The sequence below is a fragment of the Streptococcus sp. 27098_8_12 genome (genome assembly GCF_041432115.1).
GTDB lineage: Bacteria > Bacillota > Bacilli > Lactobacillales > Streptococcaceae > Streptococcus > Streptococcus parasanguinis_V.
In genome coordinates, this window is record NZ_JAPVZA010000010.1 from 1 (window position 1) to 56784 (window position 56784).

The 56784-nt window shown below is 42.6% G+C and carries 63 protein-coding genes, 1 pseudogene and 1 other annotated feature (1 of these 65 only partly in view); of the genes and pseudogenes, 58 read left to right on the forward strand and 6 right to left on the reverse strand.

Annotated elements, in window-relative coordinates; genetic code table 11:
• Position 1: 1 nt before the first annotated feature.
• A complete protein-coding gene (locus tag O3629_RS05220; protein ID WP_049475047.1) occupies positions 2-880 on the reverse strand; it encodes a polysaccharide deacetylase family protein in 879 nt (292 codons plus the stop codon).
• 175 nt (positions 881-1055) lie between these two features.
• Here O3629_RS05220 and O3629_RS05225 point away from each other — a divergent pair, with 175 nt between their 5' ends.
• The 12 genes and pseudogenes from O3629_RS05225 to O3629_RS05280 all read left to right on the forward strand — a co-directional run bounded on the left by O3629_RS05225 (position 1056) and on the right by O3629_RS05280 (position 11714).
• The gene (locus O3629_RS05225) at positions 1056-2342 is read left to right on the forward strand and encodes a homoserine dehydrogenase (RefSeq protein ID WP_049475044.1); all 1287 of its coding nucleotides are present in this window, start codon (positions 1056-1058) and stop codon (positions 2340-2342) included.
• 2 nt (positions 2343-2344) lie between these two features.
• Complete coding sequence (thrB, locus tag O3629_RS05230; protein WP_049475043.1) at positions 2345-3211, forward strand: homoserine kinase; 867 nt, start codon at positions 2345-2347, stop codon at positions 3209-3211.
• 127 nt (positions 3212-3338) lie between these two features.
• Complete coding sequence (locus tag O3629_RS05235) at positions 3339-4277, forward strand: hypothetical protein (RefSeq protein WP_371608827.1); 939 nt, start codon at positions 3339-3341, stop codon at positions 4275-4277.
• Positions 4278-4396: 119 nt separating this feature from the next.
• Positions 4397-5293, forward strand: a complete 897-nt coding sequence (gene murB / locus O3629_RS05240; protein ID WP_371608828.1) for a UDP-N-acetylmuramate dehydrogenase — start codon at positions 4397-4399, stop codon at positions 5291-5293.
• A gap of 208 nt (positions 5294-5501) precedes the next feature.
• Complete coding sequence (locus O3629_RS05245; RefSeq protein ID WP_371468919.1) at positions 5502-6659, forward strand: ABC transporter ATP-binding protein; 1158 nt, start codon at positions 5502-5504, stop codon at positions 6657-6659.
• Entirely contained in the window at positions 6640-7446 is an 807-nt protein-coding gene (locus O3629_RS05250; RefSeq protein WP_061590835.1) for an ABC transporter permease, read from the forward strand. The genes O3629_RS05245 and O3629_RS05250 overlap by 20 nt, the downstream gene beginning before the upstream one ends.
• Positions 7443-8216, forward strand: a complete 774-nt coding sequence (locus O3629_RS05255) for an ABC transporter permease (protein WP_009731236.1) — start codon at positions 7443-7445, stop codon at positions 8214-8216. Before O3629_RS05250 ends, O3629_RS05255 begins: the two co-directional genes overlap by 4 nt.
• Positions 8213-9283, forward strand: coding sequence for a PotD/PotF family extracellular solute-binding protein (locus O3629_RS05260; RefSeq protein WP_371608829.1), 1071 nt, complete (start codon positions 8213-8215; stop codon positions 9281-9283). The genes O3629_RS05255 and O3629_RS05260 overlap by 4 nt, the downstream gene beginning before the upstream one ends.
• A gap of 419 nt (positions 9284-9702) precedes the next feature.
• Positions 9703-10196 (forward strand): annotated as a pseudogene (locus O3629_RS05265) (hypothetical protein).
• A gap of 31 nt (positions 10197-10227) precedes the next feature.
• Entirely contained in the window at positions 10228-10653 is a 426-nt protein-coding gene (locus tag O3629_RS05270; protein ID WP_371608830.1) for a hypothetical protein, read from the forward strand.
• A gap of 133 nt (positions 10654-10786) precedes the next feature.
• Complete coding sequence (locus O3629_RS05275; protein WP_371608831.1) at positions 10787-11224, forward strand: lipoprotein BUG3; 438 nt, start codon at positions 10787-10789, stop codon at positions 11222-11224.
• Between the two features lie 46 nt (positions 11225-11270).
• Positions 11271-11714, forward strand: coding sequence for a hypothetical protein (locus O3629_RS05280; protein WP_371608832.1), 444 nt, complete (start codon positions 11271-11273; stop codon positions 11712-11714).
• Between the two features lie 221 nt (positions 11715-11935).
• On the opposite strand, the gene O3629_RS05285 is transcribed toward O3629_RS05280, so the two are convergent.
• Positions 11936-12370, reverse strand: a complete 435-nt coding sequence (locus O3629_RS05285; protein WP_371608833.1) for a DUF6556 family protein — start codon at positions 12368-12370, stop codon at positions 11936-11938.
• Positions 12371-12562: 192 nt separating this feature from the next.
• On the opposite strand from O3629_RS05285, the gene O3629_RS05290 reads away from it, so the two are divergent.
• From O3629_RS05290 to proC, 24 genes are all read left to right on the forward strand, one after another.
• On the forward strand, positions 12563-13705 hold the full coding sequence (locus O3629_RS05290; RefSeq protein WP_371608834.1) for a cysteine desulfurase family protein: 1143 nt from the start codon (positions 12563-12565) through the stop codon (positions 13703-13705).
• An 18-nt stretch (positions 13706-13723) separates the two neighbouring features.
• A complete protein-coding gene (thiI, locus tag O3629_RS05295; protein ID WP_049499090.1) occupies positions 13724-14944 on the forward strand; it encodes a tRNA uracil 4-sulfurtransferase ThiI in 1221 nt (406 codons plus the stop codon).
• Positions 14945-14996: 52 nt separating this feature from the next.
• The gene (locus O3629_RS05300) at positions 14997-15539 is read left to right on the forward strand and encodes a hypothetical protein (RefSeq protein ID WP_371608835.1); all 543 of its coding nucleotides are present in this window, start codon (positions 14997-14999) and stop codon (positions 15537-15539) included.
• Positions 15540-15675: 136 nt separating this feature from the next.
• Positions 15676-15763 (forward strand) — a sequence feature (ribosomal protein L21 leader region).
• A 34-nt stretch (positions 15764-15797) separates the two neighbouring features.
• Entirely contained in the window at positions 15798-16112 is a 315-nt protein-coding gene (gene rplU / locus O3629_RS05305) for a 50S ribosomal protein L21 (protein WP_003007734.1), read from the forward strand.
• Between the two features lie 15 nt (positions 16113-16127).
• On the forward strand, positions 16128-16472 hold the full coding sequence (locus tag O3629_RS05310) for a ribosomal-processing cysteine protease Prp (protein ID WP_003002581.1): 345 nt from the start codon (positions 16128-16130) through the stop codon (positions 16470-16472).
• 17 nt (positions 16473-16489) lie between these two features.
• Entirely contained in the window at positions 16490-16783 is a 294-nt protein-coding gene (gene rpmA / locus O3629_RS05315) for a 50S ribosomal protein L27 (RefSeq protein ID WP_003002805.1), read from the forward strand.
• Between the two features lie 212 nt (positions 16784-16995).
• Positions 16996-17742, forward strand: coding sequence for a DeoR/GlpR family DNA-binding transcription regulator (locus O3629_RS05320; RefSeq protein ID WP_371608836.1), 747 nt, complete (start codon positions 16996-16998; stop codon positions 17740-17742).
• Positions 17743-18084: 342 nt separating this feature from the next.
• Positions 18085-18561, forward strand: coding sequence for a PTS sugar transporter subunit IIA (locus O3629_RS05325; RefSeq protein ID WP_003007730.1), 477 nt, complete (start codon positions 18085-18087; stop codon positions 18559-18561).
• A 35-nt stretch (positions 18562-18596) separates the two neighbouring features.
• Positions 18597-18902 (forward strand): PTS sugar transporter subunit IIB, encoded by a 306-nt coding sequence (locus O3629_RS05330; RefSeq protein WP_003002828.1) that lies wholly within the window; start codon positions 18597-18599, stop codon positions 18900-18902.
• 98 nt (positions 18903-19000) lie between these two features.
• A complete protein-coding gene (locus tag O3629_RS05335; RefSeq protein WP_049474601.1) occupies positions 19001-20476 on the forward strand; it encodes a PTS transporter subunit IIC in 1476 nt (491 codons plus the stop codon).
• 201 nt (positions 20477-20677) lie between these two features.
• Positions 20678-21103 carry a galactose-6-phosphate isomerase subunit LacA gene (lacA, locus tag O3629_RS05340; protein ID WP_003007724.1) on the forward strand — a complete coding sequence of 142 codons (426 nt, stop codon included), beginning with the start codon at positions 20678-20680 and terminating at the stop codon, positions 21101-21103.
• A 16-nt stretch (positions 21104-21119) separates the two neighbouring features.
• Positions 21120-21635, forward strand: coding sequence for a galactose-6-phosphate isomerase subunit LacB (gene lacB / locus O3629_RS05345; protein ID WP_371608837.1), 516 nt, complete (start codon positions 21120-21122; stop codon positions 21633-21635).
• Positions 21636-21645: 10 nt separating this feature from the next.
• A complete protein-coding gene (locus O3629_RS05350) occupies positions 21646-22575 on the forward strand; it encodes a tagatose-6-phosphate kinase (RefSeq protein WP_371608838.1) in 930 nt (309 codons plus the stop codon).
• 1 nt (position 22576) lies between these two features.
• Entirely contained in the window at positions 22577-23557 is a 981-nt protein-coding gene (lacD, locus tag O3629_RS05355; protein WP_049484016.1) for a tagatose-bisphosphate aldolase, read from the forward strand.
• A 309-nt stretch (positions 23558-23866) separates the two neighbouring features.
• Positions 23867-24700, forward strand: coding sequence for a PRD domain-containing protein (locus O3629_RS05360; protein ID WP_070466123.1), 834 nt, complete (start codon positions 23867-23869; stop codon positions 24698-24700).
• Between the two features lie 34 nt (positions 24701-24734).
• A complete protein-coding gene (locus O3629_RS05365; RefSeq protein ID WP_003007713.1) occupies positions 24735-25052 on the forward strand; it encodes a PTS lactose/cellobiose transporter subunit IIA in 318 nt (105 codons plus the stop codon).
• Positions 25052-26755 carry a lactose-specific PTS transporter subunit EIIC gene (locus O3629_RS05370; RefSeq protein ID WP_371608839.1) on the forward strand — a complete coding sequence of 568 codons (1704 nt, stop codon included), beginning with the start codon at positions 25052-25054 and terminating at the stop codon, positions 26753-26755. Before O3629_RS05365 ends, O3629_RS05370 begins: the two co-directional genes overlap by 1 nt.
• Positions 26756-26842: 87 nt before the next feature.
• On the forward strand, positions 26843-28249 hold the full coding sequence (gene lacG / locus O3629_RS05375; RefSeq protein WP_049498251.1) for a 6-phospho-beta-galactosidase: 1407 nt from the start codon (positions 26843-26845) through the stop codon (positions 28247-28249).
• A gap of 126 nt (positions 28250-28375) precedes the next feature.
• Positions 28376-29278 carry a LysR family transcriptional regulator gene (locus tag O3629_RS05380; RefSeq protein ID WP_003011186.1) on the forward strand — a complete coding sequence of 301 codons (903 nt, stop codon included), beginning with the start codon at positions 28376-28378 and terminating at the stop codon, positions 29276-29278.
• Between the two features lie 3 nt (positions 29279-29281).
• A complete protein-coding gene (gene lspA / locus O3629_RS05385; RefSeq protein ID WP_003001852.1) occupies positions 29282-29743 on the forward strand; it encodes a signal peptidase II in 462 nt (153 codons plus the stop codon).
• Positions 29733-30623, forward strand: a complete 891-nt coding sequence (locus O3629_RS05390; RefSeq protein ID WP_003001835.1) for an RluA family pseudouridine synthase — start codon at positions 29733-29735, stop codon at positions 30621-30623. The genes lspA and O3629_RS05390 overlap by 11 nt, the downstream gene beginning before the upstream one ends.
• Before the next feature lie 73 nt (positions 30624-30696).
• The gene (proB, locus tag O3629_RS05395; RefSeq protein ID WP_049498252.1) at positions 30697-31806 is read left to right on the forward strand and encodes a glutamate 5-kinase; all 1110 of its coding nucleotides are present in this window, start codon (positions 30697-30699) and stop codon (positions 31804-31806) included.
• A 10-nt stretch (positions 31807-31816) separates the two neighbouring features.
• Positions 31817-33064, forward strand: a complete 1248-nt coding sequence (locus O3629_RS05400; RefSeq protein ID WP_049498253.1) for a glutamate-5-semialdehyde dehydrogenase — start codon at positions 31817-31819, stop codon at positions 33062-33064.
• Between the two features lie 3 nt (positions 33065-33067).
• Positions 33068-33883 (forward strand): pyrroline-5-carboxylate reductase, encoded by an 816-nt coding sequence (gene proC, locus O3629_RS05405; RefSeq protein WP_049498254.1) that lies wholly within the window; start codon positions 33068-33070, stop codon positions 33881-33883.
• A 34-nt stretch (positions 33884-33917) separates the two neighbouring features.
• Here the strand turns inward: proC and O3629_RS05410 are convergent, their stop codons facing one another.
• Positions 33918-35441 (reverse strand): ATP-binding cassette domain-containing protein, encoded by a 1524-nt coding sequence (locus tag O3629_RS05410; protein ID WP_371608840.1) that lies wholly within the window; start codon positions 35439-35441, stop codon positions 33918-33920.
• A gap of 318 nt (positions 35442-35759) precedes the next feature.
• On the opposite strand from O3629_RS05410, the gene hemW reads away from it, so the two are divergent.
• The 20 genes from hemW (at position 35760) to ldcB (ending at position 53514) form a co-directional block, all read left to right on the forward strand.
• On the forward strand, positions 35760-36890 hold the full coding sequence (gene hemW, locus O3629_RS05415; protein ID WP_371608841.1) for a radical SAM family heme chaperone HemW: 1131 nt from the start codon (positions 35760-35762) through the stop codon (positions 36888-36890).
• Positions 36891-36893: 3 nt separating this feature from the next.
• Positions 36894-37649 (forward strand): acyl-ACP thioesterase domain-containing protein, encoded by a 756-nt coding sequence (locus tag O3629_RS05420; protein ID WP_118397603.1) that lies wholly within the window; start codon positions 36894-36896, stop codon positions 37647-37649.
• Entirely contained in the window at positions 37639-38325 is a 687-nt protein-coding gene (locus O3629_RS05425) for a hypothetical protein (RefSeq protein WP_371608842.1), read from the forward strand. The genes O3629_RS05420 and O3629_RS05425 overlap by 11 nt, the downstream gene beginning before the upstream one ends.
• On the forward strand, positions 38326-39096 hold the full coding sequence (locus tag O3629_RS05430) for a TIGR01457 family HAD-type hydrolase (RefSeq protein ID WP_371608843.1): 771 nt from the start codon (positions 38326-38328) through the stop codon (positions 39094-39096).
• A complete protein-coding gene (locus O3629_RS05435; RefSeq protein WP_371495108.1) occupies positions 39089-39709 on the forward strand; it encodes a TIGR01906 family membrane protein in 621 nt (206 codons plus the stop codon). The genes O3629_RS05430 and O3629_RS05435 overlap by 8 nt, the downstream gene beginning before the upstream one ends.
• On the forward strand, positions 39706-40689 hold the full coding sequence (locus O3629_RS05440) for a lysostaphin resistance A-like protein (protein ID WP_371608844.1): 984 nt from the start codon (positions 39706-39708) through the stop codon (positions 40687-40689). Before O3629_RS05435 ends, O3629_RS05440 begins: the two co-directional genes overlap by 4 nt.
• A 133-nt stretch (positions 40690-40822) precedes the next feature.
• Positions 40823-41230, forward strand: a complete 408-nt coding sequence (locus O3629_RS05445) for a hypothetical protein (RefSeq protein ID WP_277838758.1) — start codon at positions 40823-40825, stop codon at positions 41228-41230.
• Positions 41231-41369: 139 nt separating this feature from the next.
• Positions 41370-41867 carry an Imm6 family immunity protein gene (locus O3629_RS05450; protein WP_371608845.1) on the forward strand — a complete coding sequence of 166 codons (498 nt, stop codon included), beginning with the start codon at positions 41370-41372 and terminating at the stop codon, positions 41865-41867.
• Between the two features lie 99 nt (positions 41868-41966).
• The gene (locus O3629_RS05455; protein WP_371608846.1) at positions 41967-42287 is read left to right on the forward strand and encodes an Imm59 family immunity protein; all 321 of its coding nucleotides are present in this window, start codon (positions 41967-41969) and stop codon (positions 42285-42287) included.
• A 76-nt stretch (positions 42288-42363) separates the two neighbouring features.
• On the forward strand, positions 42364-42834 hold the full coding sequence (locus O3629_RS05460) for a hypothetical protein (protein WP_371608847.1): 471 nt from the start codon (positions 42364-42366) through the stop codon (positions 42832-42834).
• A 137-nt stretch (positions 42835-42971) separates the two neighbouring features.
• Positions 42972-44807 (forward strand): excinuclease ABC subunit UvrC, encoded by a 1836-nt coding sequence (gene uvrC, locus O3629_RS05465; RefSeq protein ID WP_049474580.1) that lies wholly within the window; start codon positions 42972-42974, stop codon positions 44805-44807.
• A 10-nt stretch (positions 44808-44817) separates the two neighbouring features.
• Positions 44818-45660, forward strand: a complete 843-nt coding sequence (locus O3629_RS05470) for a metallophosphoesterase family protein (RefSeq protein WP_343093108.1) — start codon at positions 44818-44820, stop codon at positions 45658-45660.
• Positions 45661-45808: 148 nt separating this feature from the next.
• Entirely contained in the window at positions 45809-46414 is a 606-nt protein-coding gene (locus O3629_RS05475; RefSeq protein WP_003001591.1) for a nitroreductase family protein, read from the forward strand.
• A gap of 34 nt (positions 46415-46448) precedes the next feature.
• Positions 46449-47855, forward strand: coding sequence for a dipeptidase PepV (gene pepV, locus O3629_RS05480; RefSeq protein ID WP_277838753.1), 1407 nt, complete (start codon positions 46449-46451; stop codon positions 47853-47855).
• Positions 47856-47907: 52 nt separating this feature from the next.
• Positions 47908-48492, forward strand: a complete 585-nt coding sequence (locus O3629_RS05485; protein WP_070846535.1) for a uracil-DNA glycosylase family protein — start codon at positions 47908-47910, stop codon at positions 48490-48492.
• Between the two features lie 12 nt (positions 48493-48504).
• Positions 48505-48996, forward strand: coding sequence for a prolyl-tRNA synthetase associated domain-containing protein (locus tag O3629_RS05490; protein ID WP_070665314.1), 492 nt, complete (start codon positions 48505-48507; stop codon positions 48994-48996).
• A 20-nt stretch (positions 48997-49016) separates the two neighbouring features.
• A complete protein-coding gene (locus tag O3629_RS05495) occupies positions 49017-49301 on the forward strand; it encodes a rhodanese-like domain-containing protein (RefSeq protein WP_049507134.1) in 285 nt (94 codons plus the stop codon).
• Between the two features lie 322 nt (positions 49302-49623).
• Positions 49624-50871, forward strand: a complete 1248-nt coding sequence (locus O3629_RS05500; protein ID WP_371608848.1) for a DUF6574 domain-containing protein — start codon at positions 49624-49626, stop codon at positions 50869-50871.
• 66 nt (positions 50872-50937) lie between these two features.
• On the forward strand, positions 50938-52725 hold the full coding sequence (locus O3629_RS05505) for a hypothetical protein (protein ID WP_223324641.1): 1788 nt from the start codon (positions 50938-50940) through the stop codon (positions 52723-52725).
• A 9-nt stretch (positions 52726-52734) separates the two neighbouring features.
• Complete coding sequence (ldcB, locus tag O3629_RS05510) at positions 52735-53514, forward strand: LD-carboxypeptidase LdcB/DacB (RefSeq protein WP_070587317.1); 780 nt, start codon at positions 52735-52737, stop codon at positions 53512-53514.
• A gap of 33 nt (positions 53515-53547) precedes the next feature.
• Here the strand turns inward: ldcB and O3629_RS05515 are convergent, their stop codons facing one another.
• The 3 genes from O3629_RS05515 to coaA all read right to left on the reverse strand — a co-directional run bounded on the left by O3629_RS05515 (position 53548) and on the right by coaA (position 55386).
• On the reverse strand, positions 53548-54054 hold the full coding sequence (locus tag O3629_RS05515) for a DNA topology modulation protein (RefSeq protein WP_223324642.1): 507 nt from the start codon (positions 54052-54054) through the stop codon (positions 53548-53550).
• A 66-nt stretch (positions 54055-54120) separates the two neighbouring features.
• The gene (gene rpsT, locus O3629_RS05520; RefSeq protein WP_003007640.1) at positions 54121-54369 is read right to left on the reverse strand and encodes a 30S ribosomal protein S20; all 249 of its coding nucleotides are present in this window, start codon (positions 54367-54369) and stop codon (positions 54121-54123) included.
• Positions 54370-54465: 96 nt separating this feature from the next.
• Positions 54466-55386 carry a type I pantothenate kinase gene (gene coaA / locus O3629_RS05525; RefSeq protein ID WP_070466090.1) on the reverse strand — a complete coding sequence of 307 codons (921 nt, stop codon included), beginning with the start codon at positions 55384-55386 and terminating at the stop codon, positions 54466-54468.
• 90 nt (positions 55387-55476) lie between these two features.
• Here coaA and O3629_RS05530 point away from each other — a divergent pair, with 90 nt between their 5' ends.
• Both O3629_RS05530 and O3629_RS05535 read left to right on the forward strand, forming a co-directional pair.
• Positions 55477-56070, forward strand: a complete 594-nt coding sequence (locus O3629_RS05530) for a class I SAM-dependent methyltransferase (protein ID WP_070594890.1) — start codon at positions 55477-55479, stop codon at positions 56068-56070.
• Positions 56067-56784, forward strand: partial view of a pyrimidine-nucleoside phosphorylase gene (locus O3629_RS05535; protein ID WP_371608849.1) — the 5' portion only. The gene runs 560 nt beyond the window's last position; only the first 718 of its 1278 coding nucleotides appear in the window; the start codon lies at positions 56067-56069; its stop codon lies beyond the right edge, outside the window. The genes O3629_RS05530 and O3629_RS05535 overlap by 4 nt, the downstream gene beginning before the upstream one ends.

A 56784-nucleotide genomic window follows, 5' to 3' on the forward strand; every position in this document is an offset into this window, starting at 1 on the left:
TTTAATCTTGCATCATAGCTAAAAGGTCCTCTCCTGTAGTGGTTGGAAGGATCCGAACTCGTTTGAGGGAATAGAGTCCATCAGCGGAGCTGGCTAGTCCATTTTTAGTGGTGAGGCCTAGTTTGTAGTCAGCTTTCTTGGCTTGGTCGATTGTGACCTGGCTGTAGCGACCAGATGGGTAGACGATAACGCTGGTATTTTGATCCAGCACCTTATCCAGCAGGCGTTTAGAAGCGACCAGCTCATTCTTTTGGGTCTCAAGACTGGAATTGGCTAGGTCTGGATGATTGACCGTATGGCTTTCAAAGGTCAAGCCAGCACTTTTCATCTCTTTGATTTGGTCAAAGGTCAGGACATTTTCTTTTTCCTTTTGGGTAAAGTCCGTGATGATATTGTTAGTGGCGGTCATCTTGTACTTCTTAAGAAGCGGATAGACGATGGTATAGAAATCCTCGACGCCATCATCAAAGGTCAACCAGACATATTTCTTTCCTTTTGGCACTTCATTTTTTGCGAGGATCCGATAGGCTTCCTCAGGTGTCAGGGTGTAATAACCTGCTTTTTTCAGGGCCTTTAGTTGGCTTTCAAAGGTCTCTGGATCGACAATCAGATTGGCATTGGCAGCTTCTGACTCGTCCATATTGTGCACTGAGTGGTACATGAGGATGGGCAGTTTGACCGGCTTTTTCACCCGAGTCCACTCGATAGAGGAACTGTGTTCATCTAGCGAGCGCGTCATGGCAGTGCCGCTGGTATTTCCGTCACTCGGCTGAGTGATCCGCTTGATTAGAAGAAAGCTACAAATAAAGATACAGACCAAGAGGAGGGCATTGATTCCAAGTAGGGCTTTGATTTTTTTAGGTACTCTTCGTTTACTCATAGTGTCACCGTTTTCATTATTTTCTTTATTGTACCACAAATTCTATGTTCTTTTCCAGAACTTGCTACAGGCAGATCCTGTCATGAAAATTCAGAATTTTTAAGGCAATTGGCTGTCAAACGCTCAAGTTTTTGTTATAATGGAGCTACTATAGAAAATTCAAGGAGTCAATAGGATGTCTGTTAAGATTGCCTTACTAGGATTTGGTACTGTTGCTAGTGGCGTACCATTTTTATTAAAAGAAAACCATGAAAAAATCACCCAGGCAGCTCAAGATGAAATCGAGATCGCTAAGGTCTTGGTTCGCGACGATGCGGAAAAGGAAAAATTACAAGCTGCCGGTCATGACTACAACTTTGTGACCAATGTCGATGAGATCATTGAAGACAAGGACATTGCCATCGTGGTCGAATTGATGGGTCGTATCGAGCCAGCGAAGACTTTTATCACCCGTGCGTTGGAAGCAGGCAAGCACGTAGTTTCTGCTAACAAAGACCTTCTTGCCGTTCATGGAAGCGAGTTGCTAGAGATCGCTCAAAAACACCAAGTGGCCCTTTATTATGAAGCTGCCGTAGCTGGTGGGATCCCAATCCTTCGGACCTTGGTAAATTCCCTAGCTTCTGACAAGGTGACCAAGGTGCTCGGTGTGGTCAATGGAACATCTAACTTCATGATGACCAAAATGGTCGAAGAAGGCTGGACCTATGAGGATGCTTTAGCAGAAGCGCAACGTCTTGGTTACGCTGAAAGTGATCCAACCAACGACGTTGAAGGAATAGATGCTGCCTACAAGATGGTGATCTTGAGCCAGTTCGCTTTTGGAATGAATATCCAATTTGACCAAGTAGGTCACAAAGGAATCAGCCAAATCACTCCTCAAGATGTCTCGGTCGCTCAAAGCCTTGGATATGTCATCAAGCTGGTCGGCTCCATCGTTGAAACAGAGTCAGGGATCGCAGCAGAAGTGACACCAACCTTCCTTCCAAAACAGCATCCACTCGCAGGAGTGAACGACGTTATGAATGCAGTCTATGTAGAATCCATCGGTATTGGGGAGTCTATGTACTACGGACCAGGTGCTGGTCAAAAACCAACTGCGACCAGTGTCGTAGCCGACCTCGTTCGCATTGTCCGTCGTCTAAAAGAAGGAACGATCGGTAAAGCCTTCAATGAATACAGCCGCCCTCTTCAATTGGCTAAGCCAGAAGACGTGAAGAACAATTATTACTTCTCAATCAAGGCACCAGATGCGACAGGTCAAATCTTGCGTCTTGCGGAAATCTTTAATGCAGAAGGAGCTTCCTTCAAGCAAATCCTCCAAGAAGACTCAGATGGTCACTATGCAAGTGTCGTCATCATTACTCACCAAGTTAACCAAACACAATTCAAGAACTTGGTTGAAAAATTGGATTCAGAGGCGAATTTCGAACTCTTGAATACCTTTAAGGTCTTGGGAGAATAAGCATGAAAATTATTGTTCCAGCAACCAGTGCCAATGTAGGGCCAGGATTTGATTCTGTTGGGATTGCCGTGACTCGCTATTTGACCATTGAAGTCCTTGAACCAGCAGATGCTTGGTTTATTGAGCATGATCTTGGAGCAGGGATTCCGACAGACGAGAAAAACCTCTTGCTCTCAACAGCCCTTTCTATCTCAACGGATATGCAGCCTCATCGGATCAAGATGACTAGTGAAGTGCCTTTGGCGCGTGGTCTTGGTTCTTCTAGCTCTGTCATTGTCGCAGGGATTGAATTGGCCAACCAATTAGCTAACCTCCAGCTATCAGATGCTGAGAAACTGCGCATCGCGACCGAGATCGAAGGTCATCCGGATAATGTAGCTCCAGCTATCTTTGGGAATATGGTCATCGCGAGCTACATCGGTGAAGATGTCCAATATGTCACAGCTGACTTTCCAACCTGTGACCTTGTGGCCTTTGTACCGAGCTACCAATTGAAGACAAGTGATAGTCGGAATGTCCTACCGAAAGAATGGTCTTATAAGGAAGCTGTTGCAGCTAGTAGCGTAGCCAATGTCGCTATCGCAGCTCTCCTCAAGGGAGATTTACTGACGGCTGGTCGCTCCATCGAGTCTGATCATTTCCACGAACGCTACCGTCAATCTCTTGTCAAAGAGTTTCCTCAGGTCAAAGAAGTCGCGCATGCGCATGGGGCTTACGCCACCTATCTGTCGGGAGCAGGCCCAACGATCATGAACCTCTTAGCGCCAGATCATACAGCAGCCTTTGTCGCAGCTCTCGAAAAACTCGGGCTAGATGGTCAGATTTTCCAACTTAAAATCGACACTTTTGGCGTTCGTGTTGAGAAATAAACCTCAATGTAACACAAATGAAAGAAGGATGTATACGAATGTATATGTCCTTTTTGCTTCTCCTATGGTAGAATGGGAATTGTATGGGAAAAAGCTCAAGCTTTCCCGAAAGTTTAGGGGGGAAAACATGAAACCAGAATATTTATATAGTATTGCTACCGATCTTGGGCTGCAATTTGATGGCGAAGCCCGTGTGATGTATGGAGAGCGTGAAGGCTTCTTGTTAGTCATTGAAGGCGCTCAAACCAAGAATGTATTTACCATTTCACTCAGTGTGAAACAAGGTTCTGAAGGAGACTTAATCGAAGATAGCGAGATTCTTTGGAATGAACTAAAAGAACAATCAAAAGCCATTAATGCCATCTCTTTTGATGGTTACTTGACCTCGATCGTCGTCAAGGGCGGAATGACCAAAGGGAAGGCTGTCGAAACCTTATGGACAGCTATCCAAGATATTGTTGATTTCTTACTTAACCACCAATTTGTGCAAGTGAATGCAGAAACGGGTGAGGAAGGACCAATCGGTCTGTATCAAATTGGAGATGCGATCTTCTTAATCGACGATGCAACCTTTAGAGCTTACCAAGCCGAAGTGCAAGACACGGTGGAGGCTTATGAAGCGCGGGAAGAAAACTTCCTCTTAGGGATTGTAGGGGCTGTGATCGGTGTGATCATCGGTGGAGCCGTTGCCCTCTTGGTAGCACGGCTTGGCTATGTATCTGTTTTGGCAGGTGCTGCCCTCGGTTATTGTACTATCAAAGGTTATGAGATCCTTGGTAAGAAATTGACTAAAAAAGGTGTGGTAGTTTCAGCTATTTTGATGGTCTTGACCGTCTTTTTGGTCAACCAATTAGATTATACTTTGGCGCTTATGAGTGAACTGGATTTGCCATTTGATATGTCCTGGACGCTTCTCAATGAAGCGACATTCTCAGGGGATGTCCCTGATAAATTTTACTTGAATCTAGCACTCTTAGCTGTCTTTACTCTTGGTGGTGCTTGGATTTCGGTCAAATCAGCTCTGGATGGACAAAAGAATCGTGCTATCGCTCGTAAAATTGCATAATAAATGGTAAAAGGAAGGCCTGAATACTATGGGCCTTCTTTTGTTTTTTAGGGTCGAAAAATAGTCGAAAATTTGGTATAATAGTTTGTATTTTATATAGAGAGAGAACAGACAGAAAGATGATTGAAGAAATGAATCAAATTCTTGAAGGGATTGATATCCGTTTTCAAGAACCATTAAAACATTATACCTATACAAAGGTAGGGGGGAATGCTGAGTTTTTAGCCTTTCCTCGCAACCAATACGAATTAAAACGCATCGTCCAATTTGCAAACCAAGAACAAATTCCATGGATGGTCCTGGGGAATTCTTCGAATATTATTGTCCGAGATGGGGGCATACCGGGATTTGTCATTATGTTTGATCGCTTGCGAGATATCAGTGTGGATGGTTATGTGGTCGAAGCAGAAGCAGGGGCAAAACTCATCGAAACGACTCATGTAGCCCTGTATCATAGTTTGAAAGGTCTTGAGTTTGCTAGTGGCATTCCAGGCAGTGTTGGTGGTGCTGTCTTTATGAATGCAGGAGCCTATGGAGGAGAGATTGCTCATGTCCTTGTATCTTGTAAGGTCTTAACCAAGGAAGGGGAAATCGAAACTCTGTCAGCGAGTGAACTAGCTTTCGGTTACCGTCATTCTAAGATTCAAGAGACAGGTGCTGTCGTCATCTCTGCCAAATTTGCTTTGTCTCCAGGCAATCACGAGCAAATCAAACAGGAGATGGAGCGTTTGACCCATCTTCGTCAGTTGAAACAACCCCTTGAATACCCTTCTTGTGGATCTGTCTTTAAGCGTCCAGTGGGCCATTTCGCTGGTCAATTAATTAGCGAGGCAGGCTTAAAAGGCTATCGAATCGGTGGTGTTGAAGTCTCTGAAAAGCATGCTGGCTTTATGGTCAATGTGGACAATGGAACAGCTAAGGACTACGAAGACCTGATCGCCTATGTCATTGAGGCAGTAGAAGCTCACTCAGGCGTCCGTTTAGAACCAGAAGTTCGTATTATCGGTCAAGCCTAAGAACGTTAGTATTGAAGAACAATTGATAGAGCAAACATCGATAGCATCAGTCGGAAAGGGGGTGAGTGCCTATCGATACCGTAAATAGGTGGGGCAGTCTAGTAAGTCCCCGAGAGGTATTGGTGGCCTGACAGGTTTTCCTGTCAGCCGCTGCGTTTTCGTTTGAAAAGCAGTTTGGTAATCGTAGTAAAGAAGGAATTTATGTGAATTGAAAAAACCAATTATTGAGTTTAAAAATGTTACAAAGGTCTTTGAAGATAGCGGAACCGTTGTCCTAAAGGATATCAATTTTGAATTGGAAGAAGGGAAGTTCTATACCCTGCTCGGTGCATCTGGATCAGGAAAATCAACTATCCTTAATATTATTGCCGGTCTTTTAGATGCTAGCTCTGGAGATGTCTACCTTGATGGGGAACGGATCAATGATGTCCCTACTAACAAGCGGGATGTCCACACCGTCTTTCAGTCCTATGCCCTGTTTCCGCATATGACGGTCTTTGAAAATGTGGCTTTTCCCCTTCGTTTGAAAAAGCTGGACAAGGCTGAGATCGAACGTCGGGTTTCAGAAGTCTTGAAAATGGTCCAGTTAGCAGGATATGAAAAACGTTCGATCCAAAAACTATCGGGTGGTCAACGTCAGCGGGTAGCTATTGCACGGGCTATTATCAATGAACCACGAGTGGTCCTTTTAGATGAGCCTTTGTCTGCACTTGACTTGAAACTTCGAACAGACATGCAGTATGAGTTGCGAGAATTGCAACAACGCTTGGGCATTACCTTTGTCTTTGTCACTCACGACCAAGAAGAAGCCCTTGCCATGAGTGACTGGATCTTTGTCATGAATGAAGGAGAGATCGTCCAATCTGGTACACCAGTTGATATCTATGATGAACCGATCAACCACTTTGTAGCGACCTTTATCGGGGAGTCCAACATCCTTTCCGGCCGTATGATCGAGGACTACTTGGTTGAGTTTAATGGCAAACGCTTTGAAGCGGTCGACGGGGGGATGCGTCCAAATGAACCAGTTGAAGTCGTCATTCGTCCAGAAGACTTGCAAATTACTCTTCCTGAAGAAGGCAAGCTCCAAGTAAAGGTGGATACCCAGCTCTTCCGTGGAGTACATTACGAGATCATTGCCTATGATGATTTGGGAAATGAGTGGATGATTCACTCCACTCGTAAGGCCATCGTGGGAGAAGTCATTGGGTTAGACTTTGAACCAGAAGATATCCACGTCATGCGTCTCAATGAAACCGAAGAAGAATTCGATGCACGGATCGAAGAGTACGTTGAAGTGGAAGAGCAAGAAGCTGGTTTGATTAATGCCATTGAGGAGGAAAGAGATGAAGAAAACAACCTCTAATCTATTTATCCTCCCCTATTTCTTGTGGATTTTTCTCTTTGTCTTGGCTCCTGTAGTCATGATTATCTTTCAATCCTTTTTTAACGTTGAAGGGCAGTTTTCACTTGAAAACTACAAAGAGTTCTTTACTTCGCAAAATCTGACTTATTTAAAGATGAGCTTTAATTCGGTCCTTTATGCCGGAATTGTCACCTTGGTGACGCTCTTGATCTCCTACCCGACTGCTTACTTTTTGACGCTTCTCAAACACCGGCAGTTGTGGTTGATGTTGATCGTCTTGCCGACCTGGGTCAATCTCTTGCTCAAGGCCTATGCCTTTATCGGAATCTTTGGTCAAAATGGCTCTATCAATAGCTTTTTAAGCTTTCTCGGAGTCGCTCCCCAGCAGATCCTCTTTACCGATTTCTCCTTTATCTTTGTAGCTAGCTACATCGAGTTGCCTTTCATGATCTTGCCGATTTTTAATGTCTTAGATGACTTAGATCCAAACTTGATCAATGCCAGCTATGATTTGGGTGCCAATCGTTGGGATACCTTCCGTCGTGTGGTCTTCCCCTTGTCCATGAATGGTGTCCGCTCAGGTGTGCAGTCTGTCTTTATTCCTAGTCTGAGTCTCTTCATGTTGACACGGATGATCGGTGGAAACCGGGTCATTACTTTGGGGACTGCGATTGAACAGCACTTCCTGACAACACAAAACTGGGGAATGGGTTCTACCATCGGAGTTGTTCTGATCCTTGCCATGCTCTTAACCATGTGGGCAACGAGAGAAAGGAGAGAACGATGAAAAAAGTATCTCATTTCTATCTAGGTTTCGTCTTTCTGATCCTCTATCTTCCGATCTTTTATTTGATCTTTTATGCTTTCAATGAAGGGGGAGATATGAATGCCTTTACTGGCTTCACACTTGAGCATTTCAATGAGTTGTTCGCAGATAGTCGCCTGATGCTGATCTTATCAGAGACTTTCCTGTTGGCCTTCTTGTCAGCCTTGATTGCGACGGTGATCGGAACCTTTGGAGCCATTTATATTTATCAATCTAAGAAGAAGCTAGAAGGACCATTGCTTTCCATTAACAACATTCTTATGGTAGCGCCAGACGTTATGATCGGGGCCAGCTTCTTGATTCTCTTTACGACGGTGAAGTACCAGCTAGGTTTCCTTTCTGTTCTGGCTAGTCACGTGGCCTTCTCGATTCCCATTGTGGTCTTGATGGTCTTGCCGCGCCTTAAGGAAATGAACCGGGATATGGTCAATGCAGCCTATGACTTGGGAGCTACCCAAGTGCAAATGCTCAAAGAGATCATGTTGCCGTATCTGACACCAGCCATCATTGCGGGCTACTTTATGGCCTTTACCTATTCGCTTGATGACTTCGCCGTGACCTTCTTTGTAACTGGAAATGGCTTTACAACCTTGTCTGTAGAGATCTACTCACGTGCCCGTCAAGGAATTTCCCTCAGTATCAATGCCTTGTCTGCCCTTGTCTTTCTCTTTAGTGTGCTCTTGGTCATCGGTTACTACTTTATTACTCGTGAAAAGGAGGAAGCAGCATGAAAAAACTTTATTCATTCCTAACTGGGATTGTCCTTGTCATTCTGGTCCTCTGGGGAATTAGCCACCAGATCGAAGCGAGCATGAATACCAAAAATAGTGACAAGCTGGTCATCTACAACTGGGGAGATTATATCGATCCAGACTTGCTCAAGGAATTCACCAAAGAAACAGGGATTCAGGTGCAATATGATACCTTTGATTCCAACGAAGCCATGTACACTAAGATCAAGCAAGGTGGAACTACCTACGATATTGCGATACCTAGTGAATACATGATTGCCAAGATGATGGATGAACATCTGGTTGAAAAGTTGGACCAATCCAAGATCAAAGGGATGGAAAATATCGATCCAAAACTCTTGAACCAATCGTTTGATCCGGGTAACCAATATTCAGTACCTTATTTCTGGGGTACCTTGGGGATTATCTACAATACCAAGATGGTCAAAAATGCTCCGGAACATTGGTCAGATCTCTGGCGTGAAGAGTACAGAAATGACATCATGATGTACGATGGTGCGCGTGAGGTCATGGGAATTGGTCTCAATACCTTGGGCTATAGCCTCAATGAAAAGGATCCAAAGAAATTGCAAGAGGCAGTAGATAAACTCTACACCTTGACACCCAACATCAAAGCTTTGGTGGCCGATGAGATGAAAGGCTATATGATCCAAAACAATGCAGCTATTGGGGTTACCTTCTCAGGAGAAGCTAGCCAAATGCTGGATGCCAATAAGGATCTTCGCTATGTCGTCCCAACGGAAGCCAGCAACCTTTGGTTTGATAACATTGTCATTCCAAAAACCGTGAAAAATAAAGAAGCAGCATATGCCTTTATTAACTTCATGCTTCGTCCTAAAAATGCGTTGAAAAATGCTCTTTATGTTGGCTACTCAACGCCAAATAAAAAAGCCAAAGCCATGTTGCCGAAAGAAATCCAAAATGATCAAGCCTTCTATCCAAGCGATGAAACACTGGACCATTTGGAAGTCTATCAACAATTAGGCAAGAAATTGCTTGGAGTCTATAACGATCTTTACCTTCAGGTCAAGATGTATCGAAAATAACACAAAAGGAACCTTCGGGTTCCTTTTTATTTGAAGATGATTTCTTTTTAGAAACTTTCCTTAAGTGAGTACGGACGTTAGGTGAAATTATCCAGTGGATGATTTCAGCAATCCAGGAAGTTCCATGACTTAGTTTTGAACCTAAAGTTTCAAAACTCCCGAGTGCTAGAAACAATGGTGTTTCTAGCACTTTTCTCACAGCGGAAAGTTTCATTATATATTTAGATACTCTACAAAAATGCAACATTTGAATTTTTAGCAACACCTAGGTGTTATTTGTAAAAAAGGATTACCTATATTCCAGAAGAACGCCGAAAGTTCTTTTATGATTGCTGCATATAGTCTCTAACTAGTGAGTTAGATTGAGATTCAAATGAAAGATGCTATAATAGTAAGGAAAGTGACTGGCCCATCCAGTCATGAAAGGAAGGATTGGAGAAGAAGAGATGAAGAGACAACTGGAATTATTTTTGATTATTCTGTTACCGATCCTAGGACTGGTTTTTCTTGGAGGAAAGATCATGCATCTAACCAAAAGACCAGAACAGAAGATAACAACCACTTCTTCAAAGAAAGTCGTACAGAAATCAAAAGAAGAAATAAAAAAAGAACAAATCGCTTTTCTCAAGGAACATGAACAAGAAATCGTCGATTTTGTGAAGGCTCAAAATCCAAAAGTCGAATCCGTTCAGATTGATTGGAACAGTATGGTAATTGAAGAGTCTGGGAATGGAACACCTCAGGGTGGTGGATACAATTTATCTATTTCTGGTAAAATTAATCAATTAAAAAACACAAAATTCTCCGTTGATTTTTACCTAGAAGATCAAAATAGCATACCAACTATCAAAAAATGGGCATGCTTAATGATATCTATATCGAGGAAAATGGTGGCTGGAAAATTTTTTCCTAAGTAAATAGAAGGATTAGTGTTAGGAGGAAGCATGAAAAGTAAAATGAAATGTACACTTAAGTTAATAGCTTTAATGCTAATTTTCACAATTATTGGAGGTTGTAGTGTAAAGCAAAAAGCTCATACGAAACAAGCACAAACTGCAACCTCTTCCTCCACTAAAGAAGATACCGCAACTGTTACTCAAAGGCAAGTCGACTTTTTAAAAAAACACGAGTCCGAAATTACGAACTACATAGAGTCGAATGATCCAGAAGTTGTTCGGGTCAAGTATGACTGGGATAGTGTGAAAGTAGGAGATAGTGGTGCTTTTACGGAATCTGGATTTGACATCCGTTTAAAGGTCTATGGGGCAAATGATAAGGAACTCAATGGTTATTCATTCTTTATTGTCCCAAAACCAAATGTTGAGAATCCAATTTCAATTGATTCAATTTCTGGTTCAAATTTTCCTTAATAAAATCAACAGATCATTCTACCTATTAAGAGGAAAGGATTCCAAAAATACTTGAGCTATGAGTCCATAATAGATCCAGAAATGATAGGTGGACATTTAAAAGAATAATCTGTACAAAATGATAGGAGGACTTATGAAAAGTCAAAGAATCATGATAATAGTTGCTTCAATTGAAGCGCTCCTAAGTATAGGAGGATGTACCGTAAATCATAAATATGATACAAAACAAGGAAAAACGAATGCTGTTTCATCTACGAAAGACCTAAAGGAAGCTATAAAGAAAAAACAACTTGACTACCTAAAAGAACACGAACAGAAGGTCATTGATTTAGTCAAAGCTCAAAGTCCAAAAGTTGAATCTGTCCAAATATATTGGGATGAAACTGAGTGGGGCGTGGCAGGAAATGGAACACCTCAAGGTGGTGACGAAATGATTCTCATTTTTGGAGGGATTAATCAAAATCCAGAATCCAGTTGGCGAGTTGATGTGGTCGTGGAGGATGGCAAAATTAATTTAAAGACGATGTCTTTGGGCCAATACTTAAGGATGGGTGGAAGAATTTTCGAATAAATTAGTTGATAGATCAATTCGAAGTGTGTAGATTGGAGAGAATTGAATGAAGAGACAAATGGAACTATTTTTGATCATTTTGTTACCGATACTAGGACTCGTTTTTCTTGGAGGAAAAATCATGACCATGACCAAAAGACCCGAACCGAAGGTAACGGCCTCATCCTCAAAGAAAGTTGTACAAAAAACAGAAGAAGAGATAAAAAAAGAACAACTGGACTACCTAAAAGAACACGAACAGAAGGTCATTGATTTAGTCAAAGCACAAAATTCAAAAGTTGAATCCGTTCAGATTGATTGGGATCATACACAATGGGGTGATGGTGGACTGACAACTCCTGAATATTATATGAGTGTTTATGGACGTATAAATCATATTGAAGAATCGGGTTGGGGAGTAGATATCCCAATTAATGAGGACAATACATTGAATCTAGATGAGATGTATATAGGATCCGACATTAATGTAGGGGGAAGATTATTTGAGTAATTGGCATTTGAGCAGTTTTGATAATCGATATGCTTCATTAGCAGAATCAGCTTACAGATATAGACCCAAAAAGTTTCCATATGAACAATTGGATCAAATTTAGGAAGAGCGTTCGAAGCTCAAATGGGAGTATGACAATGAGATCGATGCTTTCTATAAACATCAGAAAAAACTGGAATCAGTAGCAAAAAAAAATCAGTAAGGTTGTCCTTACTGATTTTTTAGTTGGTTCCGGATGATGCTGTATCTGCGCCACTGTCTGTTGCGGTGGAACCTTGGTCTTGTGCTGCAGGTGAACTGGTTTCTGTAGCGGATGAGCTATCGGTTTCTTTTTGTGAACTTGTTTCTGTATTGCTTGAATCGGTTTGCGTATTGGTATTTGTATTGGTATCTGTAGCGCTGGAGTCAGATCCCTTATCGTGGACCACGACGACGCTGGTGCTACTAGATGGTTTATCTTCTGTTTTTTGATTGTCTTTATTAAGCAGGCTCATAATGGTAAAGGAAGTGACGATAATCCCTAAAAGACTGGCAATCGTGGCGACAACTGTTTGAAATAGTGATAGGCCTTGTTTGACTTTTTCACCACGTGAGGGTCTAGAGTCTGTAGTATCCTCTGGTTTTTGGTTTTTGTTGCTTCTTGAATATTGTGACATGTTTTTTCTCTTTCTATCAAAAATTGTTTTTTAACACTTTCTTATTATAAGTCATTTTCTGAAAAATGTCTAAAAAGAACTGAATTTTATGGAGTGATTTTACCTCATCTCTCTTTATCAAATCCTTGTCCCAAGCGGTTAGAAATGATAAAATAGAAGTTACGTAAAAAGAAAGTGATGGATGCGTAGGACATGATTTATTTTGACAATTCAGCAACGACCAAACCTTATCCAGAGGCCCTTGCGACCTATACAGAAGTAGCGACACGGATCTGGGGCAACCCTTCTAGTTTGCACAATCTAGGTAGTCAAGCTACTCGTATTTTAGAGGCTTCTAGAAAACAGATTGCAGAGTTAATTGGTAAGAAAGCTGAAGAAATTTACTTCACGTCTGGTGGGACCGAAGGGGACAACTGGATCCTCAAGGGTGTCGCCTTTGAGAAAGCTCCTTATGGCAAGCATATCATTGTCTCTGACATCGAGCATCCTGCCATTAAGGAATCGGCTGATTGGTTAAGGACGCAGGGATTCGAAGTAGATTATGCGCCAGTGGATGCGCGTGGCTTTGTCAAAGTGGATGCCTTGGCTAGTCTTCTCCGTCCGGATACGACCTTGGTCTCTGTCATGGCTGTCAACAATGAGATTGGCTCCATCCAGCCCATCCATGAAATTGCGGCTCTCCTAGAGGATCGTCCAACGATTAGTTTCCATGTCGATGCGGTTCAAGCTTTAGCCAAGGTAGCAACAGAAGTTTATCTACCAGAGCGCGTGGACTTTGCGACCTTCTCTAGTCATAAATTCCATGGTCTTCGTGGAGTTGGCTTTGTCTACATCAAAGAAGGCAAAAAGATCACACCCCTCTTAACGGGTGGAGGTCAAGAAAAAGAAATGCGCTCGACAACTGAGAACGTGGCAGGGATCGCAGCAACAGCAAAAGCCCTACGCTTAGCTATGGAAAACCAAGAAGCTTTTGCCAGCAAGACCCAGCAGATGAAAGAAGTCATCCGCAAAGAATTGGCCAACTATCCAGATGTCACCATCTTTTCTGGCGAGGATCATTTTGCGCCTCACATCTTGACTTTCGGAATCAAAGGAGTTCGTGGAGAAGTAGTGGTCCATGCCTTTGAAGAGTTTGATATTTACATCTCGACCACCAGTGCTTGCTCGTCCAAAGCTGGAAAACCAGCTGGTACCTTGATTGCTATGGGAGTGGACAAGAGTATCGCTCAGACAGCTGTTCGCTTGAGTCTCGACCTTGAAAATGACATGAGCCAAGTCGAGCAATTCTTGACCAAGTTCAAACTGATTTACGAACAAACACGAAAAGTACGTTAATTTTAGAAGGAAATCAATATGACCTTAACCTATTCAGAAATTATGATTCGCTATGGAGAGCTTTCTACTAAAGGGAAGAACCGCATGCGTTTCATCAATAAACTTCGCAATAATATCCAAGATGTTTTATCTATTTATCCGGCTGTCAAAGTGACAGCGGACCGCGATCGGGCCCATGCTTATCTACATGGGACGGATTATGAGCCGGTTGCAGAATCCCTCAAGCAGGTTTTTGGAATCCAAAATTTTTCACCTGTTTACAAGATTGAAAAATCAGTGCCAGCCTTAAAAGCAGCGGTGCAAGAGATTATGAAGGAGATTTACAAGGACGGCTTGACCTTTAAAATCTCAAGTAAGCGTAGCGATCACACTTTTGAACTCGATAGTCGCGAGCTCAACCAAACCTTGGGTGGTGCGGTCTTTGAAGCGATCCCAACCATCCAAGCTCAGATGAAAAAACCAGATATCAACTTGCAAGTTGAAATTCGGGAAGAAGCAGCCTACATCTCTTATGAAACCATTAAGGGAGCAGGTGGCCTTCCTGTTGGTACGTCTGGCAAGGGCATGCTCATGCTTTCTGGTGGGATCGACTCTCCAGTAGCTGGTTACCTAGCCTTGAAGCGTGGAGTGGATATCGAGGCGGTTCACTTTGCTAGCCCACCTTATACCAGTCCAGGTGCTCTTAAAAAGGCCCATGACTTAACACGGAAGTTGACCAAGTTTGGGGGCAATATCCAATTTATCGAGGTACCCTTCACAGAGATCCAAGAGGAAATCAAGGCAAAAGCGCCAGAAGCTTACCTCATGACTTTGACCCGTCGCTTTATGATGCGCATTACAGACCGTATTCGCGAGGTTCGCGGTGGTTTGGTGATTATCAATGGTGAAAGCTTGGGACAAGTGGCTAGCCAAACCTTAGAGAGTATGCAGGCCATCAATGCAGTGACCAATACGCCGGTTATCCGTCCGGTGGTGACCATGGACAAATTGGAAATCATCGATATTGCTCAAGCCATTGATACCTTTGAAATTTCTATCCAGCCATTCGAAGATTGTTGTACCATCTTTGCACCGGATCGTCCAAAGACGAATCCGAAACTCAAAAATGCGGAGCAGTATGAGCAACGGATGGATGTGGAAGCTTTGGTTGAGCGTGCGGTAGCAGGAATCATCGTAACAGAGATCACACCAAAAGCAGAAAAAGATGAGGTCGATGACCTGATCGAGGATTTGCTATAGGAGAGACTGGGAGTATCCAGCCTCTTTTTCTAACCAACTTAAAGGAGACAAAATGAAAAAAGTTATCGTTTTAATGACAAGTTTGCTTCTGTTGACAGGCTGTGTTAAAGTATCATTTACTGGCCCGAAAAAAGAAGAAAAGACCAGCCAGTCAACCAGCAGTAAAAAAGAACCCCTCACATTTGTCAGAGCCGACCAGTACAAAGATCAGGACAACGAAGTCCTGGAAGCATCTGAAAAATTTATCAAGGAACATCCAACGCTTGGAGAACCAGGAAAATTATTTGTCTTTTTCCCAGGCTATACCTTTGGAAATGAGGAAAACCGCTTCGCCTTGTTCTTTATCGTGAATCGTACCACCACAACCATCGATCGTGATGGATCCTTTGTTCTAAATTTGGAATATGATGGAGAGCCACTTTTTAAAGATGTCACAGTGGACTATGAAGTGAGCGAATCAGGGGTGTTGAAACCCAATACGGCTGCAGCCATTCCTATCAAAATCACCAAGGAACAAGAAGAAAAGATGAAGAGCATGAACGATTCGTCTAAAGCAAAAATGAGCTTCAATGACTTTAAATTTAAGGATAAGTAGATGAAAGCCGGTTTTGAATGCGATCTTAAACTACAAGATAAAAAAATAGATTTTTCAAAGAAAATTCGCTTTCAAAGCGCAAAAATACTTGTCTTTGTCTGATAGAAGTGATATACTTAGAGAGTTGACTATGCACATGCCTGTGCAACCGCTCGAACATCGTCGCTCATTTCCATGAGAGTAAGTGGTTCGTCCCACGATGCTAGGCGAGTCTTCACAAAAATACGGGGAAACCCAAAAATACATAGGAGGTGCATAATGAGCACATACGCAATCATTAAAACTGGCGGAAAACAAGTTAAAGTTGAAGTTGGTCAAGCAGTCTACGTTGAAAAATTGAACGTTGAAGCTGGTCAAGAAGTTACATTTAACGAAGTTGTTCTTGTTGGTGGTGAAAACACTGTTGTCGGAACTCCACTTGTTTCAGGAGCTACTGTTGTTGGAACTGTTGAAAAACAAGGAAAACAAAAGAAAGTTGTTACTTACAAGTACAAACCTAAAAAAGGTAGCCACCGTAAACAAGGTCACCGTCAACCTTACACTAAAGTTGTCATCAACGCTATCAACGCTTAATTTTTAGGAGAACACATGATACAAGCAGTCTTTGAACGAGCCGAAGATGGCGAGCTGAGGAGTGCAGAAATCACTGGGCACGCTGGAAGCGGTGAATATGGCTTTGATGTCGTGTGTGCATCGGTTTCGACTCTAGCCATTAACTTTGTCAACTCTGTTGAGAAATTTGCAGGCTACGAACCGGATCTAGAATTAAACGAAGAAGAAGGTGGCTTCCTTCGGGTCACAATCCCGACAGATATTCCACCACATCAAAGAGAAATGACCCAACTATTCTTTGAATCATTTTTCTTAGGGATGGCAAACTTATCGGAGAACTCTTCAGAGTTCGTCCAAACAAGAGTTATCACAGAAAACTAACATGGAGGAAAACAATTATGTTGAAATTGAATCTTGCTAACTTGCAACTTTTCGCCCACAAAAAAGGTGGAGGTTCTACATCAAACGGACGTGATTCACAAGCAAAACGTCTTGGAGCTAAAGCAGCTGATGGACAAACTGTAACAGGTGGATCTATCCTTTACCGTCAACGCGGAACACACATCTACCCAGGTGTGAACGTTGGACGTGGTGGAGACGATACTTTGTTCGCAAAAGTTGAAGGCGTAGTACGCTTCGAACGTAAAGGTCGCGATAAAAAACAAGTTTCTGTTTACCCAATCGCAAAATAAAAAGGTTTTCTAAACCTTTTTGTCCCGAGCCTGATCTAAAGGTGAGGAAGCTAGAAATAGCAAAATGAAAGCTTTCTGATTTATCAGAAGGCTTTTTTCTTTTATTTATTTAAAAATATCATGTTTACTCCTGTTAATATAATGTTTGAATTTGTGTTTTTTGAAAAATGTAGTATAATAGAGACAAATATAGTAGGAATGGAAGTAGTACCATGAAAGATAGCAGACATGTTGAAATTCTTCAGGAACTGGATCGAAAAAGTGTGGTATCAGTCAAAGAACTCAAGGAACTCTTTGGGGTGACAGACATGACCATTCGTCGCGATCTGATCGATCTTGAAAAACAAGGTCTTTTAGTTCGTGTACATGGTGGAGCCCACAAAAAGGTAAAAGATAGTTTGTTAGAGGCTTCTCACAGTGAGAAAAATCTCATCAATATTGATGAGAAACGAACCATTGCAAAAAAATGTGCAGACTTGATCGAAAATGGGGATACCGTTTTTATTGGGTCTGGTACGACAACAGATTTTATCGGCGACTATTTAGACGGAAAGGAAATCAGTATCGTCACCAATTCCCTCCCCATTTTTGAAAAGCTAAAGGATTTTCCAAATTATGACCTGATCTTAGTTGGTGGTCGCTACCGGGTGAAGACACAAACCTTTGTCGGTCAATTTGCCAATAAACTCTTGAAAGAAATCAAGGTTTCTAAGGCCTTCATCGGGGTGAATGGAATCGATGGCCATAGTGTCTCCACAGCTAATGAAGAAGAAGGAAATGGCAATGCCATTATTCTGAACAATGCGATAGAGAAATATGTGGTAGCTGATAACAGCAAGTTTGATAGTTATTCCTTCTACAGTTTCTATCGTGTGGAAGATCTGAATGCCATTATTACCGATGATAGCATTCCAAAGAAGATCAAAGACAAGTACGGCTTTTATACGAAAATCATTTAAGATCAAGAGGCTGGGACAAAAGTCCTAGCCTCTCAATTATTTTTGGTTTGTCGAGCAAGACGCAGTGGTTGAGTGGGCTCTACTACGCTGATTTTATCAGCTTTTACAGCCCTACTCAACTGTGTGGAGGTGGGACGACGAAATCGAATTCTAACGAATTACCGATTTCTGTCCCACTCTCTTTTTACTGATTTAATGATGTTGGAAAATGACGGATAGAAAGCGCTTTAGAGTAATATATAAACAAAAATAAACAAATCTAGACAAAAAAAGATTGACAATCAATCAATATAGTGATATACTGAAGCTATAAATAAATAGTTAGATAAGGAGGTGGCAACAATGGGATTAAATCAACTCTTTAACAAAGATCTTGTGTTTTGCCTACATGCCAAGGATCAAACAGATCTCTTTGAGCAGGTAGCAAGCTTACTTGAAGAGCGACAGATTGTGACACCAACCTATCGTTCCGCTTTGATTGAGCGTGAAAAGTCTTTCCCGACTGGATTAGACATGGAATTTCTTGGTAAGGACTTACCAAATGTGGCGATCCCGCATACTGACATTGTCCATAATCTCACTGAGAATGTGGTCGTGGTTCGTTTGGATCAACCGGTAACCTTCCATAATATGATTGCTCCAGATAAGGAAGTTCAAGTTTCACTTTTATTCTTCATTATCAACAATTCAAGCTCAAGCCAAACCAATATTTTGGCCCAGCTGATGGATTTCTTTACATCCAATGGAAATCTCGAAGCTCTATCAAAATTAGATAGTGAAGATAAGCTTTATCAATACATTACGGAAACTATTTCCTAAAACATTCGTAAATATTTATAATGGAGGACATCCAAATGATTAAAATTTTAGCTGCCTGTGGTGCAGGTGTTAACTCTAGCCACCAAATTAAGAATGCGTTGGAAGAAGAGTTGTCAAACCGTGGTTATGATGTGCGTTGTGACGCTGTCATGGTCAAAGATGTCAATGAAGATTTGATTTCAGGTTATGATATCTTTACTCCAATTGCTGCAACTGATTTGGGATTTGATCCTGGTATTCCAGTGGTAGAAGCAGGACCAATTTTATTCCGTATTCCAGCGATGAGTGCGCCAGTCTTTGATAACATCGAAGCTGCCATTAAAGAACATGGATTAAGTTAATATTTTTTTAAACAAGTTTGTAAGCGTTATCCAATGATAAAATTGGGAACACTTTATGCCGTAAATTACAAAAAAATTATAAATCGGGAGGATTTATTATGAATGGCATTATTGATTTTGCCAATAAATTTTTCAAACCCATCCTAGACATGGGTGCTCCGATCATCATGTTGATCGTCTTGACTTTATTGGCTCTCTTGTTTGGAGTGAAATTCTCTAAAGCTCTTGAAGGTGGTATTAAACTTGCCATCGCCCTTACTGGTATCGGTGCCATCATCGGTATGTTGAATGGAGCTTTCTCAGCGTCTCTTGCAAAATTTGTTGAGAACACAGGTATTCAATTGAATATCACTGACGTTGGTTGGGCACCTCTTGCGACCATCACTTGGGGGTCTGCCTGGACACTTTACTTCTTGTTGATTATGTTGATCGTCAACGTTATCATGCTTGCGATCAAGAAGACTGATACACTTGACGTCGATATCTTCGATATCTGGCACTTGTCTATCACTGGTCTTTTGATCAAATGGTATGCGGACAACAACGGTGTCAGCCAAGGTTTATCACTCTTCTTGGCAACTCTTGCAGTTGTCCTTGTAGGGATTATGAAAATCATCAACTCAGACTTGATGAAACCAACATTTGATGATCTTTTGAATGCACCAAGTTCATCACCTATGACTTCAACTCACATGAACTACATGATGAACCCAATCATCATGGTCTTGGATAAAATCTTTGACAAATTCTTCCCAGGTCTTGATAAATACGACTTCGACGCTGCTAAGTTGAACAAGAAGATCGGTTTCTGGGGATCTAAATTCTTTATCGGTTTCCTTCTTGGTATCGTCATCGGTATCATGGGTACTCCACATCCAGTAGCTGGTGTCCCAGATGCTGCCAAATGGGAATTGGTTATTAAAGGTTGGTTGAGCCTTGGTTTGACTGCCGGTGTCTGCTTGGAATTGTTCTCATTGATCGGTTCTTGGTTCATCGCAGCGGTAGAACCATTGTCACAAGGTATTACAAACGTTGCTACTAAACGTCTTCAAGGACGTAAATTCAACATCGGTTTGGACTGGCCATTTATCGCTGGTCGTGCTGAAATCTGGGCTTGTGCGAACGTACTTGCACCAATCATGTTGATCGAAGCAGTGCTTCTTTCTAAAGTCGGAAATGGTATCTTGCCACTTGCAGGTATCATCGCTATGGGTGTGACTCCAGCCTTGTTGGTTGTAACACGCGGTAAATTGATCCGTATGATCATCTTCGGAAGCCTTCTCTTGCCACTCTTCCTTCTTTCAGGAACATTGATTGCACCATTTGCAACTCAATTGGCTAAGAGTGTTGATGCCTTCCCTAAAGGGGTAGCTTCTACTCAATTGATCACTCACTCAACACTTGAAGGACCAGTTGAAAAATTGCTCGGTTGGACAATCGGTAACGCAACAACTGGTGATATCAAAGCTATCCTTGGTGTAGTTGTCTTCTTGGCATTCTATATCGGAATCTTCGCTTGGTACAGAAAACAAATGATCAAACGTAACGAAGAATATGCTGCAAATGCAAAATAATCGTCATATGTAGTTTGAAAACTGACACCATATCTGTTGTGGATATGGTGTTTTTATTTTAAAAAATGTTCGAAAATAAACAATTTAATGTTGACTTTCGTTCAAAATAGGTGTAATATAATATCAAAAGTAAGAAAATGTTCCTTTGTGAAAAATTAACAACAGGGACATTTGCTGAAACGAACAAAAGGAGGACAGGACATGTCTATTGTAATTGGTGCAGATGCTGCAGGATTAAGATTAAAAGATCTCGTGAAAGAGTTTCTTGTAAAAGAAAACTTCGATGTTGTGGATGTAACTGCTGAAGGTCAAGATTTTGTAGATGTGACACTTGCAGTTGCGAGTGAAGTGAACAAAAACGATCAAAATCTTGGAATCGTGATTGATGCATACGGTGCTGGTCCATTTATGGTTGCAACTAAAATCAAAGGAATGGTAGCAGCAGAAGTTTCAGATGAACGGTCTGCTTATATGACACGTGGACACAACAATTCTCGAATGATTACCATGGGAGCTGAAATTGTTGGAGATGAATTGGCGAAAAACATTGCCAAAGGCTTCGTCAATGGTAAATACGACGGTGGCCGTCACCAAATCCGTGTTGATATGTTGAATAAGATGTGCTAATGAGAGGAGAATTCAAATGAGAATTGCAATTGGTTGTGATCACATTGTGACAAATGAAAAAATGGCTGTTTCTGATTTTTTGAAATCAAAAGGATACGAAGTGCTCGACTTTGGGACTTATGACCATACACGTACCCACTATCCAATCTTTGGTAAGAAAGTCGGTGAAGCCGTAGCAAGTGGCCAAGCAGATCTTGGAGTTTGTATCTGTGGTACTGGTGTTGGGATTAACAATGCGGTTAACAAAGTACCAGGTATCCGTTCTGCCTTGGTACGCGATATGACAACTGCTCTTTATGCAAAAGAAGAATTGAACGCAAATGTCATCGGGTTTGGTGGTAAAATTACTGGTGAATTGCTCATGTGCGATATCATTGAAGCATTCATTCACGCTGAATACAAACCAACTGAAGAAAATAAAAAATTGATCGCTAAGATCCAACATGTGGAAACCCATAATGCTCATCAAGCGGATGCTGATTTCTTTATAGAATTCCTTGAAAAATGGGACCGTGGTGAATACCACGACTAAGAGGTGACGTATGATATTAACGGTCACGCTGAACCCTTCGATTGATATTTCTTATCCTTTGGATGTACTCCAGTTGGATACAGTCAATCGTGTGGCTGAGGTGAGTAAGACAGCTGGTGGGAAAGGTCTCAATGTTACCCGTGTACTTTCTGAGATTAAGGATCCAGTGGCAGCGACTGGCCTACTTGGTGGTCAAACGGGGCAATTCATTCTCGATCATTTAGGAGAAGGAATAGAGGAACGTTTCTTTGAAATTGCTGGAGATACACGAAATTGTATCGCCATCCTTCACGAAGGCAAGCAAACAGAAATCTTAGAAAAAGGTCCAACCATTTCTGAGAAAGAAGGGCAAGACTTTGTCGACCATTATCGTCACTTGGTTGAACAAGTAGAGGTTGTAGCCATCTCTGGAAGTCTTCCTGCTGGTTTACCAGTGGACTACTATGCTAGCCTTGTCAAGGTTGCAAGGGAAGCTGGGAAACCAGTCGTACTCGATTGCTCGGGAGCTTCTTTAGAAGCTGCCATTCAAGCAGCTGTTAAGCCTACGGTCATTAAACCAAACAATGAAGAATTATCACAGTTGTTAGGAAAAGAAGTGAGTAAGAATGTGGAAGACTTAAAAGAAGTTCTTCAGGATTCTCTCTTTGATGGCATCGAATGGGTGATTGTCTCCCTTGGTGCAAATGGCGCTTTCGCTAAGCATGGGGATGTCTTCTATAAGGTAGATATTCCTAAGATCGATGTCGTCAATCCAGTCGGATCTGGTGATTCGACTGTTGCAGGGATTGCATCTGGTCTCTATCATCATGAGAGTGACGCAGACTTGCTCAAGAAAGCAAATGTTCTTGGAATGTTAAATGCGCAAGAAGCACAAACAGGACATGTCAACATGGGGCACTATGATGCCTTGTATCAACAATTAATCGTAAAAGAGGTATAAAATGGTATTAACAGAACAAAAACGCAACTATTTGGAACGTCTTAGTACAAAAGACGGTGTTATTTCAGCTTTGGCCTTCGACCAACGTGGAGCTTTGAAACGCTTGATGGCCAAATACCAAGACACTGAGCCAACTGTAGCACAAATGGAAGAATTGAAAGTTCTTGTAGCAGATGAATTGACAAAATATGCTTCCTCTATGCTGTTGGACCCAGAATATGGGTTGCCTGCTACGAAAGCCTTGGACAAAGATGCTGGGCTCTTGCTTGCATACGAAAAGACTGGTTACGATACATCTAGCACCAAACGTTTGCCTGACTGCTTGAACCTTTGGTCAGCAAAACGCATTAAAGAACAAGGTGCTGATGCTGTGAAATTCTTGCTCTACTATGATGTAGATAGTGCAGAAGAACTCAACCAAGAAAAACAAGCTTATATCGAACGCATTGGTTCAGAATGTGTGGCAGAAGACATTCCATTCTTCCTTGAAATCTTGGCTTATGACGAAGGAATTGCAGATGCAACCTCTGCTGAATATGCAAAAGTAAAACCTCGTAAAGTCATTGAAGCTATGAAAGTCTTCTCAGATCCTCGTTTCAATATCGATGTATTGAAAGTAGAAGTTCCCGTCAATGTCAACTACGTGGAAGGATTTGGAGAAGGTGAAGTTGTCTATAGTCGTGAAGAAGCTGCTGCCTTCTTTAAAGAACAAGAAGAAGCAACCAACCTTCCATACATCTACCTCAGTGCTGGTGTATCCGCAAAACTCTTCCAAGAAACTTTGGAATTTGCTCATGCATCAGGTGCCAACTTCAACGGTGTTCTTTGTGGACGTGCAACATGGGCAGGTTCAGTAGAAGCTTACATCAAAGATGGAGAAGCAGCTGCTCGTGAATGGCTTCGTACAGAAGGTCGTCAAAATATTGAAGAATTGAACGCAGTCTTGGCTAAAGTAGCAACACCTTGGACAGAACGCGTATAAGATCCAAATGAAGATTGCCTCCTAAAGCAACAGTTAGAACATTGGAAGGAAGAAATTCCTTCCAATGTTCTGCATTATTTTTAGGCTTTGTTTATTTTTTATAAAAAATGTTTAAAAATTTTCGCTGTAAGGGTTTACAAAATAAAAAACATATGATAGAATAAGTTCATAAGTTAAATAGCAGTGAGCGTTACTAAGTTAGATTAGGCGTGACCACAAGTAGATTGAATGATTAGCATAAGCTAGTTTTTTCAGTTGCTTCGTGGTCATTTTTATTTGCTTTTAACAAATTTTACAAAGGAGAGCCTCATGTATCGTATTATCCATCCAATGAACAATAATGTTGCTTTGGTTCAAAATGAGCTTCAACAAGAGTTAATTGTTGTTGGGAGTGGGATTGCTTTTGGGAAAAAGAAACATGATCTAGTAGCTGATGATAAGGTCGAAAAAGTATTTCGTTTAAACACGGATGAATCAAGAGAAAACTTTATGGCCCTTCTAAAGGATGTTCCTCTTGATTTCATCACAACCACTTATGAAGTGATTGATACCTTGTCTAAGAAATATGCCTATCCTGTTCAAGAATATATCTATGTGACACTAACAGATCACATCTTTTGTTCTTACCAGGCGGTTCAACAGGGAAGATACAAACACAGTGATCTACCTGATGCGTCTGCTATGCATCCGATTCCCTATAAAATCGCAAAGGAAGCGATTGAAATCTTTCGAGAGCGGCTCTTGGATCAATTTCCTGATGACGAAGTGAATCGTATCGCCTATCACTTCATCAATGCACAAGGGGAAGTCATTCATGAGCAGGATCCTGATGTCCAAGATCGCCAAGCGATTTTGAAAGCTGTAGAAGAAAAACTAGCTCAAAATGGATTGAAACGAAAAGAAGAGAACAGTCATTTCTATGATCGCTTTATGATCCATCTTAATTATTTCCTTGACTCCCTAGATAAGGGAAGAGAGGATCCTGAAGGATTGAGCGAGATGGAACAACTGATCCAGCTAAGTTATCCAAAGGCTTATGAGATTAGTCATCAGATCTACCAAACCATCGCTGAACAGACTGGAGCTAAGATATCTCCTAATGAAAAAGTCTATTTAGCCTTGCATATTCAACGTCTATTATAAAAATTTTCAAAAGGTATCATAAGGAGGAACCAACATGAATAAAGAGGAAGTCCAATTACTTGGGTTTGAAATTGTCGCTTATGCCGGTGACGCTCGATCAAAATTAGTGGAAGCCTTAAAAGCTGCTGAAAATGGTGATTTTGCTAAAGCAGAATCGTTAGTAGAAGAAGCAGGGTCTTGTATCGCTGAGGCTCACAAATCTCAAACGACCATGCTAGCGCATGAAGCAGCAGGAGAAGAAATCCCCTATAGCATTACCATGATGCATGGTCAAGACCATCTCATGACAACGATCCTATTAAAAGACGTGATTCACCATCTGATTGAACTATATAAAAGAGGAGCGAAATAATGAATAAACTGATTGAACTGATTGAAAAAGGGAAACCTTTCTTTGAAAAGATTTCTCGAAACAAATATTTGCGAGCGATTCGGGATGGCTTTATTGCAGGGATGCCTGTTATCCTTTTCTCATCTATCTTCATCCTAATTGCGTATGTACCAAACGCTTGGGGATTCCATTGGTCTAAAGATATTGAAACTTTCTTGATGACTCCATATAGCTATTCTATGGGCATCTTGGCCTTCTTCGTTGGTGGTACAACGGCTAAGGCTTTGACTGATTCAATGAACCGCGACCTTCCAGCAACTAACCAAATCAACTTCATTTCTACAATGTTGGCTTCTATGGTTGGCTTCTTGCTCATGGCTGCCGAACCTGCTAAAGAAGGTGGATTCTTAACAGCATTCATGGGGACTAAAGGGTTGTTAACAGCCTTTATTGCTGCATTCATTACTGTTAATGTTTACAAAGTCTGTGTGAAAAACAATGTGACCATCCGCATGCCGGACGAGGTTCCACCAAATATTTCACAAGTATTTAAAGACTTGATTCCATTTACATTATCAGTTGTACTCTTGTATGCACTTGAATTAGTTGTTAAAGCAAGCCTTCATGTAACGGTTGCTGAATCAATCGGTACTCTTCTTGCTCCTCTATTCTCTGCTGCTGATGGTTACCTTGGAATTACAATCATCTTTGGTGCCTTCGCCTTCTTCTGGTTCGTAGGGATTCATGGTCCTTCAATCGTTGAACCAGCTATCGCAGCGATTACTTATGCAAATGCCGAAGTAAACTTGAACTTGATTCAACAAGGAATGCACGCTGATAAGATCCTTACTTCAGGTACTCAAATGTTTATCGTTACTATGGGTGGTACTGGTGCGACTCTTGTCGTTCCATTCATGTTCATGTGGTTAACGAAATCAAAACGGAACCGTGCAATTGGACGTGCATCTGTAGTTCCAACATTCTTTGGTGTTAACGAACCAATCTTGTTCGGTGCTCCATTGGTATTGAACCCAATCTTCTTTGTTCCATTTATCTTTGCTCCAATTGCAAACGTATGGATCTTCAAATTCTTTGTTGATACCTTGGGAATGAACTCATTTACTTCTAACCTACCATGGACAACTCCTGGACCTCTGGGTATTGTTCTTGGTACGAACTTCCAAGTACTTTCATTCATCCTTGCTGCACTTCTTGTTGTAGTAGACGTGATCATTTACTACCCATTCGTTAAAGTTTACGATGAACAAATTCTTGAAGAAGAACGTTCAGGTAAATCAAACGATAGCTTGAAAGAAAAAGTTGCTGCAAACTTTAACACTGCTAAAGCAGATGCTATTCTTGAAAAAGCTGGTGTTGAAGATGAACCAGCTCAAAACAATATCACAAAAGAAACAAACGTATTGGTTCTTTGTGCCGGTGGTGGTACAAGTGGTCTTCTTGCAAATGCTTTGAACAAAGCTGCTGCAGAATACAATGTTCCTGTGAAGGCTGCTGCTGGTGGTTACGGTGCTCACCGTGAAATGTTACCAGAATTTGACCTGGTTATCCTAGCCCCTCAAGTAGCTTCTAACTATGAAGACATGAAGGCAGAAACAGATAAACTAGGTATCAAACTGGCTAAGACAGAAGGTGCTCAATACATTAAATTGACCCGCGATGGACAAGGTGCCCTTGCATTTGTTCAAGCGCAGTTTGAAGAATAAGAACGAATAAGTGAGATGGAGATGGATGGCTCACTAACTCCTCTCCACTCACTTTTCCTTTGATCCAATCAAGAAAAAGGTGAAAAAATGACAAAAACACTTCCTAAAGATTTTATTTTTGGTGGCGCTACAGCCGCCTATCAAGCAGAGGGGGCTACTCATACAGATGGGAAAGGCCCTGTTGCATGGGACAAATACTTAGCTGATAACTATTGGTATACAGCAGAACCTGCTAGTGATTTCTACCACAAATATCCAGTAGACCTTCAATTAGCTGAAGAATACGGTGTCAATGGTATTCGGATTTCCATTGCCTGGTCGCGTATTTTCCCAACTGGTTATGGTGAAGTCAATCCAAAAGGGGTAGAATTCTATCATAAGTTATTTGCAGAATGCCATAAACGTCATGTAGAACCATTCGTAACTCTTCACCACTTTGATACTCCTGAAGCTCTTCACTCAAATGGAGACTTCTTGAATCGTGAAAATATCGAACACTTTGTAGATTATGCTGCCTTCTGTTTTGAAGAATTCCCAGAAGTCAACTACTGGACAACCTTCAATGAAATTGGCCCAATCGGTGATGGTCAATACTTAGTAGGTAAATTCCCACCAGGTATTCAATATGACCTTGCCAAAGTCTTCCAATCACACCACAATATGATGGTTTCTCATGCACGTGCTGTGAAATTGTACAAAGACAAAGGGTATACAGGTGAAATCGGGGTTGTTCATGCTCTTCCAACTAAGTATCCATTGGATCCTAAAAATCCTGCAGACGTACGTGCTGCTGAGTTGGAAGATATCATTCACAACAAATTTATCTTGGATGCTACTTACCTCGGTCATTATTCAGATGAAACCATGGAAGGGGTAAACCACATTCTTTCAGTTAATGGTGGTAGTCTGGATCTTCGGGACGAAGACTTTGCAGCACTTGAAGCAGCTAAAGATCTAAACGACTTCCTTGGAATTAACTACTACATGAGTGACTGGATGGAAGCCTTTGATGGTGAAACTGAAATCATCCACAACGGTAAAGGGGAAAAAGGAAGCTCTAAATACCAAATCAAAGGTGTTGGACGTCGTGTAGCTCCTGACTATGTACCTCGTACTGATTGGGACTGGATCATCTACCCTCAAGGTTTGTATGACCAAATCATGCGTGTCAAGAAAGATTATCCAAACTACAAGAAGATCTACATCACTGAAAACGGACTTGGATACAAAGATGAATTTGTGGACAACACTGTTTACGATGATGGCCGGATTGATTATGTGAAGCAACACTTGGAGGTCTTGTCTGATGCGATTGCAGATGGTGCTAATGTCAAAGGTTACTTCATCTGGTCTCTCATGGACGTCTTCTCTTGGTCTAATGGTTATGAAAAACGCTATGGTCTCTTTTATGTGGACTTTGAAACCCAAGAGCGCTATCCAAAGAAATCGGCTCATTGGTACAAGAAAGTAGCTGAAAGCCAAGTGATTGAATAAGTATCAACTGGAACTGTTTTAGTTCCAGTTTTTTATTTTCACTTGATGAGTGTCTCTTAAACGGATCTCTTCTTTCAGCCCCTAATTTATGGTATAATAGATCGATACTGTAATAAGGAAAATAGAATGAATATACAACAATTACGATATGTAGTGGCGATTGCCAACAGTGGTACTTTTCGTGAGGCTGCTGAAAAAATGTATGTGAGTCAGCCTAGCTTGTCCATCTCCGTCAGAGATCTGGAAAAAGAACTGGGGTTTAAGATTTTTCGTCGGACCAGTTCTGGGACTTTTTTGACCCGTCGGGGAATGGAATTTTATGAAAAAGCGCAGGACGTGGTCAAAGGGTTTGATGTGTTTCAAAATCAATATGCCAGTCCTGAAGAAGAGAAGAAAGAATTCTCTATTTCTAGTCAACACTATGACTTCTTGCCACCTTTGATGACGGAATTCTCGATCCGCTATCCGGAAAATAAAAACTTCCGCATCTTTGAATCAACGACGGTTCAAATTTTGGACGAAGTGGCTCAAGGGCATAGTGAGTTGGGGATTATTTATCTCAATCGTCAAAATACCAAGGGGATTATGCAACGGGTCGATAAATTAGGGCTTGAAGTAGTGGATTTGATTCCTTTTCAGACTCATATTTATCTTCGCAAAGGACATCCTTTGGCTAAGAAGAAAAAACTGGTTATGGAAGATCTAGCTCAGTTGCCAACTGTTCGTTTTACCCAAGAAAAAGATGAGTACCTCTATTATTCAGAGAACTTTGTCGATACCAGCTCGAGCTCACAAATGTTCAATGTGACCGACCGGGCTACCTTGAATGGAATCTTGGAGCGGACGGATGCTTATGCGACGGGATCTGGCTTTTTGGATAGCCAGTCCGTGAATGGCATTACCGTGATTCCTTTGGAAGACAACTTAGACAATAAAATGGTCTATGTCAAACGCGAAGAGATGGATCTCTCTCCTGTAGCAGAGAAGTTTGTCGAGGTCATGGTAGAATATTTTGATCAAAAGAGGTAAGAAATGAAGAGAAAAACAATGGTCCCAGTAGCGATCGTCCTTTTGGTCCTACTGGATCAGCTGGTCAAATGGTATGTGGTGAAGAACATTCCACTGGGTGTCGTCAAGTCTTTTATTCCCCATGTGGTCAGTCTGACTTATCTTCAAAACACAGGTGCAGCTTTTTCGCTTCTTGAAAATCAGCAATGGTTCTTTACCCTCATCACGCTAGTCGTGATGGTGGGGGCCTTTTACTATCTCTATAAGCACCTCAAGGGATCGCTTTGGATGGTGACAGGCTTGACCTTGGTGATTGCGGGTGGATTGGGGAATTTTATCGATCGCCTGCGTCAGGGCTTTGTAGTCGATATGTTCCACCTGGATTTTATGAATTTTGCCATTTTTAATGTAGCAGATAGTTATTTGACAGTTGGAGTTTTCTTGCTCCTGATCCTGATGTTGAAAGAGGAAACGCATGGAAATTAAAATCGAAGTAGCCGGTGCGCGACTGGATAAGGCTTTGGCGGATTTGACTCCCTTGTCACGAGCTGTGGCCAATGAGCAGATCAAAGAAGGAAAAGTTCTGGTCAATGGAACCGTGAAAAAAGCTAAGTATACGGTCAAAGAAGGAGATATCATCCAGTATGAAGTCCCAGAAGTGGAAGAGGTCAGCTATGAAGCAGAAGATCTGCCCTTAGACATCGTCTATGAGGACCAGGATGTTGTGGTGGTCAATAAGCCACAGGGTATGGTTGTTCACCCCAGTGCGGGTCATACCAGCGGGACCTTGGTCAATGCGCTCTTATACCATGTCAAGGACCTTTCAGGGATCAATGGAGAATTGCGTCCAGGGATCGTCCACCGGATTGACAAAGACACGTCAGGCCTCTTGATGGTCGCAAAAAATGACCAAGCCCACGTCGCCTTAGCAGAGGAACTCAAAGACAAAAAATCTCTCCGGAAGTATTGGGCCATTGTCCATGGCAATCTTCCGAACGATCGGGGCATGATCGAAGCACCAATTGGTCGCAGTGAAAAGGACCGGAAAAAACAAGCAGTGACGGCGAAAGGAAAACCTGCAGTGACCCGTTTTCAAGTCTTGGAGCGCTTTGGAAATTACACCTTGGTAGAGTTGCAACTGGAGACCGGTCGCACCCACCAAATTCGGGTGCACATGGCCTATATCGGCCATCCAGTAGCTGGAGATCCTGCTTATGGTCCTAAGAAGACACTCAAAGGACAAGGACAGTTTCTGCATGCGCGGACACTCGGCTTTACCCATCCTCGTACAGGAGAGACCTTGGAATTTACGGCAGAAGTGCCAGCGATCTTTGAGAAAACGCTGGAAGACCTTCGAAAAGGATAGTGAAGATGGCTGAATGGAGATTCAGTCACTTTCATTACATACGAAATAAATAGTATTAGAAAGAAAAATAGAGATGAAAGCAAAACGAATCGTCTTTAAAGTAGGGACCTCGTCTTTGACCAATCCCGATGGGAGTCTCTCCAGACAGAAGGTCAAGGTCATTACCCAGCAGTTGGCTCTCTTACACGAATCGGGCCATGAGTTGATCTTGGTCTCATCAGGGGCGGTTGCTGCTGGGTTTGGCGCCCTTGGTTTTAAGAAACGGCCGACTAAGGTGGCAGACAAGCAAGCCTCTGCGGCAGTTGGGCAAGGCTTACTGATGGAAGAATATACAGCCAACCTGCTCTTACGCAACATTGTTTCTGCGCAGATTTTGTTGACCCAGGATGACTTTGCGGATCAACGCCGCTATAAGAATGCCCACCAGGCCCTTTCTGTCTTGCTCAATCGTGGGGCCATTCCGATTATCAATGAAAACGATACGGTCTCGATTGCCGAGTTAAAAGTAGGTGACAATGATACCTTGAGTGCGCAGGTTGCAGCCATGGTTCAAGCTGATCTTTTGGTGCTTTTAACGGATGTCGATGGTCTCTATACAGCCAATCCTTCTCAGGATCCAACAGCTAAGCGCTTGGATCGAATCGAATACATTTCTCGCGAGATGATCGAGATGGCTGGTGGTGCTGGCAGTAGCAATGGAACTGGCGGTATGTTGACCAAACTCAAGGCAGCGACCCTTGCGACCGAGTCAGGGGTTCCTGTCTATATTTGCTCGTCTCTCAAGTCTGATGCCTTGATCGAAGCAGCAGAAGAGCAAGCGGATGGCAGTTACTTCCTTGCAGAGGACAAGGGCTTAAAAACCCAGAAACAATGGCTAGCCTTTTATGCAGAAAGTAAAGGAGCCGTTTGGGTGGATGCTGGAGCAGCGGAAGCCCTGTTGGATCATGGAAAGAGTCTATTGATTTCTGGTGTGACCAAGGCAGAAGGAGATTTTTCTTATCATGATATCGTCAGCGTCTATCATCAAGAGACTGGTCAATTACTAGGAAAAGGCAAGGTCCGTCTCGGCCAATCAGCTGTGCGCGATCTACTCCAATCTAAAAAAGCCAAGGGAATCCTCATCCACCGGGATGACTGGATCTCGGTAACTCCTGAAATTGACTTACTCTTTACAGAATTCTAGAGGACAACGTATGGGAACAACACAAGAACAATTAGCCTTAGCGAGATCAGCTAAGAAAAGCATCAATACAGCCAGTACAGCTCTTAAAAATCAGGCTTTGGAGGCCATGGCTAGCCAGCTTTTGAAAGCGACGGAAGCCATTTTAGTAGCCAATCAAATCGATATGGAAGCAGCACGCGGCAAGATTTCTGAAGTCATGCTGGATCGCCTCTTTCTTGATCAAGAGCGGATTGCCGGTATGGCACAAGGAATTCGTGCTTTAATAGACCTGCCAGATCCGATTGGGGAAGTGCTGGATACTGAAGTCTTGGAAAATGGCCTTGAAATCCAGAAAGTTCGAGTCGCCATGGGTGTTATTGGCATCATTTATGAAAGCCGTCCAAATGTAACGTCAGATGCTGCAGCGCTTGCCATCAAGAGTGGAAATGCAGTGGTCCTTCGTACTGGAAAGGACGCCTTTCATTCTGCTCAAGCGATCGTGACAGCCCTCAAGGCTGGATTGGAAGAAGGCGGACTCCATCCAGATCTTCTTCAACTGATCCAAGATACGAGTCGAGCTTCTAGCTTTGCTATGATGAAGGCTAAGGGCTATCTAGATTTGCTCATTCCACGTGGTGGTGCTGGATTGATCCAAGCGGTGGTTGAAAATGCCATTGTCCCCGTGATCGAGACAGGAACTGGGATCGTCCATGTCTATGTGGACAAGGAGGCTGACTTCCAGAAAGCCCTCGCCATTATTGAAAATGCTAAGACAAGCCGTCCATCCGTCTGCAATGCCATGGAGGTCCTCTTGGTCGATCGAGCGATCGCGTCTGATTTCTTGCCTTTGGTTAAAGAGCGTTTAGTGGATGCACGGGAAAGATCGGTTGAATTGCGTCTAGATGAGCAAGCACAGGCTATCATTTCTGGGACAGCAGCGCAGAAACAGGATTTTGATACCGAATTTTTAGATTATATTTTAGCTGTTAAGGTCGTTGATGGAGTCGCGGAAGCGGTGGACCACATTGAAGCGCATAGTACCCATCACTCAGATGCCATTGTGACTGAAAATCCTGAGACTGCTGCTTACTTCACCAAGCAGGTAGATTCTGCAGCTGTTTATGTCAATGCCTCGACACGATTTACAGATGGGGGTCAATTTGGCTTAGGTTGTGAAATGGGGATCTCAACCCAAAAACTCCATGCGCGTGGACCGATGGGACTCCGGGAAATGACCAGTTACAAATATATCGTCAGTGGAAATGGTCAAGTGAGGTAAGAAATGAAAGTAGCATTTATTGGACTAGGAAACATGGGAGCTAGTCTAGCCAAAGCAGTCGCAAAAGAAGTGGCTGCCACAGACTTGCTCTTGGTCAATCGTTCTCCACAAAAGGTGCAGGATTTTATCAGCCAGTATGGGGGAACGGCGTCTGAGCTTGAACAAGTCTTTCAAGAGGCTGAAGTAATCTTTTTAGGGGTCAAACCCTATCAGATTTGCCCACTTTTAGAAGAGTATAAAGGCATCTTGGCTCAACGCTCTAATTTCTTGCTGGTTTCCATGGCCGCAGGCTTGGAACTAGAAAAGATGGCTGACGTGTTCCAGAACGACCAGATGGGTATCATCCGCATCATGCCCAATACGCCTGTGGCCATTGGTCAAGGTGTTATCAGTCTGGCCCGTTCCCAAGCAGTGACAGACCAGCAGATAGCCCAGGTCAAGCAGCTCTTAGCAGGAGCGGGGGCTCTCTACGAGATCGAGGAAAAATTAATGGATCCTGCAACGGCTGTCGCAGGCTGTGGGCCAGCCTTTGTCTATCAGATGATTGAAGCCATGGCAGATGCAGGAGTAGGATTAGGACTTACACGAGAGCAAGCCTTGCAGATGGCGGCACAGACCTTCCAAGGAGCCAGTCAAATGGTCCTAGAGACAGGTGAGCACCCAGCCCGCTTGCGAGATGCAGTTTGTAGCCCAGGTGGCTCTACCATCGCAGGAGTCAACCGCTTAGAACAAGTCGGCCTACGGGGCGACATCATTGCAGGAGTGGAAGCAGCCTACAAACGCACCCAAGAAATGGTACAAGAGGCAGCGAAGAAATAGAAAAAAAGATTGGTTTTGGCCAATCTTTTTTACGTTAGAGCGACTCTATTTCTATCAAACCATTTTCGGTCAGACGATAGATCTTTTGGCAGACTTCTTTGAGGAAGGTCCGGTCGTGAGAGACCGTGACTAGTCCGCCTGGGTAGTCTGCGAATAGGCGTCGAATCTCTGGTTGAGAAGTGGGGGAAAAATTGCGAGTAGGCTCGTCCAAGAGTAGAAATTGGGGACTTGTGAGCACTAGTTGAAGGAGATAGAGTTTTCCTTGCTGGCCACCAGAAAGTTCAGAGATCGGATGGTGCATTTCAGAATAGGTAAAGTTGAGGGAGGCTAAATGCAATTGAATGGTGTTGATTTCTTCGCGATCGCCTGAATGCTGTAGAAATTGAACCGGTGTCTGAGTCAGAGGGAGGCCTTCAGTGTAATCTTGTGGCATATAGGCAGTGCGGATACTTTCATTCTTCTGTAGACTTTTCCATATCATTTTTAGGAAAGTGGATTTCCCCACACCGTTGGAACCGATAATTCCTATCTTGTCCTGCCCTTGAAGAGTAAGGGAGAGATCCTTGACCAGGACCCGGTCACCAATTGCGAGTTCTTCCTGATCTAATAGAAGGACTCGTTTTTGAGGAGACAAGGGAGTGAGGGGAGGGAAATGCAGATTGATGACTTCCTCATCATAGGGTTGGGGAGTCATGGATTGGAATTCTCGCTCGTAGCGCTTTTCTTGTGAGAGGAGGGACTTCATTTTCTTTGCCAGGAGACGTCCAGCAGTGCTATCCTTAGTGTTTCGTAAGGATGTTTCAACTTGCTGACGGACGCGGCGATGCTTCTCCATTGTTTTCTTGTAGGTTCGTTGATCGTTGGCAGCTTGTTGGGACTGCTGCTTGAATTGTTGCTCCCTTTGGCTACTGTAGTCCTGATAGCCTATGTGCTCTACAATGGTTTCAGCCTCCTTGCGGTGTTTGATCTGTCTTAGATGGATGATCGTATCCGCCGTCTGAGTCAAAAAATCCTCATGATGGGAAATAAATAAAATGGTTTGGGGGCTAGTTTGGATCATCTGCTGGAGCCAGTCCAGGGTTTCTAAATCCAGATCGTTTGAAGGTTCATCTAAAAATAGTAATTCATGAGGACGGCAAAGTTCGTGAAGCAGTTGGACTTTGAGGGCTTCTCCTCCAGATAGACTTCCAATAATTTGGTCGCTTGAAAAGCGGTCGCTATCAAATTGCAATTGATCAGCCAGTCTGTAGAGGATGGCATAGTCTAGCTCGTCTTCTCCAAAAAAATATTCTTCCAATGTTTTTCCCTTCAATGCTTCCGGCAAAGACTGGGGAATATAGGCATAGGAGTGAAAGGAAGTGGTGATTTCGCCTTCTATTGTCAGATAATCTGGTAGTGATTTTGGGGACATGAGGACATGAAGCAAAGAAGACTTTCCATTTCCTTCTTCGCCAATAATGGCAACTTTTTCTCCTTCATGAATGGTTAGGGACAGATCACGAACCAGATCGCGTAAATCTTTTGTATGGCGGATGGTGAGGTGGGATAGTTTTAGCATAAGATTCCTTTCTACTGGGACAAAAAAACAGCTCTACCTATTTAGTAGAGCTGTATTCAAGTGGACCCAAACAGAAAAAGACCTTATTAAGCCAACAAAAAGTTGGAGAATAGGCGAGAGGGCACACAAAAAGAGATAGAACAAGCAGTCCACTAAATAAAGTATCTTATTTAACGAAACTTAGTTGTTCATATCTCCTTACCTCCGAATGTGATCAGCTTTATTCTATTCTTTTCATTCCTTCTTGTCAAGGAAATCCTTGCTTCATCTACCCTTTTCTTCTCGGACTTAGGGGGATTTTATGGTATAATTAAAGGTATGCATACAAAACCAACGTCCGCTTATGTCCACATCCCATTTTGTACCCAGATTTGTTTTTATTGTGATTTTTCGAAGGTCTTTATTAAGAACCAACCGGTCGATGCTTATTTGGATCATTTGATCCAAGAATTTCGTCGGGAAGAAATTACAAACTTACGGACTCTCTATATCGGGGGTGGAACACCGACAGCCTTAACTGCGGATCAGCTAGAGTATCTGCTCAAGGAGCTAACCAAGTCGCTCGATCTCTCTCAGATGGAGGAGTTGACCATCGAGGCCAATCCTGGTGATTTGGATCCGGATAAGATTGCTGTTTTGAAGGATTCACCGGTTAATCGGGTTTCTTTGGGCGTACAGACCTTTGATAATCTCTTGCTAAAGAAGATTGGTCGGAGCCATCAGGAGCAGGATATCTATGACAATATCGATCGTCTGAAGCTGGCTGGTTTTGACAATATTTCGATCGACCTCATCTATGCCCTTCCGACGCAAACCATGGCGCAGGTCAAGGAAAATGTCGCTAAGGCTCTTGCTCTCGACATTCCCCATATGAGTCTCTATAGTTTGATTCTGGAGAATCACACGGTCTTTATGAATCGGATGAGACGGGGTAAGCTTCCTCTACCAAAAGAGGAGTTGGAAGCAGAGATGTTTGAATACATTATTCAGGAGTTGGAGCGAGCGGGCTTTGAGCATTACGAAATTTCTAATTTCTCCAAGCCTGGTTTTGAAAGTCGACACAATCTCATGTATTGGGACAATGCTGAGTATTATGGTCTGGGAGCTGGAGCATCCGGCTATGTCGATGGGATTCGCTACAAGAATCATGGCCCCATTCGTCACTATATGCAAGCTGTCGAAGAGGGAAATGCGCGTGTCCAAGAAGAGCATCTGACTCAGACAGAAATGATGGAAGAAGAGATGTTTCTAGGACTACGTAAGAAAACAGGCGTTTCCAAGAAGCGTTTTGAAGAAAAATTTGGTGTGAATTTTGACCAACAATATGGATCAGTGGTTGAGGAATTGACCCAGCAGGGCCTGTTGGTCCCTGACAAGGACATTGTACGAATGACCAAGAAAGGTCTCTTTTTAGCAGACACTGTAGCAGAGAAGTTTATTTTGGAGTAGAAAATGGCAAAAACATTTGAATACAGCATGAAAATTCCGTTTGATATGAGCGATGTCAATGGTTATATTAAGATTCCCCAATTGATCTTGCTGTCTTTACAGGTATCGGGCATGCAATCGATTGAGCTGGGTATGAGTGATATGTACATTTTAGAGAACTACAATCTAGTCTGGATTATCACGGATTACAATATGAAGATCGAGCGTCTCCCTGTTTTTGATGAGAAAATCACTATCGAAACCTATGCCAAGAGTCACAATCGACTTTTCTGCTACCGGGCCTTTAATATCAAGGATGAAGCAGGAAATACTATCATTGAGATGGTCGCGACCTTTGTCTTGATGGATCGTGATACACGCAAGGTTCATCCTGTTATGAGTGAAATCACGGATGCCTTTGACTCTGAATTATCAAAAACCATGCTCCGCGGTCCCCGTTTCAAAGAATTAGAAGGCGGCGTGGAACAAGAATACCGGGTTCGGTTTTACGACTTGGATATGAACGGGCATGTCAATAATAGCAAGTACTTGGACTGGGTTTTTGAGGTGATGGGAGCAGACTTCTTGACCCATCATGTCCCTAAAAAAGTTCATCTAAAATATGTCAAAGAAGTGCTAGCAGGAGGTCTCATCACCTCTCAATATGAACAAGAGGGCTTGAAAACTCAGCACCAAATTACTTCAGATGGTCAGATCAATGCCCAAGCTGAAATTGAGTGGGAAGAAGTAGAAGAAAAGGGTTGGATTTATGGAAAGTAGAAGATTAAAAAATAAAAAACAGGAACTTGAAAGCTATCAAAAACGGGTTGTGGCCTATGCCAAGCGTCAAAAGAACCCTTTGTACATGTTGGGAGATTGGCTCTTGACTCTTTGTGCTTTGGGCATCATCCTGGTAGAGGAAATTTATAAATTTTTCCGCTATCGCTTGAATTTAGAGAGTTTTAATCGCTTTTTAAGAGAAGATGTACGCTGGTATCGGGTCTGGATCCATTTCACCTTGGCCTTTCTTTTACCGGTCATGATCTTCTCGATTTGGATTACTAGCCAATCAGGATCATTCTGGTCCAATTTCTATCACCGCTTGTCTCAAGGCGTGCTCTTTAGCACAACAGTCAGCCTCGCTGCGACCTTGGTGACGGATTTTGTGGAGAATTTGCAACCAGAAACCAAGTCAGACGGCCGGAACCGGAGCACCAAACGCACGGTTTATCAAATCAGTGTGGATCAGGCAACCGTAATAGGCCTGTTATTGACCATTGTGATTCTCATGGTGGCTTCCTTCTTGTTTACCCAATCAGGAAATCAAGGGATCAATTTTACAGGGTTGATTTTACAATTTGTCCTCTATGCTGGAGCTTTGCTTTTATATGGTTCTGGTGGACGAGTCGATGCAGAGAAGTTGCATGAAAAAGCTGATACAGAAAGGGAAGAATAAATGCACTACAAGGGCTATTTAATTGATTTGGATGGCACTATTTACAAAGGTAAATCACGAATTCCAGCAGGAGAAGCTTTTGTCCATGAATTGCAGGCGCGTGAGATTCCCTATCTCTTTGTCACCAATAACACAACCCGCACACCAGAGACTGTTCGGGATATGCTAGCGACTCACTTCAATATTGAAACCCCTGTGTCGACCATCTATACAGCTACCCTTGCGACCATTGACTACATGAATGATCAAAACTTGGGTAAAAAGGTCTATGTGATCGGAGAAGCGGGGCTCAAAGAGGCTATTGAAGAAGCTGGCTATATTATCGATGAAGAAGCACCTGATTATGTGGTGATTGGACTGGATTGGCAAGTGGATTATGAGAAGTTTGCTCTTGCGACCCTGGCGATTCAAAAGGGAGCTCACTTTATCGGGACCAATCCGGACCTCAACATTCCAACAGAGCGTGGTTTGATGCCAGGAGCAGGATCTCTGATTGCCCTTGTTGAAGCAGCGACACGGGTCAAGCCAGTGATTATTGGCAAACCAAAGGCCATCATTATGGATAAGGCTATTGAACACCTGGGGCTTGCAAGAGAAGAAGTGGTCATGGTTGGGGACAACTACCTAACAGATATTCGTGCAGGTATTGACAATGGGATTCCAACCCTTTTGGTGACGACTGGTTTTACCAAACCAGAAGAAGTACCGACCTTACCAATTGCACCGACACATGTTGTTTCCAGCTTAGCGGAGTGGGATTTTGATGCTTAAAAGTTTGAAATCAATCAACCTATTTTTCTTTATCTTGTCAGCTGCAATCCTTCTCACCATTGCTCTAGCCTGGGCCCTCTATCCCATGGAGATTCATTGGTTGGGGATTCAAAGCCGGACTGGTTTTTCGGCTTCTGTTATCATGAAGAATTTTAATGTCTTGATGAACTACTTGACCAATCCTTTTCAATGGGTGTTGAAGATGCCTCAATTCCCCTCTTCAAAAAATGGACTGCACCATTTTGAGGCCGTCAAGTACTTATTTCACTTAGTGACGGTTGTTTTTGTGGTCACACTACCTGGTTTTATCCAGTTTATGCGGACAGTCGTCAAAAAAGGCTACCTTACCTTGTACCGTAGTCTCTTCTTTTGGATGATGGTTTTACCAGTAGTGCTTGCAGTGATGGCTGTTATGATTGGCTTTGATCAATTCTTTACGCTCTTTCATCAAGTCTTATTTGCTGGGGACAATACTTGGCTCTTTGATCCGCGCGTGGATTCGATTATTCTTGCATTACCAGAAGACTACTTTATGCATGCCTTTTTGATTTTCTTTGTCTTATACGAAGGAATGTGTGCGAGTTTTTATCTATTTTCTAGGAGGAAGAAATGAACCAATACAACCGATTATTAGACCCTAAAAAAGATATAGGAAGGTATTCCGGTACACTTGCCATTTATCTCTTGGTAATGACCTTGGTAACCGTCCTGTGGGAAGTCCTCCTTGGATTGACCATAGCAGGCTCTCTCAGAAAAGATCCAAGTCAAATAACGGAGAAACTCAATGCCCTGAATGTTTGGGCTGGTATTCCCTACCTCATCTCTATTTTCATTGGACTCTTTCTCTTTAATGCCTATCGCAAGAAGGCCCTTTATAAATATGATCTTAAGCACAAGGGACGTAAGATGACTCTTTCAGTCTTCTTTATTCTTCTCGCCTTTCTTGGCTTTTCTCAAGTATTTTCATCTGTGATGACACAAGTGATTGAGCGCATGTTTGAGACCATTGGCCTTCATTCTCCAACACCAGATCTAGGTGATACGATTGAGCGATCATGGACCATGCTCTTGTATGCTGGATTTTTTGGTCCAATAACAGAGGAATTCTTCTTCCGTGGGGCCGGCTTGCGAGGCTTGGAACGGTATGGCAAGGTCTTTGCCATTGTCATGACGGCTATCTTGTTTGGTCTCTTCCATGCCAATTTTGATCAGCTCTTTTTCGCGAGTATCATTGGTCTAGGTTTCGGATACATTGCCTTTGAATACAATATCTGGTGGGCTATTTTCTATCACATTTTCAATAACTTTGTGATTTCCCAAGGCTTGCATTATGTGGCCTATCATGTGGACGAGGGACTAGCGAATTGGCTCCAAATTGGTGTTTTAGCTATTGGTTCCATTGTCATGATAGTGGTTCTTGCGACTAAATGGCCAGCTATCAAGGCTTATATTCAAGCCAATAAACCTCAACCGGGAGTTTTCCAGCGTGCCCTCGCGTCCTTCTGGTTCTGGTTCTTCGTGTTATTTACTATCCTGATGTCTATTGTTCCTTATGTGATTCCGATCTTCCAGATGGCTAATCTCAAAGGATAAAGTTTATCGATTGCTAGTAAAGGGGGATCCTTTTAGATCCCTCTTTTTTGCTATAATAGAGAGAGTAGAACTGGGAAGTTTAAACTTGTAAATAACGCAACTTAAAAGATTAACAATGGAGTAATAGTTACTGATGAAAAATAAATCTAAAAAATGGAAATGGTTTTTGTTGATGATTCCTGCACTGATGATTTTAGGGATTATCAGGATTAACCTTGATGAGATGAAATCAAAGGATGGAATTTATTATCTGACAGTAAAAAATGAATCTACTAAAACGGCCTCCCTAGATAAAACGTCATGGATCAAAATAGAAGGAGAGCAGATCACCATAAAGGAAGGTAGTTCAGAGCATACTTACTCATATGACCCTGAAAATGAAGAATTTACAAGAGATTCAGAGAAGTATTCTTGTATGATATATGATGGACTTTTAACCCTTTCAGGAGATCAGCCGCAAAAGGAATTACCTGAGTATGTCAGTCCAGATAGCAGTTGGTATTCAGCATACGAAAAAGGGCAAGTGGAGATAAAGGATTGAGGATGAGTGTCTGATATGTCATTTATATGATTGTAGCGGCAATAAAATAGTAACGGAAAATACAAGATTTATCGCAACTGTAAGATATAAAGAGATCTAGTTTATTTATTGCAAGGTAGTGATATAAAAGGAAAAACAAATGAAATGTAATGATAGCTTATTATACCTTCTTCAAGAATTGACTTTTAATCTAGTCGATTTAATCAGTCATATAGAATACAAGGACCTCGTTCTAGATTCCTTGAAACTTGCTAATCAATCGCTTGACCAGGATAGTAAGATTTGTCCAGATATTTTGTATAGTCGGTTGGAGAATGTGGATGAAAAGGATATTTTGACATTTATGGAGCTGGATAAGGAGACCGATCCTCTTGTATGGAGTTGCATTGCCAATTATTTTGTCTTGGTTTGCTATCATTCGTATCAGCATTCTGGAGAAAAGTACATACCCCAAACAATTGAAAGTGTTGATGAGGATACGATAGAAGCTTATGTTTCGAGTTACCAGCAACTGCTAGCTGATAATTATCAATTAGTGGAACAAGTATCTACATTAGACCTTGAACAGTTTTTGAAAGATCCTCTGGTTGACAATTATTTTGGGAATCTGCTTCAAGAAATCAAGTTGAAACAATGATTCAGTAGTCTTAAATTGACGACAGGACGTTCTAGAATTAACTCGCCCAGATAGTACTAGACAAGTAACTAATTGATCTCTAATTGCAGGAGCTACTTTATGAAAAATTTAGAAAAAGAAAAACAGGAACTTTTATCATCTATTCAGGATTTAGGTTTTGAGTCATTAAGATATTCTATTTTTTATGAATATGGCCCCTGTGAATGGGAAGTAGTGATTGAGTATGAAGATTCAAAGCAGGAATACAATGTGTATGCTACGATGGATAGAGCTACTAGAGGAGGAATTTTCCACTTTACAAACTTTACAGAAGCAAAAGAGAAATTTCTAGAGTTGTTAGACCATACTGTTTTAATAAATAAGTACTATATTTCCAATGGCTGGATGCCACAGTATACTTCGCCACTTTGGGACAAGTAAGAAACTAATTAAAATCTCAGAGTAGTGGATTAGAAATTACAAATCTAAAAGATAAGGTAATTGAAAGGGGATAAATATGAAGATCTATGATGATGTGATCATTTCACTAAAAAATATAGACTTTTTGAAAGAAGAAAGAGCCACAAATATACCAATCATTCAGTTAAAGACTGTCAAAGATGCGGAGAAGAGTATAAATAGTTTGAAGTGGGAGAATTTTGTATTAGAGAAAGATGGGGATTTTAGTGCTTATCTTTTTAAAAACCATAGTGCCATATATAAACACTGGAATTCACTGGCAATAAGTGCAAAAGAGGAAATCATTCCTGAAATTGAAGCACGATTAGATAACCTGATTGCAGATAGTAAACTGCTAGAATCCATGAAAGATCAGATTAAATTTGATATTGTTAGCTTGGCAATTTACTTAACCATTAAAAAAGAGATACCTCAAGCTGAGTCACCATTTTTCGATGATTTGTATGCTTTATACCAAGCAGGCTATATTCCTTGTGGTTATGAAAAGAAGTGCTACAAGGTTTTATAATGAGGATCAGTGAAAAGGAGAAAACATTCTAAATTCAGATTTGAACTTTTTCAGAATTTTATTACCGTAAAGAACTAATTATCTTATCACATCATACAGAGAGGCTAACCCCTCTCTTTTTTGCTATAATAGAGAGTATGAATAACTTGATTAAATCCAAGCTCGAGCTTTTGCCGACGAGTCCGGGCTGTTACATTCACAAAGACAAGAACGGAACCATCATCTATGTGGGGAAGGCCAAGAATCTTCGCAATCGGGTGCGGTCCTATTTCAGAGGAAGCCACGATACTAAGACGGAAGCACTGGTATCTGAGATTGTGGATTTTGAGTTTATCGTCACTGAGTCCAATATTGAGGCCTTGCTTCTTGAGATCAACCTCATCAAGGAGAACAAGCCCAAGTACAATATCATGCTCAAGGACGACAAGTCCTATCCCTTCATCAAGATTACCAATGAGCGCTATCCGCGCCTTATCATCACGCGCCAGGTCAAAAAGGATGGTGGTCTCTATTTCGGTCCCTATCCAGATGTGGGAGCAGCCAATGAGATCAAACGACTTTTGGACCGGATTTTCCCTTTCCGCAAGTGTACCAATCCGCCTTCCAAAGTCTGCTTTTACTACCATTTAGGGCAATGTATGGCCCACACGGTTTGCCACAAGGACGAGGCCTATTTCAAGGGCATGGCCCAGGAGGTCTCTGATTTCCTCAAGGGGCAGGATGACAAGATTATCGATGAGCTCAAGCTCAAGATGACTACCGCTGCGCAAAATATGGAATTCGAGCGGGCGGCCGAGTATCGGGATCTGATCCAGGCTATTGGGACCCTGCGGACCAAACAGCGGGTCATGGCCAAGGATTTGCAGAACCGGGATGTCTTTGGCTACTACGTGGACAAGGGCTGGATGTGTGTGCAGGTCTTCTTTGTCCGTCAGGGCAAGCTGATCGAGCGCGACGTCAATCTTTTCCCCTACTACAATGATCCAGACGAGGATTTCTTGACCTATGTGGGGCAGTTTTACCAGGAGAAATCTCACCTGATCCCCAATGAAATCCTGATCCCTCAAGACATCGATGAGGAAGCGGTCAAGGCCTTAGTGGATACCAAGGTCCTCAAGCCCCAGCGAGGGGAGAAGAAGCAGCTGGTCAATCTGGCCATTAAGAATGCGCGTGTCAGTCTGGAGCAGAAGTTCAATCTCCTGGAAAAATCCATGGAGAAGACCCAAGGTGCTATTGAAAATCTTGGAAAACTCCTGCAAATCCCTACCCCTGTGCGCATTGAGTCTTTTGACAACTCCAACATCATGGGGACCAGTCCGGTTTCAGCCATGGTGGTCTTTGTCAATGGGAAGCCAAGTAAAAAAGACTATCGCAAATACAAGATCAAGACTGTCGTCGGTCCAGATGACTATGCCAGCATGCGGGAGGTCATTCGCAGACGTTACAGCCGGGTCATGCGGGATGGCCTGACGCCACCAGATCTGATCGTTATCGATGGAGGACAGGGCCAGGTCAATATCGCTAAGCAAGTCATCCAAGATGAGTTAGGGCTGGATATTCCTATTGCGGGTCTGCAAAAGAATGACAAGCACCAGACTCATGAATTGCTCTTCGGGGATCCTCTCCAAGTCATCGAACTCTCTCGGACCTCGCAGGAATTTTTCCTCCTCCAACGGATCCAGGATGAAGTCCACCGTTTCGCCATCACCTTCCACCGCCAGCTTCGGTCTAAGAATTCCTTCTCCTCCCAGCTGGATGGGATCGAAGGCTTGGGACCAAAACGCAAGCAGTTACTGATGAAACACTTCAAGTCACTGACCAAGATCAAAGAAGCTACTGTGGATGAGATTGTCACAGTCGGCATCCCACGAGCAGTAGCGGAGGCAGTGCAAGCCAAGCTCCATCAAGGAAAGCAAGAAGAAGCAAGTCTCTTGATGGAAGTGGCGGAGGATTCTGAATCATACCAATCATAAGGAGTTTAAAATGAACCATCGAATCGCTATTTTATCTGATATCCACGGAGATACGACAGCCCTGGAGGCAGTAATTGCGGATGCGCGTGCTCTAGGCGCGACGGAATACTGGCTTTTAGGGGATATTTTGCTTCCGGGGCCTGGAAGAGATGACCTTTTTGAGTTACTGGATGCGATTCCGATTACAGCGGCTGTTCGTGGAAATTGGGACGATTGTGTCCTAGAGGCCTTGGATGGCGAGTATGGACTTGAGGATCCGCAGGAGATCCAATTGCTTCGCCTCACTCAGTACCTCATGGAAGGACTAGATCCTAAGCGGATCGATTGGCTTCGCTCCCTTCCTTTGGTAGAGAAAAAGGAGGTCAACGGTATTCGCTTCTCACTGACCCACAATTTGCCAGAAAAGAATTATGGTGGAGACTTGCGTCCAGCAAATGCGACGGAGAACTTTGACCAATTGCTGGATGACCAGACGGATCTGGCGATCTACGGGCATGTCCACAAGCAGTTGCTTCGCTATGGCAGCCAGGGTCAGCAGATCCTCAATCCGGGGACTATTGGCATGCCTTATTTTGACTGGGAACCAATTCAAAACCACAGAGCTCAGTATGCACTGATCGATGTCGAAGAAGACGGGGTGACCAACCTGCAATTTCGTAAGGTAGCCTATGACTATGAAGCAGAGCTTCAAGATGCCAAGGACCAGGGCCTTCCCTTTATTGAGATGTACGAAGAATTGAGACGCGAGGATAACTATCGGGGCCATAACATCGAGCTTCTAACTAGCTTAATTGAGAAATACGGTTATGCTAAAGAAGTAGCTGCCTATTTCAATCTTTCCAATGAATCATAGGTAGATCTCTTGTGTATTCAACCTATAAAAAAGAAGCGGATCTTCAAAATGTCCGCTTCTTTTTTCACAATCTTAGGCTGTAAAACCCTGCAAGCTCTTTCATTTTGTGTTAAAATAGGAGTAACAGAAATAGAAAAGGAAGAAGCTTATGAAATTTCTAGAGCTCAATAAAAAACGCCATGCGATCAAGCATTTCACTGACCAACCGGTCGATCCAAAGGATGTACGGACAGCTATTGAAATTGCGACCTTGGCACCAAGTGCGCATAATAGCCAACCTTGGAAATTTGTGGTCGTTCGTCAAAAAAATGCAGAATTGGCAAAATTAGCCTACGGTGCAAACTACGATCAAGTCATGGAAGCACCTGTGACCATCGCCCTCTTTACAGATACCGATTTGCAAAAACGGGCTCGTAAGATTGCGCGTGTCGGTGGGGTGAAAAACTTCACAGATGAGCAGTTGCAATACTTTATGCAAAATCTTCCTGCTGAATTTGCACGCTATGATGCCCAACAAACGAGTGATTACTTGGCTTTGAATGCCGGTCTTGTGGCCATGAACTTGGTACTTGCTTTGACGGACCAAGGCATTGGAACCAATATTATCTTGGGATTTGATAAATCAAAAATCAATGAAGTATTGGACATCGAAGAGCGTTTCCGTCCGGAAGTCTTGATTACGGTTGGTTATGCGGCTGAAAAAGTAGAGCCAAGCTATCGCTTACCAGTGGACGAAATCATTGACAAACGCTAAGCCAATTAGCAATAAGAAGATTGAGGAGGAATTCATGACAACAGTTGACTTTAAAGCAGAAGTAGAAAAACGTCGCGATGAGATGATGGCTGACCTATACAGCCTCTTGGAAATCAATTCTGAACGCGATGACAGCAAGGCAGATGCAGAGCATCCTTTTGGACCTGGTCCTGTAAAAGCTCTTGAAAAATTCTTGGAAATTGCCAAACGTGATGGCTATGAAACCAAGAATGTCGACAATTATGCCGGTCACTTTACTTTTGGTGAAGGAGAAGAAGAGCTTGGGATCTTTGCCCATATGGACGTCGTGCCTGCAGGTAGTGGCTGGAAAACGGATCCCTACAAACCAGAAATTATCGATGGCAAGCTCTATGCGCGTGGTTCGTCTGATGATAAAGGGCCTACAATGGCCTGCTACTATGGTTTGAAGATCATTAAAGACCTAGGCCTCCCTGTTTCCAAGCGCGTGCGCTTTGTTGTCGGTACAGATGAAGAATCAGGCTGGAGCGACATGGATTACTATTTCAAACACGTCGGACTTCCTGAGCCAGATTTTGGCTTCTCACCAGATGCGGAATTCCCAATCATCAATGGGGAAAAAGGAAACATCACTGAGTACCTTCATTTTGGAAATGACAACACAGGAAGTGCCCATCTTCATAGCTTTACAGGTGGCCTTCGTGAAAACATGGTACCAGAGTCAGCGACTGCAGTCGTTTCTGGACAACTACCAGATCTTGCTGGCCTCTTAGATGCCTTTGCTAAGGAACACCAGCTCAAGTATGAAATCTCAACTGTCGATGAAGAAACCTATACCGTTACGATTGTTGGGAAATCTGCTCACGGATCAACTCCTGAAGATGGGATCAATGGTGCGACCTACTTGGCTCTCTTGTTGAACCAATTTGATTTTGGTGGTGCTGCTAAGGCTTACCTTCATGTGACAGCCTCACTTCTTCACGAAGATTTTGCTGGTGAAAAATTAGGTATTGCCCATACAGATGCCAAAATGGGACCATTGAGCATGAATGCAGGTGTCTTCCATTTTGATGAAAGCCAAGCAGACAACACTATTGCCCTCAATATCCGTTACCCTCAAGGTACAGATCCTGAAACCATCAAATCCACCCTTGAAAAGATCGAAGGAGTGGCTACAGTAAGCTTGTCAGCCCACGGTCACACACCTCACTATGTTCCGATGGATGATGAATTGGTATCCACCCTCTTGCGTGTTTACGAAAAACAAACTGGCCTCAAAGGACATGAACAAGTGATCGGTGGTGGTACCTTTGGTCGTCTCTTGAAACGTGGGGTTGCCTTTGGTGCTATGTTCCCAGACTATGTCAATACTATGCACCAAGCTAATGAGTTCGCAGATGTCGAAGATCTCTATCGTGCAGCAGCTATTTACGCAGAAGCCATCTATGAACTAATCAAATAATCCACTACTCGGCCAGTTTTTCTGGCTGAGTTTTTCCATAGAAGGAGGACTTATGTCAAGGATTGAAAGCATTAAACAAGCCATTATGGCAGATCCTCAAAATAAAGAATATACAGAGAAAGGGATAGAGCCACTCTTTGCAGCCCCAAAGACAGCTCGTATCAATATCATCGGACAAGCTCCAGGGATGAAGACGGAAGAAGCTGGTATTTACTGGAAGGACAAGAGTGGTGATCGTCTGCGCGAATGGTTAGGAGTTGACGAAGACACCTTTTATAATTCTGGTTTGTTTGCGGTCATTCCCATGGACTTTTATTTCCCAGGGCATGGGAAATCTGGTGACCTTCCACCTCGCAAAGGCTTTGCGGAAAAGTGGCACCCTCAACTTCTCAAGGAGTGTCCGGATATTGAGTTAACCCTCTTAATTGGACAATATGCTCAAGCTTATTACCTTCATGAAAAGGTTAGTGGCAAAGTAACCGAACGGGTCCACCATTTTAAAGACTATTTGCCAACCTATTTTCCACTTGTTCACCCTTCCCCTCGTAATCAAATCTGGATGGCTAAAAATCCTTGGTTTGAGGCAGAAGTTGTCCCAGAATTGCAAACCTTAGTACAAGAGATCATTCAAAAATAAAGGAGAGCGAAGATGGATCCTTATCAACAAGTTAAAGAAAAATTAGATGAGTTGGGAATTTCATTTGATGTGGTGGAACACCCACCTGCATTTACGACGGAGCAGGCGGATTCTTATATTGAAGGCTTAGAAGGTGTCCGCACTAAGACCATGTTTTTGACCAACAAAAAGAAAACTCAATACTATTTGCTCATCATGGATGACCAGAAGCCATTGGATATGGATGATTTCAAAGAGCAAGTGGAAGCCAACCGGATCCGCATGGCTTCAGCAGATTCTTTAGCTGAAAAAATGCAATTACCGCCAGGAACGGTTTCTCCATTTGGTTTATTGAACAATGAAGAAAAAGATATTCGGGTCTATTTTGATCAGGATATTGTGTCAGAGGAAATCATGACCTTCCATCCCAATACTAACGAAAAAACCATCTTTATTAAAACCCAAGACTTGTTCCGATTTTTAGAGTCTATTGACTTTAACTATGAAATCCTAACCCTTCCATAACATATCTTACAGGAGAAATCATGAAAGAAATTCCATTTTCAAGCTTTTACCAAGCTTATCAAAAAGGAAACATACACGTTCTTGATGTACGCGAGCAGGAGGAATATGATGCCCTTCACTTAGATGGGGTTCGTCTTCTTCCCTTATCTGAGTTAGCAGATCGCTACCAGGAATTAGAGAAGGATCATCCCTATTATGTCATCTGCAAGTCAGGTCGACGCTCAGCACGTGCTTGCCAATTTTTGGAAGAGCAAGGCTATGATGTGACCAACGTCCAAGGTGGCATGGATGCATTTGAATCCTAAGAAACGGGAGTGGGACAGAAATCGGTAATTCATTAAGAATTCGATTTCGTCGTCCCACCTCCGCACAGTTGAGTAGGGCTGTAAAAGCTGATGAAATCAGCGTAGTAGAGCCCACTCAACCACTGCGTCTTGCTCGACAATCCAAAAATAATTGAGAGGTTAGGACTTTTGTCCCAGCCTTTTTCTTTACTAATTTCTAAAAATGAGTAGAATTTGTATGTTTTTCAAAAGATATTACAGGGATTTTCCAGTCTTTCATTGAAAATGGTTCAGAAATTTTGTATAATACCCTAGTATGAACAATAGTTAAGGAGATTAAAATATGTCAAAACAAGATTGGCTGGATTATTTCGAAGCCGTAAATGGTCGTTCTGCTAGTGCAGAAGAAATTGCTCAAGCACTGGCTGCAGGAGAATTTCAAGAAGAAGTAGTGGTTCCAGAAACCCCACAAGCCCCAGAATTTGTCGCAGCACCAACTGCCCCTGTGGAAGAACCAGTTGCTGCTCCACAAGCCCCAGAATTTGTCGCAGCACCAACTGCCCCTGTGGAAGAACCAGTTGCTGCTCCACAAGCCCCAGAATTTGTCGCAGCACCAACTGCCCCTGTGGAAGAACCAGTTGCTGCTCCACAAGCTCCAGAGTTTGTTGCAGCGCCAACTGCCCCTGTTGAAGAACCAGTCGCAGCGCCACAAGCCCCAGAGTTTGTCGCAGCACCAACTGCCCCTGTTGAAGAACCAGTCGCAGCTCCACAAGCTCCAGAGTTTGTCGCAGCGCCAGCTGCTCCTGCAGAAGAACCAGTTGCAGCTCCAGTTCAAGAACCGGCTCCTCAAGCTGCTCCAGCGAATGGGCCAGCTTTCCAACAAGCCTACCAACAACCGACTCAAGCAGCTTATCAACAAGCTCCTTACCAAGGTCAACCAGGACAACCTTATCCTGCCCAACCAAGTCAATTTGGTGTAGCCGTTGGTGGTTACTGGAATTGGTTCCTTTCAGCTTTGAAACGTCCAACGGCTGTAGAAAATCCAAAAGCACTTAACGGAATTTTACAGTATGTCTTGACTGCCTTTGTCTTGACCTTGGGGACATTCTTCACAGCTAGTGGATTTACAGGTGGTTATGGAATGGATTTCCGTGCCTTTATGTTGACATTGATTTCCCTATTCTTTAGCCTTTACGCCTTCCAAGTAGCTGGATTCTTTGTTCGTCGTGTGGTTCTTCAAGATAAGGAATACAGTTACGGTCGTTCATTTGAAGAGTTTGGACGTTTGTCTGTTTACACATTGCCACTTGCCCTCCTTGCTTTCTTAGTAGGTCTTGTAAAAGTTTATGAATTTTATGGCTTTGTAAACTTCCTTATTTTCTTCTTGTTCTTTGTTGGAACATGCTATGTCGTTCATCAAGGGTTGAACAAGACAAGCTTTAAAGCAGATAAATTCTTGCTTCTAGTAGCATCATCTGTTGTCTTGCTTCTCATTGCCATCTTTGTCATTTATGTGAATGCTCGTATTTTAGAACAAGTAGCCGTAGGATTTATTCCAAGTGCTCCAAATTTCTCTAACTTTGGATTCTAACAATATCACAAAACGGAAGGTGGGGGAACCCACTTTCCCTATTTTATAATGAGGGAGAAGAGATCCATGCAAAAGAAATGGGTTGAATTATTTGAAAAAGTGATTGGTCGCAAACCGTCACCAGAAGAGTTTATGGCTGGGAAAGCTTGTGGATTTGATTTGAAACAAATTCAGTATATCGCTGGGAATGCCCCAGCAGAGGAAGTAGCTCCTGTCGAGGAACCAGTGGTTGAACCAGTTGAAGAAGTGAAGAATGTCGATCCACTTCTAGCACCTCGACAGGCTTGGTTGCAACATTTTGAAGAAACCTATGGCCGCAAGCCAAGTGCAGAAGAATTTACCGCGGCTAAAAGTCAAAACTTCGAGTTTTTTGTAGGACCTGTGCCTGAAGCAGAATTTGCGACCCCAGATTCAACAGAAGAAACACAGGAATATGTCCCTCAACAGCAAACTAAAGAGTATACAGCTCCACTTGCCGCTGAGCAAACGCAGGTCTTTGCTGGTCCAAATGTTACAGAAGCAGGCCCAGCTCAGAAAAAACAAAAGGCCCCTAAAACGAAGGGTGAAAAGAAACTTTCCAAGAAGAAAATTGGGATTATTTCTGCTATTGCAGTCCTTGTGATAGCTTTGGTAGCAGCCTTCTTTTACTTCCAGTCAACAACGCGTGTCGAAGTGACTGCAGATAAATTTATTAAGGCAGTGGACACCAAGGATTATCGCGAAGCAGCAGATCTGCTTTCAACCGATAACGATAAATGGACAAAGGATGAAGCCGAAAGCTTTATTACCAGCATGGAAGATCAAGGGGTCGATATCGGCACAGAGTTGAACAAGATCATTGATAATGGTGGAGAAGGCAGCTATACGGATAAATCTGGAAACAAGATCTTTGGTTTGGAAAAAGCGGACAAGAAATTTGGAATCTTCCAAGAATACCGTGTGGCCAGCTATCCAGTGCAAGTGAAGGTCAAGACCAATTTGGATCAAGCCAAACTCAAAGTGGCTGCCAATAAAACAGTGACCTTGAAGAAAGATGCAGTGACAGACCTTGGTTATTTCCATTACAATACAAAAGAAATGGAATTGACTGCTAAAACAGAGGTCGGAAATGTTACTTCTAAGATCCATCTCAATCCTAAAAAAGCAACAAAGAATAATTTAGAATTGCAGTTGAATTCTGAAAAACGCAATTTAGAAGTTGAGTTCCCAGATGAAGTTGAAAACCCAACGGATGTGAAGGTTGTGGTCAACGGCAAAGAAGTCGGAACCAGCACGACCTTTGAAGTAGACAGCATTCCTTATCAAGAAATTGAAGTACATGCCGTCTTCAACATGAATGGGGAAACCTATACAACTGAAAAGGCTAAGGTGACGATTGAAGAGGGTGAGAACGATCCGATCGAACTTAAACTAGCCAAAGATACCCTAAAACGCATCAAGAGTGCACAAGATGCTAAGAAAGCGCAAGCTGCCAAAGAAGAACAAAATCGGACCTTGGCGGAAGAATTCTTGAAAGAGTACCGCGACGCTGTCTTTAGCTCCGTTTCAAATCGAAATAACACCTACTCTAAATACTATGACACACAAAGTCAAGCCTACAAAGACATGGTTGAGTTCACAACTGGTGATGGTGTTCGAAAGGCTAAGATTGACTACTATACTCCAGGAGCTTTGGACATTCAAAGTGTCACGGAAGAAAATGGTGTGGTAACGATCAAGACTTATGAAGACTTTACCGTGCATTATACAGATAGCCATCCAGATTCACAAAACCGCAAGTACAAGACCTACACCTTGAAAAAAGTAGGTGCAAGTTATGTGATTACAGATATTGTCGTAACAAAAGAATCATAGGAGATTCCCATGAAAGCAAGATTTTCCAAATTAACTTTGGTGACAGTTGCCTTGTTAACCCTGACAGCTTGCTCCCAATCTCATTCCACTAGTTCTAAATCTTCTGCAAAAGAAGAAAGCAAACAAACGCAAACCAAGTCTTCCAAAGAAACGTCTTCTGCAAAGGATACGTCAAAAGAGACTGGCAAAGAAGAGTCTTCAAAAGCTGGTAAGTCAGATGTCAAAGTGGACTCTGGTGTCAGCTATAATGGTTCTTACTATAGTGTCAAAGGGAAATATGGTGAGGTTATGATCGCCAACAAACATTATCCCTTGTCGCCTGACTTTAACCCAGGTGAAGATCCTGAAGCTGTTTCAGCCCTTCATGAATTGATCGCAGCCATGCAGGCAGAAGGATATCCGATCAGTGACCAATATAGTGGTTTTCGTAGCTACGATACCCAAGTTGGCCTCTACCAAAACTATGTCAATCAAGATGGTCAGGAAGCCGCCGATCGTTATTCTGCAAGACCGGGTTATAGTGAACACCAAACTGGTTTGACCTTTGATTTAATCGATACCAGTGGTAATTTGGTAACCGAACCTGGACCAAGTAAGTGGTTGCTCAAGAATGCTGCTAAATATGGCTTTGTGGTTCGTTACCAAGAAGGAAAAGAAAAAGTGACAGGCTACATGCCAGAAAGCTGGCATCTCCGCTATATCGGAAAAGAAGCGCAAGATATCGCGGACTCAGGTTTGAGTCTGGAAGAATACTATGGCTTCACCGGTGGCGATTACGTTGATAAATAAGAAAAGGTTGGGATTGATATCCCAACCTTTTTATTATATGTTTTTTAGAAACGCATCCAGTTCTTTTTGGTTTTTAAGAGAGATAAATTTGTCTGGATAGGTTTGGTTGACAGTCTGATAGCGTGTGACCTGTCTAGCTTGGCGACCGTCCCAAAGGATCCAACGGATGAATTCCCAGTCAAAGCGTTCGGGGCAACCTGCCGCCATACTCTCACGGACTCGGCCTTTATAACGGCGGTATCGTTTCCAGCCTCTAAAGAGGCAGTTCCAACGAGAGAAGTTGAGAAAGATAATCTGGTCCGCTTGCTCCATTCTTTCCTCATAGCAGCACCAAGAGTAATTGCCATCAATGACCCAGTCTTTATGATCGCCGAGAAACTGTCTCATCTCTTTCTCCATCCAATCCCGGTCACTGTCTATCCAGCCCGGTTGAAATTGAAGGGTATCCATGTGGAGCTTTGGAATGGAGTAGTGGCGGGCTAAGTTTTCAGCCAAGGTGGATTTACCTGAGCCAGAATAGCCGATAATAACGATTTTCATAAGCACCTTTCAAAAAATTAGGCACAAAAAAAGCTCCGGAGAGCTTGATTTTTATGCTGTTCTTGATTAACCAAGTTTCGCTGCAAGACGTGCTTTATCACGGCTAGCTTTGTTCTTGTGGATCAAACCTTTAGTTTCTGCTTTATCGATAGCTGAGCTAGCAGCGCGGTAAAGTTCTTCAGATGGGTTTGCTTCAAAAGCTTTGATTGCAGTACGCATAGCTGATTTTTGAGCTGAGTTTTTTTCGTTTTGTTTAACGTTCAATTCAGCGCGTTTGATAGCTGATTTAATGTTTGCCAAGTTATTCACCTCCATTGATAATCTAACTATCTCATTATATATGAAAAGTTAAGATTTGACAAGCCTAAAATAGCTTTTCCTTAAAAAAGTACCGTTAAAAGGCCATTTTCTCTAGCGTTTGAGATAAATTTCGTCGATTTCATGGTTGGTTGCCTTATGGAGAATCAGATCAGCTCGGTTTCTGGTTGGTTGGATGTAATGCTGCAAGTTGACTAAATTAATGGATTCCCAGACCTGATGGGCCATGCTTAAAACTTCTTCTAGGGGTTGCTCTGTAAATCGATAGTAGTAGTTATTAGGATCATTCTGAGCTAATGCAAGGAGTTTTTGGAAGCGATCGATATACCAAGATTCGATATCGTCGACCGCGGCATCCACATAGATCGAAAAATCAAAGAAATCGGTCATATAGAGACTGTCATTTTGTGGATTTTGAAAGACATTGATCCCTTCGACAATGACAAAATCAGCCGGTAAAATGGTTTGCTTCTCATCTGGGACAATATCGTATATTTCGTGGGAATAGACAGGGATTTCTACTCTCTTGTTGTTTTTAATTTGATTGAGAAAATCAAGGAGCAATTCCATATCATAGCTTTCCGGAAATCCTTTTCGATTGAGGATCTCTTGTTCTTTTAAGATAGCATTTGGATAGAGAAAACCATCCGTTGTTACCAACTCTACAGTCGAGCCTTCGAAGGTTCGTGACAGCAGGATTTGAAGTAAACGGCTAGTGGTAGATTTTCCAACCGCTACGCTTCCTGAAACACCAATGATAAAGGGTTGGCGCTCACTCGTTTTTTGAAGAAAAATACCTTTTGAGAAGGCCAAATCTTCTTTGGAACGCTTGTAGATTCCAATCAGGTTTGTCAAAGGCAGGTAGACGTCACGTACATCTTGGAGGTTGATGCGGTCGTTAAAACTTTTAATAGAATTGAGCTCTGTTTGAGAGAGTGGTGGGGTGGTTTTGCGGTGCAAATTTTGCCAGGTTTCCCGATTAATTTTTTCAAAATGTAGAAATTCTTTGTCCATATGTCACTCCTATTGTAGTCTTTAGTATACCAATTTTTAGAGGTCATGTAAACGATTTAAAAAAGGAGTGAATTATGATAAAATAACCTTATGAGTAAAATGTATTTCGATGTAAACCCAGATGCAGCCCATGATATTCATGATCTGGCTGTTGTTTTATTGGGACAAAAGATGAATTTTTATACGGACGCCGGCGTCTTTAGTAAAAAAATGATTGACTATGGAAGCCAGGTGCTCTTATCAACCCTGGATTTTCAAGAAGGGGAAAGTGTCCTCGATGTTGGCTGTGGCTATGGTCCAATTGGCCTCTCTCTAGCTAAAGCCCAGGGAGTCGCAGTGACCATGGTCGATGTCAATGAGAGGGCACTAGACTTGGCTAAGAAAAATGCTAGCCGAAACGGCGTGGAAGTTCAGATCTTTTCTTCGGATGTCTATGAAGCAGTCGAAGGGGTCTTTGACCATGTAATCAGTAATCCGCCGATCCGAGCTGGTAAGAAAGTGGTCCACCAAGTGATCACCGGTAGTTTTGAACATTTGAAACCAGGTGGAGACTTGACCATTGTCATTCAGAAAAAACAAGGGGCTCCGAGCGCTAAGGCCAAGATGGAAGAGACGTTTGGCAATTGTGAAATCGTAAAAAAAGACAAAGGCTATTATATTTTAAGAAGTGAGAAAGAATCATGAGAGCAGTAGATATCATTCAGAAAAAAAGAGATGGTCTTGCCTTAAACAAGGAAGAAATTGAATGGCTGATTGAGGGCTATGTTGCTGGAACGGTTCCAGATTACCAAATGTCCGCTTTTGCTATGGCTGTTTATTTTAAAGGGATGACGACGGAAGAAATCTCTCATATGACCATGAAGATGGTCCAAACGGGGCAACAGTTTGATCTGTCAGCTATTCCAGGAATCAAGGTGGACAAACACTCGACTGGTGGTGTAGGAGACAAGGTAACCTTGGTCTTGGTGCCTTTGGTTGCAAGTTTCGGAGTGCCGGTTGCAAAAATGAGTGGCCGTGGCTTAGGCCACACAGGTGGGACCATCGATAAGTTGGAATCCATTAAAGGTTTCCAGATTGAACGGAACCAAGAGGAATTTATCCAGCAGGTGCAGGAGATCGGCTTATCGGTCATTGGTCAATCCGACCAACTCGTAAAAGCAGACAAACTCTTGTATGCTCTGCGTGATGTGACAGCGACAGTGGACACCATTCCTTTGATTGCTAGCTCCGTCATGAGTAAGAAAATTGCTGCTGGAGCAGATGCCATCCTTCTCGATGTCACCGTTGGAGAAGGGGCCTTTATGAAGACCATTGAAGAGGCGCGTGAACTAGCTCGTACCATGGTGGATCTCGGTAATGCCGTAGGGCGCAAGACAATCGCTGTTATTACAGATATGA

Coding starts and splice junctions, on each gene's coding strand:
- O3629_RS05220 (WP_049475047.1), bottom strand. CDS start 880: ATGAGTAAACGAAGAGTACCTAAAAAAATCAAAGCCCTACTTGGAATC.
- O3629_RS05225 (WP_049475044.1), top strand. CDS start 1,056: ATGTCTGTTAAGATTGCCTTACTAGGATTTGGTACTGTTGCTAGTGGC.
- thrB (WP_049475043.1), top strand. CDS start 2,345: ATGAAAATTATTGTTCCAGCAACCAGTGCCAATGTAGGGCCAGGATTT.
- O3629_RS05235 (WP_371608827.1), top strand. CDS start 3,339: ATGAAACCAGAATATTTATATAGTATTGCTACCGATCTTGGGCTGCAA.
- murB (WP_371608828.1), top strand. CDS start 4,397: ATGATTGAAGAAATGAATCAAATTCTTGAAGGGATTGATATCCGTTTT.
- O3629_RS05250 (WP_061590835.1), top strand. CDS start 6,640: ATGAAGAAAACAACCTCTAATCTATTTATCCTCCCCTATTTCTTGTGG.
- O3629_RS05255 (WP_009731236.1), top strand. CDS start 7,443: ATGAAAAAAGTATCTCATTTCTATCTAGGTTTCGTCTTTCTGATCCTC.
- O3629_RS05260 (WP_371608829.1), top strand. CDS start 8,213: ATGAAAAAACTTTATTCATTCCTAACTGGGATTGTCCTTGTCATTCTG.
- O3629_RS05270 (WP_371608830.1), top strand. CDS start 10,228: ATGAAAAGTAAAATGAAATGTACACTTAAGTTAATAGCTTTAATGCTA.
- O3629_RS05275 (WP_371608831.1), top strand. CDS start 10,787: ATGAAAAGTCAAAGAATCATGATAATAGTTGCTTCAATTGAAGCGCTC.
- O3629_RS05280 (WP_371608832.1), top strand. CDS start 11,271: ATGAAGAGACAAATGGAACTATTTTTGATCATTTTGTTACCGATACTA.
- O3629_RS05285 (WP_371608833.1), bottom strand. CDS start 12,370: ATGTCACAATATTCAAGAAGCAACAAAAACCAAAAACCAGAGGATACT.
- O3629_RS05290 (WP_371608834.1), top strand. CDS start 12,563: ATGATTTATTTTGACAATTCAGCAACGACCAAACCTTATCCAGAGGCC.
- thiI (WP_049499090.1), top strand. CDS start 13,724: ATGACCTTAACCTATTCAGAAATTATGATTCGCTATGGAGAGCTTTCT.
- O3629_RS05300 (WP_371608835.1), top strand. CDS start 14,997: ATGAAAAAAGTTATCGTTTTAATGACAAGTTTGCTTCTGTTGACAGGC.
- rplU (WP_003007734.1), top strand. CDS start 15,798: ATGAGCACATACGCAATCATTAAAACTGGCGGAAAACAAGTTAAAGTT.
- O3629_RS05310 (WP_003002581.1), top strand. CDS start 16,128: ATGATACAAGCAGTCTTTGAACGAGCCGAAGATGGCGAGCTGAGGAGT.
- rpmA (WP_003002805.1), top strand. CDS start 16,490: ATGTTGAAATTGAATCTTGCTAACTTGCAACTTTTCGCCCACAAAAAA.
- O3629_RS05320 (WP_371608836.1), top strand. CDS start 16,996: ATGAAAGATAGCAGACATGTTGAAATTCTTCAGGAACTGGATCGAAAA.
- O3629_RS05325 (WP_003007730.1), top strand. CDS start 18,085: ATGGGATTAAATCAACTCTTTAACAAAGATCTTGTGTTTTGCCTACAT.
- O3629_RS05330 (WP_003002828.1), top strand. CDS start 18,597: ATGATTAAAATTTTAGCTGCCTGTGGTGCAGGTGTTAACTCTAGCCAC.
- O3629_RS05335 (WP_049474601.1), top strand. CDS start 19,001: ATGAATGGCATTATTGATTTTGCCAATAAATTTTTCAAACCCATCCTA.
- lacA (WP_003007724.1), top strand. CDS start 20,678: ATGTCTATTGTAATTGGTGCAGATGCTGCAGGATTAAGATTAAAAGAT.
- lacB (WP_371608837.1), top strand. CDS start 21,120: ATGAGAATTGCAATTGGTTGTGATCACATTGTGACAAATGAAAAAATG.
- O3629_RS05350 (WP_371608838.1), top strand. CDS start 21,646: ATGATATTAACGGTCACGCTGAACCCTTCGATTGATATTTCTTATCCT.
- lacD (WP_049484016.1), top strand. CDS start 22,577: ATGGTATTAACAGAACAAAAACGCAACTATTTGGAACGTCTTAGTACA.
- O3629_RS05360 (WP_070466123.1), top strand. CDS start 23,867: ATGTATCGTATTATCCATCCAATGAACAATAATGTTGCTTTGGTTCAA.
- O3629_RS05365 (WP_003007713.1), top strand. CDS start 24,735: ATGAATAAAGAGGAAGTCCAATTACTTGGGTTTGAAATTGTCGCTTAT.
- O3629_RS05370 (WP_371608839.1), top strand. CDS start 25,052: ATGAATAAACTGATTGAACTGATTGAAAAAGGGAAACCTTTCTTTGAA.
- lacG (WP_049498251.1), top strand. CDS start 26,843: ATGACAAAAACACTTCCTAAAGATTTTATTTTTGGTGGCGCTACAGCC.
- O3629_RS05380 (WP_003011186.1), top strand. CDS start 28,376: ATGAATATACAACAATTACGATATGTAGTGGCGATTGCCAACAGTGGT.
- lspA (WP_003001852.1), top strand. CDS start 29,282: ATGAAGAGAAAAACAATGGTCCCAGTAGCGATCGTCCTTTTGGTCCTA.
- O3629_RS05390 (WP_003001835.1), top strand. CDS start 29,733: ATGGAAATTAAAATCGAAGTAGCCGGTGCGCGACTGGATAAGGCTTTG.
- proB (WP_049498252.1), top strand. CDS start 30,697: ATGAAAGCAAAACGAATCGTCTTTAAAGTAGGGACCTCGTCTTTGACC.
- O3629_RS05400 (WP_049498253.1), top strand. CDS start 31,817: ATGGGAACAACACAAGAACAATTAGCCTTAGCGAGATCAGCTAAGAAA.
- proC (WP_049498254.1), top strand. CDS start 33,068: ATGAAAGTAGCATTTATTGGACTAGGAAACATGGGAGCTAGTCTAGCC.
- O3629_RS05410 (WP_371608840.1), bottom strand. CDS start 35,441: ATGCTAAAACTATCCCACCTCACCATCCGCCATACAAAAGATTTACGC.
- hemW (WP_371608841.1), top strand. CDS start 35,760: ATGCATACAAAACCAACGTCCGCTTATGTCCACATCCCATTTTGTACC.
- O3629_RS05420 (WP_118397603.1), top strand. CDS start 36,894: ATGGCAAAAACATTTGAATACAGCATGAAAATTCCGTTTGATATGAGC.
- O3629_RS05425 (WP_371608842.1), top strand. CDS start 37,639: ATGGAAAGTAGAAGATTAAAAAATAAAAAACAGGAACTTGAAAGCTAT.
- O3629_RS05430 (WP_371608843.1), top strand. CDS start 38,326: ATGCACTACAAGGGCTATTTAATTGATTTGGATGGCACTATTTACAAA.
- O3629_RS05435 (WP_371495108.1), top strand. CDS start 39,089: ATGCTTAAAAGTTTGAAATCAATCAACCTATTTTTCTTTATCTTGTCA.
- O3629_RS05440 (WP_371608844.1), top strand. CDS start 39,706: ATGAACCAATACAACCGATTATTAGACCCTAAAAAAGATATAGGAAGG.
- O3629_RS05445 (WP_277838758.1), top strand. CDS start 40,823: ATGAAAAATAAATCTAAAAAATGGAAATGGTTTTTGTTGATGATTCCT.
- O3629_RS05450 (WP_371608845.1), top strand. CDS start 41,370: ATGAAATGTAATGATAGCTTATTATACCTTCTTCAAGAATTGACTTTT.
- O3629_RS05455 (WP_371608846.1), top strand. CDS start 41,967: ATGAAAAATTTAGAAAAAGAAAAACAGGAACTTTTATCATCTATTCAG.
- O3629_RS05460 (WP_371608847.1), top strand. CDS start 42,364: ATGAAGATCTATGATGATGTGATCATTTCACTAAAAAATATAGACTTT.
- uvrC (WP_049474580.1), top strand. CDS start 42,972: ATGAATAACTTGATTAAATCCAAGCTCGAGCTTTTGCCGACGAGTCCG.
- O3629_RS05470 (WP_343093108.1), top strand. CDS start 44,818: ATGAACCATCGAATCGCTATTTTATCTGATATCCACGGAGATACGACA.
- O3629_RS05475 (WP_003001591.1), top strand. CDS start 45,809: ATGAAATTTCTAGAGCTCAATAAAAAACGCCATGCGATCAAGCATTTC.
- pepV (WP_277838753.1), top strand. CDS start 46,449: ATGACAACAGTTGACTTTAAAGCAGAAGTAGAAAAACGTCGCGATGAG.
- O3629_RS05485 (WP_070846535.1), top strand. CDS start 47,908: ATGTCAAGGATTGAAAGCATTAAACAAGCCATTATGGCAGATCCTCAA.
- O3629_RS05490 (WP_070665314.1), top strand. CDS start 48,505: ATGGATCCTTATCAACAAGTTAAAGAAAAATTAGATGAGTTGGGAATT.
- O3629_RS05495 (WP_049507134.1), top strand. CDS start 49,017: ATGAAAGAAATTCCATTTTCAAGCTTTTACCAAGCTTATCAAAAAGGA.
- O3629_RS05500 (WP_371608848.1), top strand. CDS start 49,624: ATGTCAAAACAAGATTGGCTGGATTATTTCGAAGCCGTAAATGGTCGT.
- O3629_RS05505 (WP_223324641.1), top strand. CDS start 50,938: ATGCAAAAGAAATGGGTTGAATTATTTGAAAAAGTGATTGGTCGCAAA.
- ldcB (WP_070587317.1), top strand. CDS start 52,735: ATGAAAGCAAGATTTTCCAAATTAACTTTGGTGACAGTTGCCTTGTTA.
- O3629_RS05515 (WP_223324642.1), bottom strand. CDS start 54,054: ATGAAAATCGTTATTATCGGCTATTCTGGCTCAGGTAAATCCACCTTG.
- rpsT (WP_003007640.1), bottom strand. CDS start 54,369: ATGGAGGTGAATAACTTGGCAAACATTAAATCAGCTATCAAACGCGCT.
- coaA (WP_070466090.1), bottom strand. CDS start 55,386: ATGGACAAAGAATTTCTACATTTTGAAAAAATTAATCGGGAAACCTGG.
- O3629_RS05530 (WP_070594890.1), top strand. CDS start 55,477: ATGAGTAAAATGTATTTCGATGTAAACCCAGATGCAGCCCATGATATT.